This is a genomic window from Chloroflexus sp. MS-CIW-1, assembly GCF_030444705.1.
Lineage (GTDB): Bacteria > Chloroflexota > Chloroflexia > Chloroflexales > Chloroflexaceae > Chloroflexus.
In genome coordinates, this window is the sequence record NZ_JAUBWR010000003.1 from 360,172 (window position 1) to 417,842 (window position 57,671).

Below are 57,671 nucleotides of genomic sequence, written 5' to 3' on the forward strand. Positions count from 1 at the left end.
CTGGGCGCAATTGGGCCGGGTGTCGGCATTGGGATCATCGTGTCGGGTGCGGTGCAGGCGATTGGCCGCAATCCTGAAATCGAGAATCGGGTCGTCACCTACATGTTCATCGGTATTGCCTTTACCGAAGCACTGGCAATTTTCGGTCTGGTCATTGCGTTCTTGATCGGTTTTGGCGTCTTACAGTAAAATATTGGCGCGTTACGGGAGGTTTGAAGGGTGGAAGCATTAGGTATTAATCCGACCCTGTTTCTCGCGCAACTGATCAATTTCCTGTTGCTCATCTTCATTCTGCGAGCGCTCTTGTACCGACCGATAATGAACTTGCTGAACGAGCGCACCAAGCGGATTGAAGAGAGTGTCCGCGACGCGGAAAAGGTACGCGAGCAGTTGGCTAACGCCAGACGTGATTACGAGGCAGAAATTGCTAAGGCGCGTCAGGAAGCGGCTCGCATCGTTGCCCAGGCGCAGGAGCGGGCCAAGCAGCAGGAAGCAGAGATCATTGCGCAGGCACGTCGCGAGGCCGAGCGTTTGAAGGAAGAAGCTCGTCTCCAGGCCGAACAGGAGCGCGCTCGTATGTTGAGCGAGGCAAAGAGCCAGATCGCCGAGCTGGTGACCTTGACGGCCAGCCGTGTATTGGGGGCAGAACTCCAGGCTCGCGGCCACGATGCATTGATCGCCGAGTCGCTGGCAGCGCTTGATCGCCGTAACTAATGTCGCAGTTCCGGTAAAGACCTGGTCTGCGTGAGGAAACGAAGGGTATGGCAACGACCATTGACGCACGAGAACTGGCTGCTCCACTGGTAGAGGCACTCTTGACAACGGCTGCCGAGCAGATTCGGGCCGTTGCCCCACGTATTGCCGGTCTATCGGTCCACGATGCAGCAGCAGTATTGCCGGCTGATTTGCTACCACAGGTACGCAACTTCTTGCTCGCTATGGTAAAAGAGGGGCTGACCAGTGAACTCAACGCAGTGGCTGCTGCATTGCCAGGTTACCTCGATACTGTCGGTAGTCAGGCAATTGATGCCAGCGTCACCAGTGCGATTGAGTTGAGCGATGAGCAGAAAGAGCGCATTAGCCGCGAGTTGCAGCAACGCTACGGCAAAGTGCATGTGACGTATCAAGTTGATCCGACATTGATCGGTGGTTTGATTATTCGGGTTGGTGATCAGGTGCTGGATAACAGTCTCCGCACACGCCTGAGCGCCATCCAACGTATATTGCAGGCAAGTTAACCGTTAGAACTCAGCTCGCTGGCCCGGTATCGCCGGCGACCAGCGCGACGGAGTAGAGCATGACGACGATTACTGAAGAATTGATCGCCCGGCTGAAGCAGGGGATCACAAGCGGCGTCGACCTTCAGCCGCGTCAGGTCAATGTCGGTACGGTGATTGCCGTCGGAGACGGCGTCGCGCGGCTGTCCGGCCTTGATCAGGTCGTCGCTTCTGAGATCGTTGAATTCCCGCCGAAAGCCGGTCGCAATGAGTCGATTTATGGTATTGCCCTGAACCTCGAACAAGATAGTGTCGCCGCTATTATTCTTGGTGATGATGAAACGATCGAGGAAGGGGATATGGTCACCTCGACCGGGCGCGTTATTTCGGTACCGGTCGGGCAGGGATTGTTGGGGCGAGTGGTAAACCCACTCGGTCAACCCATCGATGGGAAAGGGCCGATCATTTACGATAAGACACGCCCAATTGAGCGTATCGCTCCTGGCGTGATTACCCGTAAGTCGGTTGATACGCCAGTACAGACCGGTATTATCGCGATTGATGCGTTGATCCCTATCGGGCGCGGGCAACGCGAGCTGATCATCGGTGACCGCCAAACCGGTAAGACCGCAGTTGCCGTTGATACCATCATCAACCAGAAAGGCCAGGGGATGGTGTGTATCTACGTTGCGATTGGGCAGCGTCGGGCACAGGTGGCGCAGGTCGTCGGGACCCTGGAGCGGTTCGGTGCGATGGAGTATACCATCGTGGTGTCAGCAACCGCTTCTGAGAGTGCTGCATTGCAATATATCGCCCCTTACGCCGGTTGTGCGATGGGTGAAGAGATTATGGAGAACGGTGTGATGCTCAATGGGCAACTGGTGAAGGATGCCCTGATCGTCTACGACGACTTGAGCAAACACGCCGTTGCTTACCGCCAGGTGTCACTCTTGCTCCGCCGTCCGCCCGGTCGTGAGGCGTATCCCGGCGACGTCTTCTACCTTCACTCACGGTTGCTCGAACGGGCAGCTCGTCTGAGCGAGGAGTACGGCGGTGGTTCACTGACCGCATTGCCGGTGATCGAAACCCAGGCCAACGACGTGTCGGCCTACATTCCAACGAACGTGATTTCGATTACCGATGGTCAGATTTACCTTGAGTCCGACCTGTTTAATGCCGGTCAACGCCCGGCGCTGAACGTTGGTATTTCAGTGTCGCGTGTAGGTGGTGCAGCTCAGACGCGGGCAATGCGCGCAGTGGCCGGTAAGTTGAAGGGTGAGCTGGCTCAGTTCCGTGACTTGGCTGCCTTTGCGCAATTTGCCAGTGATCTTGACGCAACGACCAAAGCGCAGATCGAGCGAGGTCAACGTTTGCAAGAGCTGCTGAAACAGCCACAGTATCAGCCATTGCCAGTAGAGGATCAGGTTGCTATTCTGTATGCGGCTATCAATAACTACCTTGATGATGTGCCGGTGCCGCAGATCACGAAGTGGCGTGATGATTTCCTGACCTTCCTGCGTACCGCCCATCCAGAGGTGCGGAAGCTGATCTACGACAATCGCCTTGATCGCAAGTTCCCGTCACCTGAAGTCAAGGAGGCGCTGGAATCGGCAATCAAGGAGTTTAAGGCAACCAGTAACTATAGCTAGCAGAAGACTGGCGAGCAGACGTTTCGCTGCTCGCCAGAAGCTGCAACTGCAAAGGGTTCGATATGCCGAGTAGTCGCGAGATTAAGCGCCGCATCCGATCCGTCAAGAATGTTGCTCAGATTACGCGAGCGATGGAGATGGTATCAGCATCAAAGATGCGGCGTGCACAACGGAATGTATTAGCTACCCGGCCATACGCCGACCGCATGCGAGAGGTGATGGCCAATCTGACAGCCCGAGTGGTAGGGGCAGCCCGCCGTGGAACGCTGCTCGAAAAACGCGAGACGGTGAAGAGCGTTGCGTTACTGGTGGTAACCCCTGATCGCGGTCTGTGTGGTAGCCTGGTTGCTAATGTCCTGCGTCGCGCCGGTCGTTTTATTACCGAGCAGCGCGCAATGGGGCGTACGGTCGATGTCTATACCTTCGGTCGCAAAGGACGCGATTTCTTCCTGCGCGCCGGTTTTGCCCCGGCTGGTGAAGCAACCCGGCTTGGCGATGCACCAAAGCTCGAAGCCATTCTTGGCGTGGCAATCAGTGCCATTAACGGGTTTCAGTCGGGGAAGTACGACGAACTCTACATTATTTACAGTGAGTTCATTAATACCCTGGTACAGCGTCCGGCAATTAAGCAGTTACTGCCGGTCGAAAGCCCCGATATATCCACAACAACTAACGTTGATTATACCTACGAGCCAGGGGAAGAAGAAGTTCTTAATGCCATTCTGCCGCGGTACGTTGAAACCCAGATCTATCAGGCAGTCCTTGAGAGTATTGCCAGTGAACACAGTGCACGAATGGTTGCAATGCGCAATGCAACCAACAATGCCAAAGATCTGGTACGTGATCTGACGCTGTCATTTAACAAAGCGCGGCAGGCTGCTATTACGAAAGAGGTCAGCGAGATTGCTTCGGGCGCCGCTGCTCTCACCAGTTGATGTTAAGAGGAGGAGCCGATGCCGGCCAAGGGGGTTATTCAAGAGATTATCGGTGTGGTCATTCGGGCCAAGTTCCCGGAAGACGAAGTACCGGCGATCTATAACGCAATCGAAATTCCACTAGGAAACGGTGACCGCCTTGTTTGCGAGGTGCAGCAGCAACTCGGTAATGGCGTGGTCAAAGCGGTCGCAATGGGTTCTACCGATGGTCTGCGCCGAGGCCTGGAGGTGATCGATACCGGTCGCCCGATTGCGGTACCGGTCGGCCCGGCCACACTCGGTCGCGTGTTTAATGTGTTGGGCGATCCGATTGACGGGCTGGGACCAATCGATCCAAGTGTTGAGCGACGCCCTATCCATCGCGATCCGCCGAGCTTTGAAGAGCAGAATACTCAGGCACAACTTTTTGAAACCGGTATTAAGGTTATTGATCTGATCGCACCGTTTACTCGCGGTGGTAAGACCGCTATCTTCGGCGGTGCTGGTGTGGGTAAGACGGTCGTTATCCAGGAATTGATTGCCAACATTGCTAAAGAGCAGTCGGGCTTCTCGGTGTTTGCCGGTGTAGGTGAGCGTTCGCGTGAAGGGAACGACCTGATTCACGAAATGCAGGAAGCCCGCATCGACGAAAACACGCGCGTGTTTGATAAGACCGTGATGGTTTTCGGTCAGATGAATGAGCCGCCAGGCGCCCGTTTGCGGGTTGGCCTCACCGCATTGACCATGGCCGAATATTTCCGTGATGAGGGCCGCGATATTCTGCTCTTTATCGACAATATCTTCCGCTTCGTCCAGGCCGGTTCGGAGGTCTCTTCACTGCTCGGTCGTATGCCCTCTCAGGTGGGATACCAACCGACGCTGGGAACCGAGATGGGTGAATTGCAGGAACGTATTACGTCAACTAAGCGCGGTTCAATTACCTCGATGCAGGCGGTTTACGTACCGGCAGACGACTACACCGACCCGGCTCCGGCCACGGTGTTTAGCCACCTCGACGCGACGATCTCGCTCGAACGCAGTATCGCTGAGCGGGCAATCTTCCCAGCAGTCGATCCACTGGCCTCGACATCGCGTATTCTCGATCCGAATATCGTCGGCGAAGAGCATTACCGCGTCGCTCAAGAGGTAAAGCGGGTGTTGCAACGCTATAAAGACCTCAAGGACATTATTGCCATTCTCGGTATGGAAGAGTTGAGCGATGAGGATAAATTGACCGTACAACGCGCACGCAAGATCGAGCTGTTCTTCTCGCAGCCATTTACGGTGGCGCAACAGTTTACCGGTCGGCCAGGCAAGTATGTGCCGGTGAAGAAGACGGTCGAGAGCTTTGCCCGTCTGCTCAATGGGGAGGGCGATCATATTCCAGAGTCGTTCTTCTACATGCAGGGCGATTTCGACGATGTGCTGGCCGCTTACGAGGCCAGCCAGAAGTAAGCCGGACCCAACGGCGGTCGATGACCGCCGTTGGGTATGATGTATGGTAGGCAGAAGGAGCAATCTATGCCCATCCATCTGGAGATTGTCACCGCTGAGCGTGTCATCTTATCGGATGATGTTGATATGATTAGCGCACCGACCAAAGATGGGCGCGTTGGTATTTTGCCGCGCCACGCTCCGCTGATGACGATTCTCGAACCGGGCGAGCTGGACATCATTAAAAATGGTGAACGGACGCCGTTTGCAGTATCGGGAGGATTTATGGAGGTGCTTCCGCACCGAGTAACCATTCTAGCCGATACTGTTGAACGGGCCGATGAGATCGATGAAGCACGAGCCGAGCAGGCCCGGGCCGAGGCCGAAGCGCGTCGGCGTGAAGCACAGAGCGAACGCGATATGGCATTGGCCGAAGCCAAACTCCGCAAGGAGATGGTACGCTTACGAGTGGCCCAGCTCCATAAAATAAAGCGACGCCAATCATAACAGGTCATTGTGCAGGGGGCTTCTACTACTGAGCTTACCCCTTCCACGTTTGTGTGAAGGGGTTTTTATTGTCTGTTTTTCATCGCGAGGGCTAGGGCTGAAAATCCGCTTCAACCGCATTCTTTGCTACCCAGAAATATGAAGGGTACCAGACACGTTCTGCCGCATCTCGCTGGACTACTAAATCAGGGGCCTAGCAGTCTTAGAGCCTGACCAGAAACCTGGATTTCTTATTGGTCACGTACCGTACCCATGCAACCATTGCGTTGGGAGGCCAACGTTCTGTTCATCCATCCGCAGCACGTTCCCTCTACCGAGCGGGCAGCGTCAGGCGTTGCGCGGAACAGTGCGGGTGAGCGGATGCACCTCGCTGCACCTTCCCCTTCCTCTCACTGTGGAGGAGAGGAAGGGGGCTGGGGGAAGGTGAGGGCCACCAGGCGTATGCCGCAGCACGGCCTTGTTCACCGGTTCCGTCCATTACCGCACCGCTTGGAACAGGTATAGTCGCGCCTCCAGAGGGTACTGCACAACGCAGGCCAGAGGCTCGTACTCCCAGGGAATAAGGAAAGGCAGTCAGAAACTTTGCCAATCCCTGGAACTCACGCAGAGGTGCGTAAATTTGCTATAATACGGCACGATCATGTGCAGTATGCACGCTTTGACGCACATTGCCGGTAATAACCATTTCAGTAGGAACGATTATGGCCCGCAAAATCGGGATTGATCTTGGCACTGCTAATGTCTTAGTGTACGTAAAAGGGAAGGGGATCGTTCTCTCGGAACCATCGGTCGTCGCATTGAGTACGCGCGATGGGCGGGTGCGTGCCGTGGGCGCAGAAGCGATGGCGATGTTGGGTCGCGAACCAGAGAGCATCGAAGTCGTGCGCCCAATGCGCAACGGTGTGATCGCTGATTATGTGGTGACCGAAGAGATGCTACGCCATTTTATTGGCCGTGCTGCCGGAAGGTTTCGCTTCTCGCGCCCTGAAGTGATGATCTGTATTCCCGCTGGCGTTACCAGCGTTGAAATGCGCGCAGTGCGTTATGCGGCGCTGGAAGCCGGTGCCGGCAAAGCGTATCTGATCCGTGAACCACTAGCCGCAGCAATTGGCGCTAATATTCCGATTGCTCAGCCCTCGGGAAACCTTATCATTGATATTGGTGGTGGTACCACGGAAGTAGCAGTCATCTCGCTGAACGATATTGTCGTCAGTACATCGGTGCGGGTGGGTGGTAATCGGTTCGATGAAGCTATTGCATCATATATCAAGCGTAAGTACAACTTGCTGATTGGTGAACGAACTGCCGAAGCGGTGAAGATCGAAATCGGTTCAGCCTTACCGCTCGATAAACCACTGGTAACCCAGGTTCGTGGTCGTGATCAGGTAACCGGTCTCCCACGCACGATACAGGTCGATAGCAACGAAATTACCGAGGCGATTCAGGAACCATTAGAGGCTATCGTGAACGCAGTGCGAGCGGTGCTGGTGGAAACACCGCCCGAATTAAGCTCGGATATCATCGATAAAGGGATGGTGATGACCGGTGGTGGTTCGATGCTGCGTCGCATCAATGATTTACTCACTGAGGTCACCGGCGTACCATGTTACGTCGCAGATCAGCCAGCTTCATGCGTTGCTATTGGTACTGGTCTAGCGCTAGAGAACCTCGATGTACTCTACGATAGCCTGAGTGGGCTAGATTTGACGTGATCTGATAAAGGACGGCGGAAGGGCAGATGGAATCTGCCCTTCGCGGTTTTACAAGTTGAATGCCTCATAGACTACCATAACTGCCTGATTGCCCTTATGCAAGAGATTGTGTCGCATCTGGGCTAATTCAATCAGGTGTCCCTGCTCGTGCGAAACTACCCAATTCCCCTGATGTAAAAGTGGTACAGGACCGAAGATTTCGTGGAAGCCGATTCGCTGCCACGCCGCCTGAGTTAAACCGCGCAACAGATTTAACGTCTGCTGACGGCTTGAAATGTACTGTTCAAGGAGATCATCGATAGGCACAGTACGGTACTTCATCGCGTGCTGAAGGGTTGGTGGGTGGGCAGTAGACAGTTTGGGCTGATTCGTCTCGAGAATCATCCATGCCCGTTCGCGAAACACGATATCCATATCGATCAGATGCCCGATCAGGTCCTTAAAGGCGGGAAGGCCGTTTACCGGAGTTGACAGTTGCTCTTCCGTCAGACCACGCACCAAATCTTGAACGGTACGCATCCCCTGTTCCAGACGGCGCACAATTGTAGACGGCCCTAGTGTCCCCATTCCATCAACGATGCGGAAACTGAGAAAACCCTCACGGACGGTACCGCATTCGGGGCAGAATGGCGGCGGATCACCTTCCATAAGATGACCGCATGTGCTGCACACGAAGAGATCGCCTAATTCGGTGTAGGTAAGATCACGCCCGGCGGCAAGTGCCCGCACCGCTCGTTCAAGTAGCTCCCGTTGAAATGGGCTGGTACCGGTGACCGGACCGGTCGCTACAGCCTCCGGCTCTAGACCGGCCAGCGCTCGATCGATGTTAGCTATCGTCTTGGATACTTCTCCCAAACGATAAAGAGCGTGCTCGGCTCGAACCTGCTTCACTGCTGCCGAAGCTTCTAGCAGCCGTGCAATGTTAAAGAAACGTTCGCGACGTGCCTGACGGGCCCATGCTGCATACGCTGTCTGACCGATGCTCATGCTCACCAGCAGGCGGCGATCCTCGCTACTGCTATCTGTCATACATTCTGCTCCCAACATCAAAGCGCATCTCTATACTGAACGTCCTCATTCTTGGCGGGGTAGGCGAGCGCATCATCTGCATCTACCCTACCCCTGCCCAGTTGCTGCTCTATTCTGAAATGCGGTGCTGAACTAGCTCTACCAGCACACCCTGACCGCCGGCTTTCGGATGAACAAATGCCACCAGCGTGTTGTGGATGCCAGGACGCGGTTCACGGTCAATCAGAGGTAAACCACGCGCCTGGAGCGTAGCCAATGCAGCTTGTATATCATCAACTCGATATGCGATATGGTGCATCCCTGGGCCTTTTTCACGCAAGAAACGGGCAAAGCTCGCCTGATCACTCGTCGGAGCGATCAACTCGATGAGAACATCACCAAATCGCGCAACCCCAATTGCCGCATGTCGCTCAGGCAATTCGATCCGTTCCCATTCCGTCACATCGTAAGCAGTACGATAAAAATCGATGGCCACTTCTAGATCGGCTACGACAAAGCCAATATGATCAATTGCCGTAAACATGACTTGACTCCTTAGTAATCCACCGTTATGCCGATGGATATAGCATATCATAGCATAAGGACATAACGAGATAATTGACAGCTACTCCAGGTTGACTACAATACACAACAATGACACGCGAACTCGATGACCCGACAACCGGTCTGTTACATCTGCTCAATGCGGCTTTTCGTCTCTTGCAAGAGGAGCAGCCGCTGACCCAGCGTGTTCATCGTTTGTTTGGATTATTGCGAATCGCCACTCGTTACCGCGATGGCCGGTTGACGTGCTGGTTACAAGCGGCTCGACCAGGAGCACCCCGCCAGCAAATTTTCTCGCCGGAGTCATGGGCCTATCCCTGGGACGATAGTCTGACCCGTTCGGTGGCCCTTGGCGGAAAAACAGTTGTTAAAACGATTGCCCTTGGCAGTACCGGTCAATCTCTCGAAGGACTGCCGGTGATCGCTGCCGGTTATCTGGGAGCACCGATTTTCTGGGGTGGCAAGCTGTGGGGCGTCCTCGAACTACGCAGCAATGATCAACGCCACTTTGGAGGGCGGATCGGCGAGCTTATCGAGTCACTCAAACCACTACTGGCAGCGGCCATTGCCCAGGAAGGCATGCGCTCACCACAATTGCCGACACCACGCTTTGCCGGTGAGACACCGCCTGGCCTGACCCTCAACCCCTCGCTGCGCCAGAAAATTATCGCACTGAACGAACAGCTTGATCGCACGATAAACTTGCATGAATTGGCGGGGATCGTCTTGCGCCGGGCGCTAGAGGGGAGTGGCGCCGAAGCCGGAGCGATTGCCCTGGTCGATCACGACCGGCGCGAGCTAGTACTCCATTTATGCGAGGGCTATGTAGCAGAGCGTTCCGGCACTGCGCTGCCAAAGCTACCGCGCCAGCGGTGGAGCTGGGAAACAGGGTTGGCCGGACAGGCGGTGCAGATGCGGCGTCCATTGCTCGTGCGCGACGCCGGGCGTGAACCGGGCCTACCGCCCACCATGCTCTTTCGTGCTGAGCTGGCAGCACCGATCATTGCCGATGATCGGGTGTTGGCAGTTCTTATTCTCCACAGCCACCGGGCCAATACCTTCAACGAAGAAGTTCTGGCTTTTATTGACGCTCTTCGCGAACGCACCGCACGACCGCTGGCGCGTGCCCTGTCTTATCAGACGGCTTACGAAACGTCATACCACCTCGGCCAGGTGTTCAGTAGCTTACCCATCGGTCTGGCACTGCTCGATCTCAACGGACGCGTGATTCGCGCCAACCCAGCCTGGTATCAGGTATGGAATATGATCGAGCATCTACAACGTCCCTCGTTTTACGTCGGTATTGATCTGGTAGAGCACCTGCTGACACGGCTCAATGATCCGTTCCGGCTCAGCGAATTTTGCGATCTCGGCCAGCATAACCCCGATCAGGTCTTGGAAACAACTCTTCAGCTTCGGCAACCGTATCAGGAATTGCACGTACTATCGGTTCCTACTCGTGATAGTCAACAACAACTGACCGGACGCTTGTGGGTAGTTAGCGACCGCACTCGGGAACGAGAATCCGATCGGATCAAAAATGAGTTTATTGGGATCGTATCGCATGAACTACGTACCCCACTCACCTCAATTCTAGGCTACACCGAAATTCTCTTGAATCGACAAGACCTCGACAGCGAAAGTCAACGCGAATTCTTAATGACAGTCTCTACTGAGGCCGAGCGTCTGTACAAGCTGGTGAAAGATTTGCTCGACGTTTCACGACTGGAAGCCGGTGTGGTGAAACTCAATCGCTATGCCGTTGGCCTCTGGCAAGTGATTGAAGAGCTGACCATGCAACTTCATACGCAACTGGTGAATCACAAACTTTTGATCGATGTTCGTACCCCATTGCCGCCAGTCTTTGCCGATTACGATAAGGTGAAACAGATTATTTTCAATTTGTTGAGTAACGCAATCAAGTATAGCCCAGAAGGAAGCGAAATTCAGCTTTCGGTACGGCAGGCTACTGCTGATGACTTACCAACGAATCATCCTCCTGGGCAATGGATGTTGATCGTGGTACGTGATGAAGGGATCGGCATTGCGCCTGAAGATCAGGTAAAGCTTTTTGAGCGATTTCAGCGCGTTGATAACAGCAATACCCGCCAGAAAAGTGGTGTCGGTCTGGGCCTGTACATTACCCGTCTGCTGGTCGAACTACACGGAGGAAGAATCTGGGTGCAGAGTGTTGTGGGGAGAGGTAGCAGCTTTTCATTTACCCTGCCAATCTACTCTGCCAATCTAGACAATACCGTATAACGCACCGAGCTACAAAGATGGCGGAAGAAGCTGCACGAAACCCGGGATGCGAGCAGGTCACTCGCATCCCGTGGACTGCCGAAGTGGCGATTCAGGAGTTCGTATCACTTACACTCCGTTCAGGCATGCCATCGTTCCGACGCTGCGTTATTGCCACAGGCAGTCCATGCGCAGGAAAAGTCTGCGCCTGTACCGCGATTATCAGGCAATCGTCCGCGCCATACGCCGACGCACGGCGTAGAAAACGGCCAGGAAGTTATAGACCATGTGGAACAGGTAAGTGAACGGCAAAAGCACAAACAGCGTCAGCCCAAGGAGGGCATGCAGATAGACAATACCGGGCACGAGGTGTAAACGGGCAAACAGCTCTGTCCAGATAATGCAGAAAATAATGGTGCGCACAACGATCCGATCCCAGGCGTAACGACCAGGAGTACGAATACCCTGCGCCGCCCGATCAATATCACTAACTACCGCGCCACTCCACTTCCGCACCAGAGCTACCATTAAGTGCAGATTACCGACCACAGCAAAACCCACTGCGATCCATGTAATCCCGATGAAGAGAGAGCCAAACTCACCGAAGAGAAAGTGAGCCTGTAAGTGCTCACCATTACCGAAGATGATCGCGAGCAGATTTGCCGGTGAATAGTTAAAGCTTTCAGCAAGATGTAGTGAAACATCAGGCACCGGGCGACCAACAACGATATTAGCAAAAACGATCAATGCCGAAATAGTATAGCCGATCACTTCAGTGATGATCGCGACGTGGTAGAGGAGATAGCCTCTACCCCACACCGGATTGGCACGTTTGTAGAAATGGTTAAACGGCCCAAACAGCACAGCGTAGAGAGCGGGAATAACCCCCATACGCGGTGGTGGTGATTCAAATGTTGGCGATACCCCGCGGAAGTGGCGTTTCGTCACCAAAGCCCACGCAAACCGTCCTAAACGCAGTCCGACACCGACGACAAAAATCGCTATTGCCAACGGTGCAACGACATTCAGCAGCTCTATCATAGCTCTCTCCTTCCTCAGCCGGTCATTACTCACATGTCCAGGGAAGTACCACTTCAGTCGCAATTCTCACAATTCATCACCATCTCGCGCAGTGCCCGAATATCGTCGTAGACTTGCGGATGGTCTTTGCTAAAGCGCTTGACTATGTCGTCCTGTTCCAACCAATCGAGCAGCTCTGGAAAATCTGGCTGCTGCATGAGCCGCATCATCTGCCCCTCGACACTGTGCGCGATGAAGAATTCTTGATCACAGTTACGCAGTACAGCCGGAACCCGCATCCGATCCAGCTCACCGAGTTTAGCCAGTGCCGGTTCCATAGCTGCGTACACCACTTCAAAGAGCACCAATGCCATACGATCGCCTGATGGTGACAACTGGTAGGTCTGGCAGGTGTCTTCCAGCGACAACGTACATACCACACAGGGGGAGGTAACAAAATCGGCGCCGGTAGCACGAATCTGATTGGCCTTCAACACCGAGATTTTACGCCGGGTAGAGGTATTTTCGGGCAAACGCATACCACCGGCCCCGCCGTTGCAACAGTAGTTATATTCGCGGTTGGGCGTCATCTCGATGAAGTTATCGGTTACCAGGTTCAACAATTCACGGAACAGGTCACCGAGACCAGAAAGACGAGTCGCATAACAAGGATCATGGAGCGTTACTTTCAGATGGGTTTTCTCAACCGGCAAACGGCCCTGCTTAATCAGATCAAGCATGAGTGCATCAACACTCACAATCGGATAGCGGAATGGACGACCAAGTGTCTCAGACGCCTCGGCATAGAGAGTACGAGTATCACAACCACATTCGACAAGGAGAATCTTCTGAACACCCAGGCGATCCGCTTCTTGCTCCCAGTCTTCTAACATCTGCCTAGAAAGTTTATGATGAACAGCGATATGATCGATTTCAGTGCCGGTATCAATCACGTAGGGGGAAATCGTATAACTCACACCAGCAGCGTTAAGGATTTTGATAAGTTTAATACCGTAATCGGGAATTTTCGTATTACCCGCTGCCGGACACACAAAGAGAAACTCGGCGTTTTGAACATTTACCGGCGCTTCCAGTCCCTCATTACGCAGAAAAAGACCGACCCGACCCAGGACCTGAGCAGCAGTTAAGCCAAAACTGTGGCGATGGCGATCGGTATTTTCGATGATTGAACGGATCGTTGGATTAGCATAACTCAACCCGGAATCAGCATAGGCAGCCCGGGCGAGACGCACTATTCGACGAATACTGATCCCGGAGGGACAGGCCAGGGTGCAGCGACCACACGCAGTACAGGCCCAAAAGTACTGCATATGCTCTTTCAGATCGGCAAGCGTAGGGGTAGGCACCAATCCAAGAGCACCGCCAATCTGCCCTTCCAGCGTCATATACCGGCGGTAAATCTGGCGAATGAAGCCGGTCTTATACGTTGGATGGAGCTTTTCATCGCCGGTAACCAGATACCACGCACAGGCCTCACCGCACATCTTACAATCCATGCATGCTTCGAGATTAACCACATCTTCGGCGGTGAGGTTATGACGCAACGAATCGACAAACGCCTGCATCTCTGCTTCCATTGCCAGTAACTCCTTTCTGATTGATTTTGATCAAATCTGCGCACGCTATACCCTCCCTCCTCTCCACCCTCACCCGATGCACCTCCGTATGAAACGTGCGTGGTATGGAGAGATACCGGCAAGCTATACATTCGAGCACGATGGTTCTTGTTGGTTATGAAATGTATTACGGGAAGGTATTGTACTTGAAATATAACAGACATCTAGGCTAATATAGTTAAGAAATCACAACAAAAAATTATTATATATTTTTATTATGTGATTCGGATATATTTTGTGTATATTTTCACATCGGAACTTGTTGTTATCGGGAAATAAGCGTGATCCTGCTCTTGATACGGCAGCCCGATCCGCAGCTATCTTTGTGCGGTATCTTGTCTTGTGCTGCTTCGTCACAACCAGACCTCGCGCCCCATTAGCGCTGGTACAAGTGACCCGGCTAATCGGGCTGCTGTCAGGGGAAGATGACTCCCGCCCACTATGCCTGTCACCATACTGGGAGTAGTGAGTTCTCAACCTACTTCAGCGAGGGAGCCAATAGAATGACGAAGAACGACACGGTGATACCGCACTCCCACATGATCTGCCCTGGATGGTATCCACACACCCAGGGATGCGAACCTGAGAAACATAGCTCTAAGGCATCTGACGAGAGCAGGGTATGCTTATACCTGTTCCGTTGGCCCGAAAATACGGTTTTCAAGTGCCAAATTGCTGCATCTACATGCATTTCTTCATCATGAATCGTGGGAACGAAGCACGATCCATTCGACGATCACAACGTAGGGAATCATGAGTCTTCCGATGGATGACTTTCTACTGCACGCTACGTATACTACTCGTAAGAATACCGATACCCTTATATACCCAAAAGATGATGGCAAAAAGGAGGTGATTTACACATTAGAATCAACCTGGCTCGACAGTAGGCAGATTATTCGTTAGCCTCAGGATGGCAGAACACACTCATACAACGCCCATCGGCGAAGGAGGGACCTATGGCAATGATCCCCCATCTGTACCCCCCGACCACGTTCCGTCGCCATCCGCTGCGGCGTCTGCCGCACTACGTGGGCCTCGCCGCCCTCCATGGGAGCCTGTTAGCACTGGCATTTCAGGCAACGAAGCCATCGTTTGCGTTCCCCGGCGTAGCTATCGGCTTCACGGTCGCTAGCTTATTGGCACTCATCACAGCGATTATCATAGGGCTTCGAGAATATCAGTTTGCGCTCACTATTACTCCGCATCTCATTATTGTCGATGAAGGATTTCCGTTTGGCTCGCGCAAGATTATTGAGCGTGTGTATATTAGTCAGTATCACCTTCATCGTCACCCCTTGGAAGCCCTCGCCGATAGTGGAACGTTAACCATCACTGTAGGCAATGAGACATACACCTTTACCGGGTTGACCTCATTACACAGATTGGCCATACTCCTGGAGGGATCGTGATGAACTGTCGCGCCAGTAGCCACCAGTTCGGGGATCGGTTCGAAGTTATCCGTCAGTTGGCCCGTACCGCTCACAGTATCGTCGATTTGGCCTTCGACCACGATACAGAACAACTCGTTGTCATTAAGTGGCTGGCGCCTACGTCGCGTGGCGTCTCGTTGCGCAAAGCAGCTCGGGCATTTTTGCATGAGATCATGATGACGAAGGTGATCGCTGCGCTATCACCAGACAGCGACAAAAAGCGATACTTTCCGCAGTTTATCACTATGGGCAAGATAGCCGGAAAACCACCGAGATACTTCTTCGTGGAGAGTTACCTTGACGGTGAGACACTTGACTCAATTCTGGCTGCCGGTCGACCAGCCGATGCGCTGCAAATTGCGCGCAACCTGTGTCACGTGCTCCGCATCTTGCACGCTAATGGGATCGTTCATGGTGATCTGCATCCGCGAAACATTATCGTTAAAAACGACGGTAATGTTTCTCTAATCGACTTCGGCCTCAGCCGTCGTCGCGGTCAGGTTGTTCCGGAGCTGGCCGATATTGGCCGACCTGGATATACCCCACCCGAACAACTCGAAGGTGGAGCCATTGATGAGCGGAGCGATTTCTTCGCCCTCGCTCAGGTACTCGACGACCTGTTGGCGGTGGAAACGCTGCCGTCAAATCTTCAGCGTCTCATCAACCTGATGCGCGAACCATTGGTGGCACGCCGACAGGTAAATCTTGCTTCGCTTCAGGCTGAACTTGCGGAGCTGCAACGTAGCATTGAACTTCAGCAATTGCAACCACGTTTCCTGAAAGTCTTGCTCGTGGTAAGCATCGTGATTATTCTGGTCTTTTATCTGGCCTTTCTCTACCGATAGTTCACATGTCTGCCGCAACGACAAGGAGCAGTCGCACAATCTGTTCGCACATTGTGGCTGGGAAGGACAACGGAAGAGATACCATCATGCTCTGGCAGTACGCCTCAGTCGGCTATAGATAGAGTTCCCGCATCCGGGCAATCGTCCTGCGTATCTGCTCGATCAACTCTGCCGGCTCAAGCACCTGACAATGCTCGCGGTAACGTAGCAGTATCTGTTCGGCCTGCCAGAGATCACTCGTCTGAGCACATATTTCGGCGCTACCATCAGGGTGGTACGTCACCGTACTTTGCGGAAACCAGAGCGAGATGTCACGATTGCGGGCCACCTGCGGCGACAAACGGTACCGTAACGTCCAAGTCCGGCGCGGTGGTAGCTCAGGGGGTAATACCCGCCGCTCAACGTGGAGCGATTCGGGAATGATCCGGTCAACACGGTAAGGGATGTACTGCCCAATGATCGACTGATGAGGTGCGCTGTAGCAGTAGGCTTCAAGGTAAGTATGACCATCACGCACAAACAGACGCACCGGCGCCACCCGGTGTAATTCGAGTTCGTCGCTGTAGTTTGATCGGTAGCGAAACTGGATGGCATGGCGTCGGAGATTCCGGCGTAAGCGGGTCAATAATTTTTGATCAATGGTCGTGCTACTCTGAGGAAGCTCAATCTGCCACACCTGCCGTTGCTGAAGCGTCAAGCGTTGTTCAGGCGGCAAGAGGGCAATGATACGCTCGAATAATGAACGCACGTGAAACGCCTCCGGCCAACTCCCCTCACTGAAAAATGATACGAGGAAAGCCAGCGCCTCTAACTCCTCATCGGGCAGATTCAAGAGTGTCAGGCGTCCTAACTCGGTCAGGGCATACCTTCCATCAGATTGACGTTCGATAGTACAGAGGAACTCATTCCGCAGGGCATGGAAATCGTGGCGAAGTGCAATCAGAGCGTTAGATGGGTAAATCGACTCGCTGAACGCTCGCCGTGCATCAGCGATCAGCTCAGTTGGTGTTGCTGGGCCACGGATAAAGCGGCTGACAAGCCATAGCCGACGTTGAACTGTCAACGCCGAACTCCGTTTACGGCCACGACCACGACGAGTGCGCTGAGTCGCCACGATGACACCTCGTAGACATAGGGATACGATTCCTTGTTCGTATTATACCTGATATAGCAAGCATCGGTACTATAAGAAAAAGATAATCGCCTCAACTAGTGTTGAGGCGATTAGGGTTGTGTTGCGAGGAACGCAAACCTGTATACGAACAGAGCGGCCTTACTCCATCATCGGTGGCAAATCCTGACCATAACTACGCTGGAGAGGCAATTCAGGAATGAACAAGGCAAGGATGAAGCCAATCAGCGCAACCCAGATTGCGTACCAGTAGATGGTGGTGACGCTGGTGGTAAAGGCATCCTTCAACGCCACACTGATCTGTCGCCCTAATGCCCGCCCTTCTGCACGTGCCGTCTGCTCGGCTTCGTCGAGACGGGCCAAAACCTGACTCAACGCCTGCTCGCGAGCTGCTGCTGGTAGTGAGCCAATCATGTCAAGCATCGCTTTTTGCTGCGCAGGTAATTGTGGATCGTTCCGCAAAGCCGCGATTGCTGCCGGATCGGTATCACGCAACGCTCGTGAGATCACCTCGCGGCGGGCAGCAAATTGATCGGCAATTGCCTGCTCAATCTTGACCGCCGGATCAACTGGCTCGCCACCTGCGCTCTCGGCGCTCATACCATTACGTAACGCACTGCTGTCAAAGCGAGCTGCCAGTTCAGGTGGTAATTGAGCCTGAATCGGCGCTAGATTCGCACTCAGAGTCGTCGTGAGAACACCGGCCAAGATCGCCCCAAAGACAGCCGAACCGACTACCTGCCCAATTTGCTGGAAGAACTGGCGACTAGCGGTTGCTGCACCCAAATCGGTACGCGGAACCGCATTCTGCATGGCCAGATTGAGGATCGGCATCGATGGCCCCAACCCCAGCCCCAGTACAATCATCCGTAAGCGCACCATCCAGATCGACGTGTCAGGGGTAAGGGTCGTCAACCACCAGAGGGCACCAACGATAATGGCCATCCCACCAACGATGACCCACTTGTAATGACCGGTGCGCTGCACAATTTGTGATGAGACCATTGCTCCCACCACAAGACTCAGGGTGAGCGGGATCAGTGTGGTACCGGCAGACGTAGCACTGACACCTAACACATTCACCAGGTAGAGCGAGAGGAAGAAGATTGCCGCAAAGAGAGTGGCACCAACTGTTACCCCAATCAGGGCAGTCAGAGTAAACGTGCGAATCCGAAACAGATGGAGTGGCAAAATCGGTGATTCGGCCCATCGCTCGATCAGCAGAAAGAGGATGAGACCAACCACACTGATTGCAAACAGACCCAAGATGAGCGGCGATGTCCATGGATAGTCATTCTTGTCGAGCGTGAGAGCCAGCAAGAAAGGAATGACCGTTAGCAGCAGCGTTGCTGCACCGGCATAGTCAATTGCTGGCTTGAGACCACTGTGCAGACGTGGCAATTTAGCGACGATAAAGCCAAGGGCAACTATCCCCAACGGTAAGTTGACGAAAAAGACCCAGTGCCAGCTCAGATTGTCGGTGAGCAGACCACCGATAAATGGCCCGATGACGCTCGACAAGCCAAACACGGCCCCAAACAAGCCGAGGTATCGTGCACGCTCTGCCGGTGCGAAGAGATCGGCAGGAATGGCAAATGCCGTCGAAGTGAGCGAAGCGGCGCCAAACCCTTGCAAACCACGAAAGAACACCAACTGCGTCATATCGCCGGCGAGACCACACAACAACGAACCGAGCAGAAAGACCGTGATCCCAAACAGTAAGACATATTTACGCCCGTAGATGTCTGACAGTTTGCCGTAGATCGGCACCATAGCCGTGGAAGCCAGCAGATAACTGGTCGAGACCCAGCCGATCAACTCGATACCTTTCAGATCGGCAACGATGCGGGGTAGCGCCGTAGAGACAATGGTTTGATCAAGCGCTGAGAGAAACAGACCAAGTAATACGCCAACCAGGATGAGAACTTTGCTCCGTTGATCAAGCGTAGCTGCATAATCAATGCGGGTCGTGGTGACAGTTGTGGGAGTCGTAGTTTTGGCCATAAAGAAACCCCTTAAGATGTGGTTATCAGATTCCATTCCCGACAGGCGGCACTGAGCGCCTGTCCCAGTTGTTCAATCAATGCTGGTGGTAACTGTCGCAAATGACGACTTGCCTCTGCCAACCTGATCTGACGTGCCTCGGCGACAAGTGTCTCGCCAGCAGGTGTCAGGGTAATCTGTTTTTGACGGCGATCATGCGCTGCTTCACGTCGTTCAACCAGTCCATCTTGCACTAGTTGATCAATTATCTGACTAGTGGTACCCAGCGCCAAATTGAGGTATTCACTCAACGCAGTGACAGTTGTCACGCCTTGACGTTGAATGTACATTAACGACACCAGACGGGGCATTGAGAGATTGGAACGCTGAAGAAACTGTAAGAGCGTTTCCATACTCTGACCCATCAGTTCGCTATGCACCAGATTGAACAGCACAGCGACATCTTCGGCAGTGTAGGGGGGATCGAGTTCGTGATACACTTTTAACCTCCAAATAGTTTGAAAAACCAAACTGTTTGGAGTTTACAACCTTTTTGCCGATCTGTCAAGCATGAACCATCGGAAGGCATAAGTTTTCAGCGGTTTCTGTCGCGAGGCTGCCAGCCCGCGTCGTGTGGGCATTGGGAAGAAGCATCTCACGGAGGGCGCGTTGGAAACACGCTCTCTACCGTGGGTTAACGGGCATGATGAGGAAAAAGAAAAGTCAAGCGGGGTAGTGGAAGGAACAGATTCCGCTCCATCATAGAGAGTGGATAGAGGAGGGTAAGGCGAGCTAGAACCTGCCCTTTTCGCGCTTAAGAGCCGATCTAAATCTCTGAGAGAGTGTCTGAAATGTATCTGGTCGAGGGTTTTGATGGATACGTAATGGTATGAGCAAACAGAACAGACGAACATCATATCCTACCGACTGTACAGACGCCGAATGGCAACGGATTACCCCCGCTTTGCCGGAACGGACGTCACCCCGAGGGTAACACCGCGTCCATGCGTACCGGGAGATTCTGAACGCTATCTTCTCTATCTTGCGCAGTGGGTGCGCCTGGCGGATGCTTCCTGATGACGTGCCTCCCTGGCAGACCGTGTATCATTCCGTTCGGTGCTGGCAACGGGATGGAACTTGGGTGCGCATCCATGATGCTCTTCGCACGGACATACGAGGTGCCGCAGGGCGAGCGGCAGAACCGAGTGCTGCGATTCTCGACCGCCAGTCGGTCACAACGACGGAAAACGGGAAACTCGAGGGGATGATGCTGGCAAAACCGTCCACGGGCGCACACGCCATCTGCTGGTGAATACCGTGGGTTTGGTGGTGACGGTGGTGGTTCATGCCGCCGATGGACAAAACCGGGATGAGGCACGGTTGGTGGTGGGTAACGTCCACGGGAAGCAGTCGCGCGTGCGGGTGATGTGGGACGATTGGGGCGATGCCGGCCAAGTGGTGGAATGGGCGCAGCACGTTGGTGGCTCTGGACACTGGACAGCAGCAAGCGTCCCACTGGGGTATCGCACTTCCACGTGTTGCCGAGACGCTGGGTGGTGGAACGGACCGTTGCCTGGCTGGGAACGTATCGTCGCTTGCATAAGGACGACGACGCACGCACCGATACGAGCGAAGCACTCATAGATGTCGCCATGATTCCCGTGATGGTCAGACGGTTGACCCACATCTATGCCAACGACTCTTCATAGAATGTTCAGACACTTTCTCAGGTCGCGGGCTACAGGCCCGCGCTCCCCAGGGCCGCGGCGGATGTCAGGTCGCGGGCTACAGGCCCGCGCTACCCAGGTCTGCGGCGGATGTCAGGTCGCGGGCTACAGGCCCGCGCTACCTGGGGCCGCGGTGGATGTCCGGTCGCGGGCTAAAAGCCCGCGCTACAAGGGCCGCGCTATCCAGGGCCGCGGCGGATGTCAGGTCGCGGGCTAAAAGCCCGCGCTACAAGGGCCGCGCTATCCAGGGCCGCGGCGGATGTCAGGAGACGCGGGCTAAAGGCCCGCACTACCTGGGGCCGCGGTGGATGTCAGGAGACGCGGGCTAAAGGCCCGCGCTACCCAGTTCCGCGGCGGATGTCCGGTCGCGGGCTAAAAGCCCGCGCCACCCAGGTCTGCGGCGGATGTCCGGTCGCGGGCTAAAAGCCCGCGCTACAAGGGCCGCGCTATCCAGGGCCGCGGTGGATGTCAGGAGACGCGGGCTAAAGGCCCGCGCTACCTGCGGCCGCGGTGGATGTCAGGAGACGCGGGCTAAAAGCCCGCGCTACAAGGGCCGCGCTACCTGCGGCCGCGGTGGATGTCAGGAGACGCGGGCTAAAAGCCCGCGCTACAAGGGCCGCGCTACCTGGGGCCGCGGTGGATGTCAGGAGACGCGGGCTACAGGCCCGCGCCACCCAGGTCTGCGGCGGATGTCAGGAGACGCGGGCTACAGGCCCGCGCTACAAGGCCCGCGCTACAAGGCCCGCGCCACCCAGGGCCGCGCTACACGTGATCAGAAACTCGTGGTTTTGATCAGGCTTTCAGCGGGGGCATCGGCTGCAATGACGAGAAACGATAAGCCTCATCAAAAATTTGGGCTTTTGATAAAACTCGATCAACGGCATCTCTAGAATGATGAGGGGAACGGTGGTGGGCAACTGATGCACCCTCACCATCCCCCCTGGCAACCTTCCGCTCCCACAAGCGGTTTTAAACACCTGCTTGAGGTTAACCGGTAATGCCCTCTAACCGATCTTCTAGATCGGCGTGCAACTCGCGTAGCCGCTCTAATGTCTCTTCATCGGTCTGCCACATGCCACGCGCATTCGCTTCGAGTAAGCGACCCACCATATTCCGCGCCGCAGCCGGATTGAGTGCTTCGATGCGAGTACGCATTGCATCATCAAGGACAAACGTCCGCGCTGCTTCATCGTACACCCATTGATCAACAGCGTCGGTCGTTGCGCTCCAGCCTAGCATATAAGTAAACCGGCTGGCAATTTCGGCAGCGCCATTATGTCCGTGGCGCAACATCCCCTCATACCACTTCGGATTGAGGAACTTCGTGCGGTATTCAACCCGTAGGGTCTGTTCCAGGGTTTGCAATTTCGTTTCAGCCGTGAAGCTCTCGACAAAATTGAGCGGCACCCGCTGACCGGTCGCCCGTTCGGCAGCCGCTTTCAGTGCACCCGAATACCCATAGTAGTGCTGCATATCGGTCAAACCGTATTCGACGCTATCAATCTCCTGAGCGACACGGCTCACCGTGCCAAGGAGTGCCCGCAAGACCTCTGGCCGGGCCTCACCATTTTGGCGCCCGCCAAAGGCGTAAGCATTACGCTTGATGAACAGTTCCTCCAACTCTTCGCGTTTCTCCCAGGCACTTCCTTCGATAGCTTCATCGACATCGGTACCGTAAGTTCCAGCAGCCTGCGTAAAGATACGCGCCGTTGCCTGATCGAAGCTCTTCCCGGAAGCCATCATCTCCTGGACGTGCTTGCGGATGTAATTCATTTCTGGCGGTTCATCGGCAGCAGCCGCTTCCCTTACCAGCCGATCGAGCATGTCCATCGTACCTGCAAAGATGTCGCGGAAGATGCCGGACGCCGTCATTAGGACATCGATCCGTGGCCGACCCAACTCGGCTAGCGGTATCAGCGCATAACGGCCCACTTTACCCTGACCATCCTTGACCGGTCGGGCGCCGATCAACCCCAGCACAATCCCGATAGATTCGCCCTTCGTTTTAATGGCATCGAGACCCCACAACACTTGCGCGATAGTCTCTGGATACTGGCCGGTCTCGGCCCGATGGGTAGCAATCAGCGTTTCGGCAATCCGAAGGCCACGCTCGTAGGCGCTATCGGTTGGTACGCGGAACGGATCCATACTGTGGATGTTGCGACCGGTGGGCAAGACGGTGACGCCATCGCGGATAATATCGCCACCTGGGGCAGCGGGGATGTAACGCCCGGCCAGACCGCGCATTAGAAAATCCAGTTCCTGGGTGTTGTCGCGAAGTGCAGCCAGGAGCGCCCGACCATGGTGCACCAATGCGGCCAACTCACTACTGGAAGATAAACCAACCTGACGCGCAGCCTGCTCAGGCGGTAGATGACCAAATACCGTTTGCTGGACCAGTTCGGTACAACGGCTTTCAATCTCTTCGCGTAAGGCTAACGCATCGGGATCACCCTGGCGAGCCTTTGTGAGTACTTCACTGTATCGCAGGCCAGATTTCCGCACCGACAACAACAGATCGGCCAGACCAGGCAACTCACCACGTGGCACCTTCAGCGTTTCGACGATCAATGTCAACTGCTCTTCAGGCGGCGGTGCACTCCCCAGGATATGCAAACGATCCGTGATCATCGTCGCGGCCAAATCGCGCAGATAGGCATAAGCCCGCGATGCAAAGCGACTGAACGACTCACCGGGCTGGCGTGCTAGCTCCTGGTCGAGGTTAAGCAGGGCGATCTTCTGCATAATCGCGACTGCTTCTGGACTTTGATCATCATCTGCGAGCGCAGGTGGACGCTCGCGATATTCGGTCAACAAGTCTTGCAGAGCCTGCAACTCACGGTACAGACCGGCCCGGCCATACGGAGGGATGGCGTGACCGATGATTGTGCTGTAGCCACGGCGCTTGGCAATATTGGCTTCAGCGGGATTGTTGATCGGGTAGACGTAGAAGTTTGGTATCTCACCGAGCAAAATATCAGGCCAGCAACGGTCGGTAACCCCTAACTGAACACCGGGCATCCATTCAGCAGTACCGTGCATACCAAGATGAATAATGGCATCGGCGCCGAAACTCTCGCTGAGGTAGCGATAGAAGAGCGCGTACTGGTGGTGAGGTGTGTTCTCCTTATCAAACAACAACCGCATTGGATCACCGGGCATCCCGATTACCGGCTGCACTCCGATAAAGATATTGCCAATCTGCGTTCCTGCCAACCGTACCTTATCGCGCCCCAAGGGTGCAATATCACCGGGAAACTCACCCCAACGGGCATTGATCCGCTCTTGATCACTCGGCCGCAACCAGCGGTAAAAGTCTTGGCGGTCGGCACTCGTGCCAATGACCACCGGTGGATGACCGGGTGGCAACGGCTGATCATTGACTAACCCTTCAAGACAGCGGGCAAAAGTTGCCGGATCGCGAGGATAACGCCCCACCTGATAACCTTCGGCAGTCAGACGGTCGAGAATGGCAATCAGACTTGCCGGTACATCGAGGAGTGCTGCTGTAGCTACCTTACCCTGACCAGGCGGATAGTTGTAAACAATAATCGCCACCTTCTTGTCGCGATTCGGCTTCTTGCGTAGCTGCACAAAACCGCGAGCTATGCGGGCCAACCGTTCGAGGCGGTCAGGCACTGTGGAGATCGTACTACCACGCATGCCACCGAGAACAACCGGCGCTACTGCACCATCCATCTCAGGCAAACTGAAGAGGAACGTGCTTTGGAGTGGACCAACACCACGCTCACGCCAATCATCCTCGTCTTGCACGAATAACGGCTGCGCCACAATATACGGCGTATCAAGCTTACTTAGCAACTCACGGGCAACATCGACCGTCAACCCGGCCTTGGTTGAACCGGCAGGGCCGCCTACAAGGGGGAAGCCCATCGTGTTGATCACCAGATCAACATTCATCCGGGTGAGCCACTCACGTACTACAATATGGCTCTCGATCCCCATCACGAAGATTGGCAAGACGCGCAAGCCGGCAGCTTCCAATGCGTGCACGATCTTGTAATGGTAATCAGCACCGGACAAGATATGAGCGCGGAATGACAAGAGCGCCACCGTACCCAATGGTGGCGACACTCCTTTGCGCGCACGGTTGCGATCCTTCTCCCAACGTTCATATTCGGCAGGACTGGCAAAGAGTCGTGGCGCATCAGGATGGGCAAAACCCATATTTGGCATTTCAACGACTGGATCAACGTGCAGATGGCTCATTTCGCAGTATTCACGCAAAATGAGCTTAAACATATTGGCTGCATTGGCAATACTGCGATGATTCCAGTAGTTATTGACATTTGTCCAGTTCCGAAAATCGTTTAATCGCTTGCCGGGCAGAAAATTGATTAGCTTTGAAGTAATCTTCTGCAATTTTACGTAGCCATACAGAGCGTCTTCTTCGCGACCACCGACGAGCAGCCGGGCAACGTTCTGAACCGGTTTGGGCATCCCCTTACCGGCCTTCAGGTTGTACGAACCAACCTTGTTCAGCCGCATCACCTCCGGCAGCCCCTCGAACGAAAAGACAACTGGCGGATCGTGACGTTCGACCATCGGTATCAGCACCTCCGCCGTTTCATTCAGGGTGATCAGTGAGAGAATCAGACAACGGCAGCGGGCAATCGCCGCTTCCACCTCTGCTGAACGGGCGGTTACATCACGATCCTCAAAGATATGCAATCGAAAATCGGGAACCTCTTTGCGAACCTCAGCTTCAGCGCGACGAAAAAAATCCTGACTGTAGCGCTGTAAGCCGAGTATCATCACAAACTCAAGTGGTTGGCCCATAGCGTCATTGCTCCTTGCCTCTAGACCTAGATGTCCTGGATATATTATGCAATTATATGACACAAAATACAATCTGAACATGAAACGAACAAAGCCTGTGCATATAAGCACAGGCTACCGACATCAAGGTAGGCAAACGTCAATCACCATACTCCATCACTGTACCGAGAAAACGCAGTGCTTCCTGCTCGGTAGCAAATAAACCAATACCACTCACAAAACGAACCAGCGGTGCAAAGATAAGCAAATGGTGTTCGGAAACAATAAATGCGATTCGCCCTAAATGCTTATGATGCACAATTGCCTCAGTACGCTGCCGGGCGCCACGGTCAGCACCAGAGATTCGTCGGCCATCCACGAGCAAATCGGTTGGTTTCGGACACTGATCGAGCAAGCGCCACATTTCATGGTAATACCGTTCCGCTTCAGACAAATGTAAATGATCCTCCATCACCACCCAGATCAGATCATGGGCCCGGCGACGAATGCGGTAGGGCATAGCATGCTCCCTTAGACATTACTTGCAACCTTTTGCACATTATACATACTTTTGCTGTATATGTCTAGCGAAAAGAATGCACAAATGAGTTTCACGCCGCCAGATAAACTCTTTGACCAAAGGGTCAGGATCAGGGACTAGAGACTTGTGCGCTGAGGCAAACGGGTAAAACTGGTCACCGGTAAAACATCTGGTCGCATGGCGGTAGGGCACCAGATGGTGAAGAGGGAAGGCCAGCAAATAACCATCAGCACGGGGAGACAATCGCTTTTTAAGGACGACATCGCCGCGGACGAGGCGACGCATCGCCTCTACGCATCAACTTCGACGAATGGCCCGAAGCATGACAACTCCTTGCCATTCACTCTTCCCGGTCAAAGAAAACTTCTGACAAGCCCTTTCCCCTCTCTTGCCATACACTACCCTTCACTCGTATAATAAACGCTATCGCTCAACGTTGAGTGTCTTGCGAGGAAGCTATGCAATTCCCCCAACCAGTTGTAAATGAGTTTGCCATCACTGCGGCTACCGTGAATGGCTCTGGCAGTCAAACGGCCAACATGGTACTCATGCGAGCCATCTTTCAGATGGGTGTGCCCGTCTCTGGGAAGAACCTCTTCCCCTCCAACATTCAGGGTGAACCGACCTGGTACACACTACGGGTCAGTCAGGCTGGCTATATCGCTCGTCCTGCGGTTACCCCGATTCTGGTTGCGTTTAATCCACGCACTGCCGATGACGATCTGGCACAACTGCCAACCGATGGTATCTGTCTCTATCCTGCCGACGGCCTATGGCAGCCGCAACGCTCGGACATCATCCCACTTGCAATTCCGGTGCGGCACATTCTGGATCAGGTAGGCGTCAACCAACGGCTGCGCCCTTACGCGACCAACATGGTTTATGTGGGTGTGCTGGCGGCATTGCTCGGCATTGAGGAGACTGCGTTACTGACCGCTTTGCAGCAACAGTTTCGTGGTCGGCCATCAGCAATTGAGCTGAATCTGGCGGTGATCCGGGCGGCGCAGGCATGGGCTGCTGCCGAACCTTCACCCGCACACGGAAAATACCGTGTGCATCGTATGCACGCAACACGCGGGATGATGCTGATCGACGGTAATACCGCGGCCGCCATTGGTGCGTTGACCGGCGGTGTTGGTGTGGTTGCCTGGTATCCGATTACACCATCGAGTAGCCTGATCGAGGCCTTAGAGAGCTACTTGCCACGCCTACGTCCGGCGACCGACGGCGCCACCTGTGCGATTGTTCAGGCTGAAGATGAAATCGCAGCCCTTGGGATTGTGATCGGTGCTGGCTGGGCCGGTGCCCGTGCGATGACGGCCACGTCTGGGCCGGGTATTTCGCTGATGACCGAATTTGCCGGCTTGGGCTTCTTTGCCGAAATCCCTGCGGTTATCTGGGATGTCCAGCGGGTTGGGCCGTCAACCGGCTTACCAACACGCACTGCGCAAGGTGATTTGCTTTCCGTCTATTATCTTGGTCACGGTGATACCCGACACGTCATCTTGTTGCCGGGGACAATGGAAGAGTGCTTTAGTGATGCACAGATGGCCTTCGATCTGGCCGAACAGTTACAGACGCCGGTCTTCGTATTGAGTGATCTCGATTTGGGGATGAACATCTGGATGAGTCATCCTTTTCCATATCCCGAACAACCACTTCAACGTGGCAAAGTGTTAAGCGCCGAGGATTTGACACGGTTAAAGACCTATGCCCGCTTTGCCGATGTTGACGGTGACGGGATCGGTTATCGGACACTGCCGGGTAATCCACACCCGCTGGCAGCTACGCTCAGCCGTGGAACGGGTCACAATGAGCGCAATGTTTATAGTGAACACCCCGATGACTGGCAACGCAATATGGCTCGTCTCTGGCGGAAACATGAAACAGCACGGCGGCTGGTGCCTCGTCCAGTGATTGAGATCAACCCGCAGGCAACGATTGGCCTGATCGGATTTGGCTCTACGGCACCGGCCATCAGCGAGGCACGCGACTTACTGGCTGCTGCCGGTGTTCAGACCAGCAGTATGCGCATACGTGCCCTGCCATTTGGTGCAGAGGTCACCGAGTTTATCGCCCGTCACCAGTATTGTGTTGTGGTCGAACAGAACCACGATGGACAACTCCGGCAATTGCTACAACTGCACTGCCCGGCCCATGCCACCCGTCTCGGTTCGGTAGCCTGGTGTGATGGTTTACCGTTAACAGCCCCCTTTGTGCGCGATCAGGTCCTCAACTGCCTGGAACAAATGCGCGAGTCGTCATTGTTGGTCGGTACCGGCACTTAAGAAAAGGGATACACGTTGAGACTACGCGGTAAAAGATATCTTGCTGAATATCCTGCCCGGCAGGAGGAACTATGACACACAATGCCATTGGCTTAACCAAAGCCGATTATCGCGGTGCACCTTCGACCCTCTGTGCTGGCTGTGGTCACGACTCAATCGCTAGCCAGATCATTGCCGCCGCCTTTGAGCTGTCGCTCCCGCCACACACGGTTATCCGTATGAGCGGTATCGGCTGTTCGAGCAAATCAGCCGCCTACTTTTTGGGCCGGTCTCACGGCTTCAATTCACTACACGGACGGATGCCTGCGGTGACTACCGGTGCGCATCTCGCCAATCATACGCTGCGCCCATTAGCCGTTAGCGGCGATGGTGATACTGCCAGTATCGGTTTAGGGCAATTCATTCACCTGTTGCGCCGCAATGTCCCTGTCGTCTACATTGTTGAAAATAACGGTGTGTATGGCCTGACCAAAGGCCAGTTTTCGGCCACGGCTGATGAAGGTCAAGAACTGAAACATGCCGGGGTGAATCATTTTCCACCAATCGATGTGTGTGCAGAAGCTATTCTAGCCGGATGTGGTTTTGTTGCCCGTTCGTTTGCCGGTGACGCAAAGCAGGTGCGCGAACTCATTAAAGCTGCATTCCATTTTCACGGTGCGGCTGTGATCGATATTATCAGTCCCTGTGTAACGTTTAACAACCACGACCGTTCAACGAAAAGTTATACCTACGGTAAAACGCACGAGTCACCACTTCACGATATTAGCTTTGTTCCTCATTACGAAGAAATTGCCGTCGATTATGAACCTGGTGAAGTGCGTGACGTGCAGCTCCATGATGGGCCGGTCATTCGATTACGTAAACTGAACCGTGATTACGATCCGACCGATCGCAGTGCGGCGCTCTTGCTGCTCGAACAGGCGCGATCCACGAATGAGTTTGTGACCGGTCTCATCTATCTCAATGAGCATCGGCCAACGCTGGCTGAAACGCTGGGTATCGGGAATACGCCTATTGCTGCGCTCTCCGAAAATCGTTTACGTCCATCTCGTGAGGCTTTTGCAGCAGTGATGGCAGAATTGCTCGGCGAACGGTAGGGGTCGGTTGCGTCGTGTGAGCGGGTATCTGTATATTCTCTTCGCGACGTGATCGGCGTGGACTGCTGAAGCGTAGCTTCGGTAGCGCTAAGTGCCGATCCGGAATACCCTGTTCCGAGTGATGAAGGTTAGCGCAGGTCGTCTCTAGTCAGATCGACGTACCATCCGAAAGCGTTATCTCCTTGAGGTACGACGACGGTCGGCGCCACAGGCTCCGTGACCATCGTCGTGGATACCGGTAGGGGCGAGGCTACGCCTCGCCCCCGCTTGTGAATCGTCTTGCATCCATCACCGAGGTTCATCCGTCGTGAGGTGATGTTGGATAGGCCCTAATTCTATGACTTTTTTTCAAACACACGCTGAGAGAGCAGGCCGAATGACGGCATTCCCCTACGATGAGTACGGCATCAGCTAACAGTCCCTGGCATCATCGAGCGGGGAGCGGACTGATCGCCGCTGCCGGTTAAACAACGATAAGTTCACGAGGAAATGTTGTTAACGACCGACTCCCATGTTCGGTGATTACGACATCATCCTCGATCCGCACGCCACATTGACCCGGCAAGTAGATACCGGGTTCAACGGTGAAGGTGGTTCCAGGGCGGAGTGGTGTGTCACTCCCGGCCACAATATTGGGCAGCTCGTGCGTTTCAAGGCCAAGACCATGACCGGTACGATGGACGAACGCCGCACCATACCCGGCAGCTTCGATGACTGAACGGGCTGCGGCATCGATAGCCGCACCACTAACACCAGGACGGCAAGCATTGCGTCCGGCTGTGTTGGCAGCTAATACAATTTCATAAATATGCCGGGCAACCGGATCAGGCTCACCAACCGCGATGGTGCGCGTAATGTCTGAATGGTATCCGCGATAGACGGCACCACAGTCAATAATGACCAGATCACCGGTTTGTAGTAAGCGATCACTGTTTTCGTGATGAGGATTGGCAGCATGAGGACCACTGGCGATCATATTAGCGAAGCTCTCGCTATCGGCGCCGGCAACCAGGATTGCCTCGCTGAGCATCCGCGAGAGGGCACGTTCGCTTACTCCAGGACGGATATGCGGTAAGAACGCTTGTAAGGCCTGTTCTACAATAGCGACGGCCCGTTCCATGAACGACAGTTCTTCGGCATCTTTCACCATCCGTAGTTCGCTCAACAGCGGATCAAGATCACCGGTTCGTATACCAGGAGCGACCATTTCAAGCGCATGTAATTCCATCACCCGCATCACGGTATGCTCAATCGCAATGGGCCTGGCCGGTACACCAGCGCCAAAAGCCGCTTCCATACCGGTGGCCAGCGCCTTTAAAGGCCCTTCGGCATCGTTCCAGGCAAAAAAACGGGTCTCAAACGTCACGCTGGCTCGTACTCGTTCAAGTTCGAGCTGGGGCAACACCATTACCGGTGGCGTGTCACCGGCTGATAGCAGCAGCAGGGTCAACCGTTTACCGGGATGAAATCGCAGGCCGGTCAGATAGGTCAGGTTAATCGATGGCATCAGCACGGCACCAGCCCAGCCGTCGGTTTGCAGACGTTCGCGCAAATACTGAAGACGTGCAGACATCTGGAAATCCTCATCTCTGGTATTGAGAGCCTATCCGAATAATTGTCTAACAGGACAGCGGATGAAACCTGATCGATGTACGGGTGCAGCGGCGCTGCGCCCCAACCGATCTTCTTCTGCGACAGGGTATTCCAGATAGGCCTTAGCGTTGTTCTGGTAATTGACCTCGTGCTGCCAGCTCCTGCGGCAGCAAAATTGCATACAGCATCTCATTCACCGGAACGGACACGCCTGCCTCACGCGCCAACCGCACCAGTGCTCCGGTCTGGCTAGACAGTTCTGAAGGTTGCCTGGCCATCATATCACGCTGTAGCGAAGCAGTTCCATCGTATGGCATGCTATCAATGAATGCCATCATCGCCGCGACCGCCTGTGTTGGCATCGCAACACCACGCGCCCTTGCAACATCTACAACCTCTTGCAGGCAGCGCTCGACTAGCGGTCGGGTTTCAGGCAATGAGCGCCAGACCCCGATAGGAGCGCGTGTTGCTGCCCCAAATCCGCTCCAGGCACAGATGAGCATAAATTTTTGCCAAAGCGCCACGTGAATATCGTCAGGAATGTGCGCCTGAATACCGGCCCCTGCAAACGCTGCCCTGATCCGTTCTAGCCGCGGGGTGCGACGATTATCCAGCTCACCAAAGTCGATGGATGGCGGATTGACACCGGCGTGGACAATCACTCCCGGAGCAGCACGATAGGCAATAATCCGACATAATCCGGCCAGGACGTGGTCGGCGCCGAGCACTTCTGCCAGTTCGGTAGGGGCATCGACCCCATTGAGCAGTGGCAGAACAACCGTTTGTGGCCCAATCATGGGGCGCATGGCCATAGCTGCTTCACGCACCTGCCACCCCTTTACCGCTACGATCACGAGATCGACCGGCCCTACTGTTGCCGGATCATCGGTTGCTTTGACTTCAGGCAATGTAAAATCACCGGCGATACTTTGCACGCGCAAACCATGCCGCTGCATTGCAGCCAGATGCTCACCGCGGGCAATGAAGAATACATCGTGACCAGCTTGAGCCAGACGAGCGCCAAAATAACCGCCAACGCCGCCAACACCGACAATTCCAATTCGCAAGGAGTCTGTCATTTTCATACGTCGTATGCTCAATTACGGTATCTCAATAACCAGCGAGAGCTTGCCCAAACGTAGTTCATCACCATGCTGGAGCGGTTGAGGTTGACGTGGTGGTAGTTTAATACCATTACGGAAACTGCCGTTTGTACTATCAAGGTCTTCGTAATAGACCAGACCCTGTTGGATTATGAAACGACCATGGCGCCGACCAACACCGTGTTCAAGACCACCATAAGCGGTTAGATCAATATCAGGGTAGAAGTTACTGACCGGATCGGCACGACCAATGAAAGCTTGTGTTGCTGCGGGCAATGTCAACACTGCCCCGCTCCGCAGTCGAAGACGGATTCCGGCCAGTGAATTGCGAATTGGTGGAGCAACCGGTGGAGATGGCGTGACTGGCGCCGTAGGTGGTATTGATGGTTTTGGTGGTGGCACTGGGGTCGGCTTCCCTCCCTGGATCGTTGCCGGTTGCGGTGGTGGGTAAACGGGCTGAGGTGGGGCGCCAGGAAAGGGCAGATCGGGCGCCACTGGCGGAGCAGTCCGGGAATAGTTGAGTAGCGGTGCGCCACAATTGTCGCAGAATGCTTCGCCTGGAATGACACCAGCGCCGCATTGTGGGCAACTCGACGGCCCGGCGCTGACAGGCGCACCGGTCACCTGCCCCGCTGGGGTAACAGGCTGAACTGACGGTGAGGCCGGTTTTGATGGTACCGGAATGAGTTGGGCGCCACATTGATCGCAAAAGCGAGCACTATCCGGGTTGGCAACACCACATTGGGGACAGAATGGCACGGCGTTCCTCCACCTCTTACAACAGTCGCAAGCTGCATCATACTATGACTATGACTCGCATCTGATGAACAAGGTTGCAGCGCGCCTGTTTGGTTTACATACAGTTGATATGTCCAAATATAACACAAGATGGAAAAATGGAGTAAGAGCATGTGATAAGGCTTAACAATGGTTCGCGATAGAGTGTTTCGCGTAACGCATGCGGCTCCACGACGCGACCGAAACGGGTTGCACGGGTTCAGAGTCGGTGCTACAGAGCACGCCTGGCGGCCCTCACCTTCCCCCCGGCCCCCTTCCTCTCCCACGCTGCGGGAGAGGAAGGGGGAGATTATGCCTCCTCACCCTCCCCTCCGGCCCCCTGCCGTTCTCCCACAGGGAGCGGCAGAGGGAGGGTAGCATAGCAGTGGTGATCCTGCGCCTGCGTCTGTCAACGATACTGAGTCCGCTAACCAGCTCCCCCCTCCCGCTCGTCAGATCACCCCTCGAGAACTTCGACTCCGTGGGGTTCAATACTGAGTCCGCTAACCAGCTCCCCCTCTCCCGCTTGTCAGATCACCCCTCGAGAACTTCGACTCCGTGGGGTTTAATACTGAGTCCGCCAACCAGCTCCCCCTCTCCCGCGCTGCGGGAGAGGGGCTGGGGGTGGGGCCCCCCGCCTCCCCTCCGGCCCCCTGCCGTTCTCCCACAGGGAGCGGCAGAGGGGGGGTAGCATAGCAGTGGTGATCCTGCGCCTGCGTCTGTCAACGATACTGAGTCCGCTAACCAGCTCCCCCTCTCCCGCTTGTCAGATCACCCCTCGAGAACTTCGACTCCGTGGGGTTTAATACTGAGTCCGCCAACCAGCTCCCCCTCTCCCGCAGCGCGGGAGAGGGGCTGGGGGTGAGGCGCCCCACGCCTCCCCTCCGGCCCCCTGCCGTTCTCCCACAGGGAGCGGCAGAGGGAGGGTAGCATAGCAGTGGTGATCCTGCGCCTGCGTCTGTCAACGATACTGAGTCCGCTAACCAGCTCCCCCTCTCCCGCTCGTCAGATCACCCCTCGAGAACTTCGACTCCGTGGGGTTCAATACTGAGTCCGCCAACCAGCTCCCCCTCTCCCGCTCGTCAGATCACCCCTCGAGAACTTCGACTCCGTGGGGTTTAATACTGAGTCCGCTAACTAGCTCCCCCTCTCCCGCAGCGCGGGAGAGGGGCTGGGGGTGAGGCGCCCCACGCCTCCCCTCCGGCCCCCTGCCGTTCTCCCACAGGGAGCGGCAGAGGGAGGGTAGCATAGCAGTGGTGATCCTGCGCCTGCGTCTGTCAACGATACTGAGTCCGCTAACCAGCTCCCCCATCTCCCGCTTGTCAGATCACCCCTCGAGGACTTCGACTCCGTGGGGTTTAATACTGAGTCCGCTAACTAGCTCCCCCTCTCCCGCAGCGCGGGAGAGGGGCTGGGGGAGGCGCCCCACGCCTCCCCCGGCCCCCCTGCCGTTCCCCCACAGGGAGCGGCAGAGGGAGGGTAGCATAGCAGTGGTGATCCTGCGCCTGCGTCTGTCAACGATACTGAGTCCGCTAACCAGCTCCCCCTCTCCCGCTTGTCAGATCACCCCTCGAGAACTTCGACTCCGTGGGGTTCAATACTGAGTCCGCCAACCAGCTCCCCCTCTCCCGCAGCGCGGGAGAGGGGCTGGGGGTGAGGGCGCCCCGCGCCTCCCCTCCCCCCCTGCCGTTCCCCCACAGGGAGAGGAGGTAGGCGAGGGGGAACGAACGAATGCTGGACACCCCTCACGCAATGGTCGCACGGGTTTGGTGCGTGCCTAATGAATGAGAAAGCCGGGTGTTTGTTCAGGCTCTTAGGGCGCGGCGGCGCGGCAGCGCCGCATCACTACAGTGGTTCAAATCGTGATAGGAACGGGTGACATCTTCACTGAGAACACACCATTAACGTGACAGATCTTATTTACGCAGCATCTCTTCCGTCTGCTCCTCGGCGCCAAGACCAAAAATCAAGCGCACCCCACGGTCATAGGTAAAGTAGCTATACGCCCAATTGAGCAGAACCAGTGCTCGATTGCGAAACCCGACCAGGGCCATCAAGTGCACAAACAACCAGCCAACCCAGGCCAGCCAACCGCTCAGGCGAATGCCAAACGCATCAAGCACAGCAGCACTGCGCCCAATCGTCGCCATTTGCCCTTTGTCGATGTAACGAAACGGTTGCATTGGCTGACCATTCATGTGAGCGAGAATATTGCGCGCTGCCTGTTCACCCATCTGAATAGCTACCGGCGCCACCATGGGATACGCGACACCGGGACGATAGCCTTCCAGGTATGCCATGTCACCGATCACAAAGACATGCTCGTCTGTCGGAAGCGTAAGCAACGGCGTCACAGGCACTCGTGCGCCTCGGGCCAACGATACACTAAGCGCATCGGCCAACGGCGCCCCGCGTACTCCTGCCGCCCAGACGACCGTTTTGGCAACGAGCTGCTCGCCATTGCGAAAACGCAATCCGGTTGCATCAGCATCGGCTACCGGTGTATTCAGCCGCACTTCAACCCCCATGCGCTGCAAACGCATGAGCGCTGCACGCTGCAAAGAATCGGGGAACGAGGCTAGAATGCGGTCGGTGGCTTCGATCAGCACAACACGCGCCTGACGGACATCGAGCATTGGATAGTCATGACGAATGACGTGTCGAATCAGCTCGACAAACGCACCTGCCAGCTCGACGCCAGTAGGACCACCCCCAACCACGGCGAAGGTCAATAATGCTGCCCGCTTGTCCGGATCGGTCTCGGCGGCGGCTCGTTCACAACACAGTAACACGTGATTGCGCAACCGTTGGGCTTCGTTAAGGTCTTTCATCCCCATGGTGTAATGGGCGATTCGTTCATTACCGAAGAAATTCGTTGTGCTACCGGCTGCCAGGACCACGTAATCGTAGGTGATGTCGCCGAGATCGGTCTGCACGAGCCGGCGCTGAACATCAATTCCGCGCACTTCAGCCAGCAGAAAATCGGCATTTCGGTACCGACGCAAGATAGCCCGTACCGGGTACGCAATCGATTCAGGTTCAAGACCGGCAGTCGCAACCTGATAGAGAAGCGGCCAAAAGCCATGGTAATTTGTGCGATTAATCAGCAACACATCAACCGGAGCCTTTGCCAGAGTACGTGCAGCAGCAAGACCACCAAAACCCGCGCCAACAATCACAATTCGGGGGCGCCGTGCGGGTTGAGTATCTAATGATAGCGATGTCATCCTTTACGTCCTTTCTGTGAAACCATTCACAAAATATCACAGATTAAAGGGCGAGTCAATCCATCGTTGGTACGAGGTAGAGTTTTGCCAGCGTTTTCATCGCCTCACCTACGCAGCGCAGGAACTGAAAACGCTGAACATCTCCAGCTACGAAGGAGCACCCATTATCGCTCAATGACCACCCAGCCACGGCGATCACGATGCGACAGTGGAATCGGGGAGAGTGGATAGACTTCATCAATCCAGATCAGAGTCACATAGCGCTTGTGAAGTTGCATCTGCCAGAAGTGAGGATCGTCAATGGCAAGATCGGCAGCGTAATTGTAGCGAATCTCATCGAGCACATCAGGCGTCAATGCGCGACTGATCACATGTTTCACCAGCGCTAGTCCAACGAGCGGCCCACCAGCACGTTTGAGCAGAAGTATGTCGCCAAGGTTGACACGAGCAAACGGCGGTCGGCGATCACATGCAAATCGGCTTTCGATCCGTTTTTGCCCGCTGAGGATACGGCTCAAGTACGGTTCGCGCAGAATGACGAGGTGTAGCGTCTTCTCAAGCCGGTGGTGATACCACTTCAGCAGTCGCTCGTGCCATTGCGGTTGTGTTTGCGTTGCCGATAGTATGGACTGCCAGGTTGCGAATAATATCTGCATATTTTTCCCACCTTGTTGAGAAGCAGCGTCGCTATGCCCTACCATGCTGCGCTCGTTTCGCTTTAGTAGTACAATAATATAACGCGCCGCAGCAGACGGACGTTGCGGCCTATGATCGGCGGAGGCATAGGTGGAGGTAGAGATTGCGCTCATACGCGCCTGGGCGCAGCAAGCCGGTAACATGCTTTTGCGTTCGTACTTCAATCAAGTATCGCCAGAACGGAAACTCGATAAGAGTTTGGTAACGGCTGCTGATCGGGCAATTGAAGACTGGTTGCGCGATACGATCCATTTTCACTTTCCCGATCACGGCGTGATAGGCGAAGAACGCGATCCAATGGGTCTCGACCGCGAGTACATCTGGGTGATCGACCCGATAGATGGTACCAGCTCGTTTGTGTCGGGATTACCGCTGTGGGCCGTTTCAATCGGGCTGATCCGGCGTGGTGAGCCGCAGGCTGGTGTCATTTACCTGCCGGTGTTGGGCGATTGTTATTGGGCAGTTGCCGGTGGCAAGGCATTTTGGAATGATCTTCCTATTCAGGTGGCACCTCCTCAGCCACCTGGTCCTAACGACTGGATTGCCATTCCTTCTACCTTTCACCGTTCCTACACCATTCACTACCCCGGTAAGGTGCGCGTGTTGGGGTCGGTGGCAGCCGATTGCTGCTATGTGGCTCGCGGTCAGGCTAGAGCTGCCATTATTGGGCGGGCAAAGGTGTGGGATGTTGCCGCCGGTTGGACAATTGTTCAGGCCGCCGGAGGCACTATCTGTCCACTCGAGGGTACCTTACCCGATTGGATGACACTCCTGCAAACGATTCGCTTGCCGAATCCGGTGGTGATTGGTCATCCCCAACAGGTTGCACAAGTGTGTGCAATGGTGCGTCGTATCAATCCATAACTGTCTTGATCGGTAGCATCGTCAAAACAATGTGCAACTGCGAAGCCTTTTCTACCTCCATCCTGTGTGCCGCAGCGTGGTTTATCGTTCCCCATGTCTATCTTGATCTGAACATGACAGCATTTTTTGTTGTACCTGTACCATAAGTGCCTGCCTGGGCCGGTTGCCAATACTCTTGTTGAGCGAGGGAAAAGTATGCCAGGAGACGCTTGTCGTTCACTTCTCATGCTATCGAACGCTTGCATCGTTCACCTCGTGGAATACGGTAATGGTATAATGTTCGCTATCGAGCGAAGATCGTAGTGAATACACAAAGGAGTGCATATCATGACTGCGCCTGCTGTGCGCCATATTCGTCTTGTTACCGAAATTCCTGGCCCGCGTTCACGTGCACTACTGGCGCGCCGCGATGCAGCAGTAGTCGCCGGTTTGGGGCGAGCAACACCGATTGCGATTGCTTCTGGGCAGGGTGCACTGGTAACGGATGTTGATGGGAATACGTTGATCGATTTTGTAAGTGGAATCGGCACACTAGCCGTTGGGCACTGTCCGCCAGAAGTTGTTCAAGCCATTCAAACGCAGGCCGAGCAACTGATTCACCTTTCGGCACTGGTCGGCACCTACGAACCGTATGTCGCTCTATGTGAACGGCTAAACGCACTGGCGCCGATCAGTGAGCCGTGTAAGACGCTGCTGTCCAATTCAGGTGCCGAAGGGGTCGAAAATGCGATCAAGTTTGCCCGCGCCGCTACCGGTCGTCCGGCTATCATTGTGTTTGATGGTGCGTATCACGGTCGAACGCTCCTGACCTTATCGCTCACCTCACGGACGTATTTCAAGAAGAAGTTTGGTCCGTTTGCGCCGGAGATTTATCGGGCGCCGTTCCCGTATGCGTACCGTATGGGGGTGAGTGAAGAGGAAGCGGTTGAACAGTGTTGGGCTGCGTTTGAGCGGATGCAAATCGCGGGTGTTGACCCAGAAACTATTGCAGCGGTGTTGATTGAACCGGTGCAGGGCGAAGGTGGCTTTATTCCGGTACCGGTTGAGTTTATGCGTCGTCTGCGCGAGTTCTGTACGCGCAATGGATCACTGCTCATCGTTGATGAAGTGCAGAGTGGATTTGGTCGCACCGGTACCTTGTTTGCCATCGAGCAATTTGGGGTCGAACCGGATATTATTGTTGCTGCCAAGAGCATTGCCGCCGGTATGCCATTGGCAGCGACCATTGGCCGTGCCCGCATTATGGATTGTGCGCACTACGGTGGGGTTGGTGGTACGTATGGCGGTAATCCACTGGCGTGTGTAGCTGCCCTGGCGACTATCGATCTGATTGAACGTGAAGGGTTGTTGGAACGGGCAAAGGTGATTGGAAGACAAATCCGTGCCCGTTTTGAACCACTCTTGGCCGATGACACGCTCGATCCGCTAGTTGGTGATGTTCGCGGTCTTGGGGCAATGATCGGGATTGAACTGGTCAAAGATCGCCAGAAACGCACACCGGCGGCGGCTGAAGAGGTGCTGGCAATCCTTGGTCGCGCCCTCGAACGCGGGGTATTGGCGATGCGAGCCGGTTTGTACGTGAATTGTATCCGCTTACTGGTACCCCTGGTGATCACTGATGATCAGCTTGAGGAAGGCCTGGAGGTGCTCATCGGTGCGTTCCGACAGTAGCAGCTCTTAGCTATCGCTGGATGGGCAGGTCAACATGGGCTGGTTGATCAGATCAGCCCATGCTTTCAGGAGAAGTGTATGACCATTGTTGTTGTGCAAACCAGGCCCGAACATATTCCGCAACTGGTGATCCATCAGCAAATCTGTTTTCCTACGCTTGATCCGGAAGATCACTTTAGTGCGGACAACTTTGCCACACATTTACGCATTTTTCCCGAAGGGCAACACGTGGCACTTGACAATGAGCGGGTTGTCGGTCAGAGTAGTACCTTCCGCATTCGCGGTGAAAAGGTCTTTCAACAGCACACATTTGAAGAGATTGTCGATCATGGCAATTTTGGGCACCATGATCCAGACGGTGAATGGCTGTACGGCGCGGATATGAGTGTGCATCCTGCGTATCGCGGGCGAGGAATCAGCCGGATGCTATATGACGCCCGCAAGGCCTTAATCCGACGCCTAGGGCTGCGTGGGATGGTGGCGGGTGGTATGTTGCCCGGCTATGTTGACCACCGCGACCGCATGTCCGTCGAAGAGTACGTTGCTGCTGTGGTCGCCGGGCAATTGGCCGATCCGACGCTCACTCCACAATTGCGTAACGGTTTTACGGTACGCGGTATTCTCTACAATCATATTCGCGATGAACTGGTACCGCATGCGGCATTGATTGTGTGGGAACCGTCATAAGTGCAGACCCTGGCTGGGATTGAGAGCTATCGGGAACCCTGAATAGGGGCGCAGCAATGCTGCGCCTCGACTGTCTACCACGCTCGTCTGCGGTATCGTATTCCGTGCACCAATCCCCCAAGTCCGCCTAGCCCTAGCGCCAATCCCACCAACCACAAATGACTACCGGCGGCTGGTAGGCTACTGCCACGCACCGAGGTCATTACAACCTGAATATCGCTTCGCGGTGCACTGCCGGTAATGACCGGAATGAGGGTGTAGGTCGTAAAGAGGATGCGCCCACCCGACTGAATGCGTCCCTGGAGGGTATACACTCGACCGGCATCGATAATAGCCGGGTTGTAAGCGAGATTGAAGCGGAATGGTGGTTGTGCGCCACCGGTGCTAAAGGTCTGCTCGGCAATCACCCGACCGCCGGTACCCTGAGCGGTAACTTCGGCAATCTGGAGCGTGACCAGAGCATCAGCAGGAAGGGTTATCTGTTCACGGTAAGTGATAATCCCACTCAGGGTCGCGGTAGGCTGGGCAATGGTTATTGTCGGTACCATTGTTAAAAGCAATCCAATGACAAGGTATATTATCCGGGGTCTTGGCAACAACATATTATGCTCCACACTGCAAAACAGACGAGAGAAGATGGTATACTCAAGATTATAAACGATATGCGTGCGCAAAAGTTGCCGATATGGAACGGCTGCGTATCACTATTCTTGTTCTGGAGAAGCTATGCCGCTCTATCTTGTGACCGTTGCCTCACGAGGCATTGACGGGCCGCAGCACCTCTATCTGTTAGCCGGAGCCGAACTTACTCCGGCAGCAGTGACGTCGTTGGTTGAACATTTGCTTCACGATCCGGTCGTGCAACAGGTTCACTGGCAGGAAGTGAACCCTGATCAGCCATTAACCGATCCATTCTTACCCAAAACTGATCTGCTGGTCGTCGAAGTAGCGTATCGGCCCGGTGTCACCGATAGCGAAGGTGAGAGTGTGGTCGAGGGCGCACGTCGGCTTGGTGTGCGTAGTCTTGAACATGCCCGATCGCTACGTCGGTATTTCTTACCGGCTACTGCTGACCCGGTGCAGGCAGCGGCTGAGTTGGCAATTGATATTGTGCAAACGACAATCGCTTACCATCCCGGTGAGCAGACAACGACACGAGCTGCATTCTACACCATGCTGGTTGCCGAGCCAACGCCAACCAAGCCGGTCGTAACAACGATCCCCCTCCGATCCGCCGATGATGCTGAGTTGATCGCTATTAGTCAACGTGGCGTGTTGGCACTCGATCTCGCCGAAATGCGTGCAATTCAGGCTTATTTCGTTGCTCAGGGGCGCGACCCAACCGATGGTGAGCTGGAGACGATTGCGCAAACCTGGAGTGAGCACTGTTCTCACAAGACGTTCAAGGCGCGAGTACGGTATACGCAAACGCCCGAAGAACCACCTGCGCAGCCTGATCTGTATCCGATGTTGACGCAGCTTGCCGGCGGCGAGTGCACCATTGATAGCCTTATCCGCACATATTTGATGCGGGCAACCGAGCAAGTACTGACCAGGCGTGATGATCGGTGGGTGTTGAGTGCTTTTGTTGATAATGCCGGTATCCTCGCCTTTGGTTCCGAGCACGAGGTGTCGTATAAAGTTGAAACCCACAATCACCCCAGCGCACTCGAACCATTCGGTGGCGCCAATACCGGTGTTGGCGGCGTGATTCGTGACGTGCTCGGTGTGTCGGCGCAACCGATTGCAAACATCGATGTCCTTTGCTTTGGGATGCCCGATGCACCGCCGCCTCCGCCAGGCGTGCTCCATCCACGCCGGATCGCCAGTGGAGTAGTCGCCGGTATCCGTGATTACGGTAATAAGCTAGGCATTCCAACTGTTGGCGGGGCAGTGTTGTTTGACCCCGGCTATACGGCCAACCCACTCGTTTACTGTGGTACTGTTGGCCTGGCGCCGCGCGGTCTCCACCCGCGCAATGTGCGTCCGGGCGACATTATTGTCGTAATGGGCGGTCGTACCGGGCGCGACGGGATTCATGGGGCGACTTTTTCCAGTATCGAACTTACCCATACTACGGCGAGCGAGGTAGGGAGTGCAGTACAAATCGGCGATCCGATCACCGAAAAGAAGATGCTCGATGTGCTCTTACAGGCACGTGATGCCGGTCTCTATTCTGCAATTACCGATTGTGGGGCAGGTGGTCTTTCATCGGCTATCGGTGAGATGGGGGCAGCATTGGGGGCGGAAGTACACCTTGAGCATGTACCGTGCAAGTATGCCGGTCTGCAACCCTGGGAGATATGGCTCTCCGAAGCTCAGGAACGAATGGTACTTGCAGTGCCGCCCGATCGTCTGATCGCCCTGCTCACCCTCTGCACGGCTGAAGAGGTAGAAGCGACGCCAATTGGACGGTTTACCAGCGATGGACGATTGCGAGTCTTTTATCGCGATCTAAAGGTCGTCGATCTCGACATGCAATTTCTCCACGATGGCCGTCCGCAGCGGGTGCTGACGGCGGTATGGCAGCCTTCGCCAGCTCTGTCTCGGTCACCGCACCTGACAACGGTAGCCCCTGATCAGGCTCTCTTGCGCTTGCTGGCGCATCCATCGATTGCCTCCAAAGAGCGCATTATTCGTACTTACGACCATGAAGTTGGTGGGAGAACAGTTATCAAACCACTGGTAGGGGTTCATCTGGCCGGACCCTCAGATGCTGCGGTCATCCAGCCGCTGCCCGGCGAGCCAACCGGGCTGGTATTGGGCTTTGGCATCTGCCCGCGGTACGGTTTGCATGACCCATACTGGATGGCGCTGGCCGCAATCGATGAGGCGCTGCGGAATGTTGTGGCCGTCGGCGGTGACCCTGATCAGACGGCCATTCTCGATAACTTCTGTTGGGGTGATCCGAAGCAACCCGATCGGATGGCCGGCTTAGTACGGGCTGCTGCCGGATGCTACGACGGTGCAGTCGCGTTTGGAACTCCTTTCATTAGCGGCAAAGACTCGCTGAATAACGAATATCGTGATGCCGATGGTCGGCGTGTCGCCATTCCGCCCACCCTGCTTATCTCGGCACTGGCACAGGTGCCCGATGTGCGACAGTGTGTTACCATGGACTTGAAGCAAGCCGGTGATGTGGTTTATCTGCTGGGGAACACCCGATCCGAATTTGCCGGAAGCCATCTGGCTGCAATCGGTATGATTGAAGATGGCGGCGCATTGCCCAAGGTCGATCTGGCAACAGCACCGGCAACCTTCCGCGCTCTTCATCGGGCAATAAGGGCCGGTCTGGTACGTTCCTGCCATGATCTTAGCGAGGGTGGCCTGGCGGTCGCGGCGGCAGAAATGGCGATTGCCGGTGAATTGGGCTTACACCTTGTGCTCGACGAGATACACAGCGATTTTATAACGGCGCTGTTCAGCGAGACACCCAGCCGCTTCTTGATCGCGGTTGATCCGGCGCATACCGCAGTATTCGAGGACACCTTGAGCGGATTACCACTATTTCGGTTGGGAGTAGTAACGGTGAATCCAACGCTGCATATCACCTGGCAGCAACAAACTTTGATCGATGTACCGGTCGCTACCCTACGCCGTGTCTGGCAACAGGGTCTTGAGGTCATCAACGTGAAGGATACCGATCTATGACTAACCACCCCCCGCTCAGTCGATCTGATTTTGCCGCGACAATCGAGCAACGATTGCGAGACGAACCGACCATCGAGGTGCTCAGTCGTGAAGGTGAGGTGGTACAGGTGCGGATCGGTCAACGTCACCTGCGCGTCGATTTGACGGCATTCTATCATGCGTACCGTCAGGCGCCAGAGCACTTTGAACTGGTGTATGCAACGCTCTTGCGCACCTTGCATGATCAAATACCGGTCCGCGAGGCGCGCACCTTCAGCGAAGTCGCGCATCGCGTTATGCCAATGCTCAAACCAATCGTCTTGCTCAACGCTGTCTTTGAAAAGAAATTACCAATGCTTGCCTATCGTCCGTTTCTGGCCGATCTGATCATTACCTACGTCATTGATGAACCGCAAAGTGTAGCCTACATCAACGAACGCCACATCGAACGCTGGCAAGTCGGTGAACATCAGCTCCACGAGTATGCCCTTGCCAATCTGGCGGCACGAACGAAAGAGCGGGCAAAGTTCTTGATCAGCGGCGAGGGTGCGCAGCGCTTGATTATCGCTCATTCACAAGATGGCTATGACGCAACACGACTGTTATTACCTGATCTGCTGGTGAGCTGGAAACCACATTTTCCGGGCAATATGGTCATCGGTATTCCCAATCGCGATTTTCTGATCGCCTTCAGTGATGCCGATGAGAGCATTCTCACCAGCATTGCCCATCAAATTCAGCTCGATTCAGTCCAGCGTGAATATGGCTTAACCGATCAACTCTTCACTATCGAAGATGGTCAGGTGCGAGAATACCAATGGGTGTAGCGGTGCCCATCATGAAACGATGATGAGTCTACTGCAAAAACTCATCATGGAGCACATAGGGCGCGTAGAGCGTGCAAGATTTATGAGTAAAAGGGTATTTTTTCAACCCTTTAAGGCATATAAGAAAAATTTTTACGCTCTATTTTGAACAGAAGATAAATCTATCTGTAGTCTCTGTGATCTCTGTGGTCTCTGTGGTGAGATGATTGCCTTTTGGCAGTGAAGTCAATGATGGGATGAGGAGGAAATGCTCTGCTTGCGGTTATCATCTCACTGGTGCTCTACGTACTTGCATGTTGGCTGTGGTGGTGGCAACGCACGCCACTCTATGTGCTGGCATTAGTTGCCGGTCAGTCAGGCACAATACTCGAACCATTCTGGCGGTTCCTTTACACACTGCAAGCAATACCGACTCCCGGTTCGCTGTGGGCAGTGCTGACTACGCCATTTGATCCGATTCGTTCATTGCCGGCGGCCTGGCCCGATGCGCTGCCGGCACTGATCATCGTTGCTCTGTACTGGTACCGTTGGTGGACACCGGGGTCATGGAGCGGACTCTTTACCTTTCTGGTCTTCACCAGTTTTCAGTTGTTAATCGGTCTACTCAGTTTACGATCATCGACACCACCATCGTTCCTCACACCCTTGCCCTTCGGTCTATCGGCTGACCTGCTCGCGGCACTGATGAATGCAACCATTAGCTACGGTTTATGTTACGTGTTCATCACCGTTCATCACTATTCCTGGCCCAGCATGACCATTGCAATCTTACCGATGCCGCTGCTCCTTCAGGTATTCATCTATGGTATCATTGGTGCACCACTACTCATTGCCCGGCTGCTGCCTGATGGCGAATGGCCACTACGAATTGGTCTGATCCTGACGCTGATCCTGTTAGGCTGGTGCGTCGCTATTATCAGTACCGGTTTGGCGCGCTTGAGGCGTTAGCAATGACCAGAACAATCCTTTCTCCTGAGTTGCTCTTGAATGCCTATCGTCAAGGCATCTTCCCGATGGCGGATGAGCGGGGCGAAATCGGTTGGTACGAACCGCTGCGGCGTGCGATTATCCCGCTTGACGAACGGTTTCACGTTCCCCGACGGCTGGCCCGTACCGTTCGTGCAGGTGTCTTTACCGTCACCTTTGATACTGCATTTGAAGAAGTCATTCGGGGCTGTGCTGAACCAGCTCCTGGTCGCGAAACAACCTGGATTTCACCTGAAATTATCCGTGCTTACACGGAATTACACCGTCTAGGATACGCCCACAGTGTCGAGTGCTGGCGCGATGGGCAACTGGCTGGGGGCTTATACGGCGTCGCCATCGGTGGTCTCTTTGCTGGCGAAAGCATGTTCCACCGCGTGCGTGATGCCAGCAAGGTTGCGCTGGTACATTTGGTCGAGCGTCTGCGACACGGTGGGTTCGTCTTGCTCGACTCGCAATTTATTGTTGGGCCACACATGTTACAATTCGGCACGATAGAAATCCCTCGTTCCGAATATCACCGACTCTTGCGGCAGGCATTAGCAGTACGTGCGGTATGGTAACCCGAGCATATATTGCAGGAAGAGGTTTTAGCCTGTGACGCATCGTCACGGTATGAAGGGCGTTCGGTCGCGTCTGATCCGTCGATGAATGTCATAACTAGTCACAGAGAGTTGCCCAAGAGCAGATGGAGCGCATTTCGCTGCGCCCAGTTGTAGCGCATTCGTCACGACGAAAGCAGGGTCGGCATGTTATGAGTATTGTACGTCACCAAACCGATAGGTACGGGTGAGCAACCCGCCTGCCGGGATACGCAGTGGTGATCTGCTTCCCGGTAAGCATTCTTGACCGTCGAGGCGGGCACTCTCTGCCGCAATCGGCTCTGTTTATTTGCTCTTCCGTTTGCGTTCTCGCCGGGCTTCGCGACGACCAGTAGTTGCAACCGGCCGTGGTGTTGCCGGAGCAGCGGCGGCTGGAGTCTGGCGGGGAGCCGGGGTGCGTATACGAGCATTGCGTACCAGTTCGGGCAAGACATTACGCATATAGTAGACGACATAACCGCCTAAAATAAGCTCGATTATCAACTGAATGTAGAACCAGAAACGTTGGTTGAAGGGAGGCACATTGAGCATACGAACGACACCTAGTGCCACACCAAACCCACCCACAATCAACAACGCAATCCCCAACTGACGAAAGAACGTTGCACGAACAACATTCCGCTCCGTGTGCAGCCAGATGAAGTAGGCGCCGCTCGCGACCAGCAGAATCTGCACAATGAAGAATGTCCATGCGTATGAACCAAATTGAGGGCTAACGGTTAGAAAGTATTCAAAAAACCCCATAGTAACAAGCCTCTCCTCACGGTCGCAGAGCGTCGATCACGATAGATTGTGGCGGCGATTATAGCAGTGCCACGGATGATCGTCAACACAGGAAAGAGGAACTGATTCCTCCGTACCCTTTCCCTTCCTCGCCAAGAGTGAAGAGGAAGGGAGAAGGGAAAGATGCGGGCCATCCTCACGCAAAACTCCAAACAGCGCCTCACTCCTCGCTAATAGTAATGCCGAGAATTGTCTCACCAGGTCTGGCCAGATCGTCCGGATTACTCGGATCGCGCAGCGGAATGCCATCAACGATTTCCTGACCGCGAATAACTCGTCCAAAGATGGTGTATTGCTCATTCAGCCAGGGAGCTGGCGCCGTGGTGATGAAAAACTGGGAACCGGCACTATTGGGATCAGAAGAACGGGCCATGGCAACGATGCCGGGTCGATCAAACAATATCTTATCGGTAAACTCGGCTGGGATGGTATAGCCAGGGCCACCCGTTCCATCACCGCGCGGATCGCCACCCTGAGCCATAAAATTGGGCAGTACCCGGTGCCAGGTCAGGCCGTTGTAGAAGTTCTGACGGGCAAGAAAGACGAAGTTGTTCACCGTTTGCGGCGCAATGTCGGGCAGCAGCTCAATAACAATTTCCCCGCGTGGGGTGTAGATGGTCGCGGTATACTTCTTTGCCGGATCGATAGTCATCGGTGGTGGGCCATCGTACCGGTATGTGGTCGCTGTTGGCATAACCGACAGATTGCTACCGGCTGGCGTTGGCATCGTCGGTGGTTCAGTTGGTATGATAGGTACAGTAGTCGGAACTGGTGTTACTATGACGACTGGCGGGCCGGATCGGCTGATTAAAAGACCGACAACAAACCCTATAATGACGAGGAAGATAGCAATAGCCACAATACCGGCCAGTGGATTCGACGATGGTAGACGTTGGTTAATCACAGGACACCTCAAATAGTCAAGACCATTTCACGGCTATTATACTGGTGAAGGTGAGACGTTGACAAATGGGGAGATAGGTGTGGCAGCAGGTACAGGTTCCAAACCTGCTCCAGATGGTATACCGATATAACAGACAGCGAGCTGTACCCACACGATCCAGGAGGCAGTCCAGAAATTCACTCCCAGGCACGAGAAAACGGCAAGTGCTTGTCAGAGACACGACATAGCCACACCCTGATGAACACAGTCGGACTATCACTCAGACTCAACTAACCCGCCCGGCCAATGTCGGCGCATACCGCACCAGCTCGTGACGCAGCCGGAAGAGAGCCAGATCGCCAGCTTTTGCTTCCAGCATTAGATCGAACGGTGGCAGACCACGACTGGCTTCGAGTAGCTCAATCGCATCGTGGACAACAATGAAATCGGCGTGTTGACCGGGGCGCGGTGGGAGGACGCGGCTATCGCCATTGCGACCCGGCAGCAGGTGCGCTTCGCTGCGTTGACTGCTCAGGTGAACTTCCGGACGGAGGTAATCGGGCCAGGTTGCCAGGATTAAGCCCAATGCTAACGGTAAGCTCCATCGTTCGGGATTGTGCAACCGAAAATGCAGATAGTCAAAAACGATGGGGACGCCGGTAGCAGCAGCTAGACCGAGCAACGAACTGAGCGACGAGCCGTTACCGGTATGTTCCAGCGTAGTACGGCGACGGGCATGAGCCGATAGCCCTGCCCAGCGTTGCCGGAAGCGCTGGAGTGCTTCAGCGTCATGAACACCGATGTGCATCACCAGGGTGTGCTGAACAGTATTCCTTTGATCAAGGGCAGCGAGAAACTGACAAGCCGCCTCGATAGTGCTGATCGTCTCGGCGGCGATACGGTCGTCGGGGTGGGCAAGCGTGAGATACGGATCGAGATGCAGTCCCAGCCGTACCTGTTGCGCACTAATACGCTGAGCGAGTAGTTCCAGGTGGAGCCGACAGTCAGCCAAATCAGCGATGGTGAATTGGCGGGGAAGTGTAAGACGGTAGAAGTGAATCGCCTTGCGTTCAAGGTAGCCGAGCACATCACCCAGATGAACCAGCAACTTGCTCAGATGCGGTGACACGCTACCGGCCAGACCAGGCTGGTTGACAGTCCGAACTGCGAATCCCAGACGGATGTGGGGAGTCGCTGCCTGATAGTGTTCATCGGGACATCTGATAAGGGTACTTGCACGTCGCGCCAACCGATGACGGTGGAACATAGACTGAATGGTGGTGTCGGTTGATGTGGCCCAGCGAATGGTTGCCATAGCAGTCGCGGCTCTCGTTCGGCTCATCTGGTATCCCATTTACTCCCTGTTGCCGGGGTGGATGGTGAAGAAGGTATGAAGCTGCGATAGGACAGATTATGACTTCCACTGCAAAAAGGTGATCTTTCCACCACAGAGACCACGGAGATCACAGAGACTAAAGATGATTTTATCTTTCATTGAACATAGGGTTGTGAAACTTTTTCTTCCATGCGCCCAATGGCCAAAAATTATCCTTTTTTTCATAAACCTTCTACGCTCTGTGTACTCTGGGTGCTCCGTGGTGAGTTTTTGTAGTGCATTCATTATCAGACAAATGTTCTATTTTGTCAAGGCAAACCAACGAAGAAAACCGGTAAAGATTAAGAAACAACGTAAAACGGGATCAGGAGTGAGGGGAAGACCAACTCCCGAACTACTTCTCTCGCCTGATCTCTGTTCTATCTTCTCGCTCTATTGCGTACCGAATCACCTTCAAGCTCGGCAATGCGTGTCGCCACTGAACGCAAAACAATGGTATCGTCCTCTGTCAGACCAATGTCGGCTATTACCTGCGCCATAGCCTGAACCAGGAGCGATGGCGATGAAGCGGATTGTGCAGGGCGCGACATAGATTGCGCGGGTGGCGGTTCAACCACCCAGGTTGGATCCCAGAGAGGTGCTGGGCGAATACGTTGCGGTGAAGGCCAACCGTAGACCTGGGCCAGGAACTGTATCATCGCCTGCGCAGCGCCGTCTAAGGTGTGTTCTGTCGCAACATACTGCCGTGCCCGCTTGCCGAGCGCAGTTGCCAGCCCTGGATCGGTCAATAATCGCCGACAGTAAGCAACGATCAGATCCGTCTCGCTCGCGTCAACATCGACGTGGGCAACAACATCGGATGGCAATTCACAAAAGGCATCCACCGCGCTCACCAGGGTAGGCTTCCCGGCGCCGAGCAGACGCAACAGACTAGCACTCGTTTCACCGGCGGTTGGATACCGTAAGTTGAGACAGACATCAGTAGCCGCCACATAATCCTCGAACTGCGCTCGCGAGACATAGCCGGTAACGGTCACCACCTCTCGCAAGCCGAGACGCTGTATCACGCCCTTTAGATCGTAGTTGGGCGACACCGACCCAACCAGGACACAGTGGACATCCAAACCTTCACGACGCAACTCGGCCACGGCGCGCAATGTCGGTTCGATCCGCTTCCAGGCATTGATATGACCAAAACTGGCCAGTAACGGTCGATCAAGCGGCAGACCCAGATGGAGGCGGGCCTCATTACGATCAATGAGCGATGGCAATGGCACTCCCATCGGTACATAGCCACACGGTAGATCAGGACGCAATGCAGTGACACGTTTCAGCAGGTAGTGACTATGACCGATCACGGCTCTGGCTACGGCCAAAACCTCTTCGTTACAGGGAAACGCAAACGCTGCTTCACTGAAGCGCGAGCGAATCATCAGTTGGGCAATATGTTCACCTTCAGCGCCGTAGCGAGTACGCATCATCGCGACATACTTCTGTACATCGCGTTGCACATTCGCCGCATACCAGAGCATAAAATGGTGCAGCACGAAATCGTGTAGCACAATGACGCCCGGTAAGCGCTGGGCCACCCGCCAGATACCGGCGTGCGCCGGACTATTCCCGATGTGGTAGACGATTGCATCAAACACTCCGCGTCGAGCCAGCCGCTCGAGCTGACGCATGGGTTTGATCGGAAGATGCTTGATTAGTTGCGGATTTGCTGGCCGCAACCCATCCTCGATGAAGAGGGTTATCTCGGCATACTGCGCGAGATACGGCAACAACTCTTCGCTATAGTCAGAAATCCCCGAAGGCGCTGGATTAACCGGCGAACAGTACGCAATTCGTAACGTCATGCTCGTTCCACCAATGCCGCCACCAGCTCACGACAGAATGCCGGAATATCTGCTACCACCCTTCCCCAGACTAAATGCCCATCACGGAACGCAGCCTCATCAACCCACAGAGCACCGGCGTTGATGAGATCGTCTTTGATACCGGTTGATCCGGTTGCCGGTCGACCACGAACAATTCCGGCAGAAATCGCAATTGAACCACCGTGACAGATAATGCCTATCACTTTTCCAGCAGCATCCATCGCCCGTACTAGATCGGTCACAACCTGGTATCGTCGCAATTTATCGGGCGCCCAACCACCGGGCAACACGAGTCCGAAGAGATCATCTGCACGTAATTCGGCAATCGTTGTCGTCGGCACTATCTCCAGACCATTTTTACCTCGTACTGGCCGGAGATCGAGGCCGGCGGCCAGCACTTCTGCCCCCTCTTCCTGCAATCGCATCATCGGTACATAGAACTCTAGGTCCTCGACTCCTTCTGCCAGCAGAATAGCTACTCGCTTCCCTGCCAATCGCATTGCTTTTCTCCTTGTTCAGACTTCACCGTACCGTCGTGGTCACAGACTACTTGAGAGCACTGGGCCATGGACGAATACAATTCCCACCGGCCATCTTGGCGGCATACAAAGCCTCGCCAACGCACTGCAAAAGATCAGCCGCCTGACGAGCGTCACGCGGAAAGGTTGCCGTTCCTATTGAAATGGTCACCTGTATATCGAGCGTACCAGGACGAATGACCGAGTGTGCGATGGCTGAGCGCCATTGTTCAGCACGATGCACGATTGTTTCAGGCGTGACCCGCGGCAAGACGAGCAAAAATTCATCCCCGCCGTAGCGACAAAAGATGTCACCGCCACGCACATTCCGTCTGATCAAGCCTGCTACATGCTGGATCGTTACATCACCGAGCGCACGCCCAAACTGCCAGTTAACCTGCTCAAGCTGATCGATATCGATCAGTGCGACACTGAGCACTATCTGCTCACGATCCGCACGACGTAACTCGCGCTCAAGCGTTTCTTGCAGATAGCGGCGTGTGTACAGACCGGTCAGTGGATCGCGAATCTGCTCGTTTTGCAAACGCACGGTAAGAGCCTGTACCTGCGCACGTGCTTCGGCCAACTGCTGACGGCGACGGTATTCAATCTGCCAGCGTATCTGAGCCGCAGTAAGTGCCCGCATCAGACACAGCGGCAGGAGCTCAGCCGTCGTTAATGCCTCGTGTACGCCTGCCTGCAACACAGCGACTGCACCAGCAGGATCATGTACTAGACCGACAATCGGCGCTTGCTCGGCGGCAGCAGCCAGATCAGGCGGTATGTGCTCGCGAAGATCGAGCAAATGAAGATGCGCTTCCGTGATCGAGGTGGCCGGTGTGACCTGCCAGGCCACGCCTAACATTTCGCTGAGTTGTACCCTGAGCACATCATCAGTTGTTATAACGAACAACGGTGTGGTACCAGCAGTCATACCGTCCCTCGCCAGATGCCAGTTACGGTAACGATAGCATAACTCCGAGTGTTCAACAAGCAGGCAGAGGGAGCAGAGGCACAACCCACCGATGCGAAACGAAGCTTGATACATTACGATGGATGAATCTCGCCGATGGATGCAAGACGACTCACGAGGAGGGGCGAGGCGACGCCTCGCCTCGACAGATGTCCACGACGATGGTCACGCAGCAGTACTCCGCCGACCAACCCGTCGCCAGGCCCAGAAACCCAGCAGCACAACGGGCAACCAGACCGGTGTCCAGACCAGCAGCACAATCACGACGTTCGCCAAATTCTGCCCGAGTTCAATGAGTCGACGCAGAGCAATACGAGCGACCTCAAGTGGCTGCCATCCATCCTCTGCAATAACCGGTGTCGGTGGTGGGACTGGTACCAATTCGACCGTGATCGTTGACATTGCCGCACTCTGTTCCAAATACTGCATCCGCCCCTTTGTCCACTCAATCTGACCTTGAATATCGGTCAACGCTTGATTTACCTTGAGCGCTTCCTCAACCGTTTGGGCGCGAGCGAGCAGATCGAGCAAACGAGTATTTGTCGCTTCGAGGTTACGCAAACGCGACTCGAGATCGACATACTCTTCAGTCACATCATCGCCACTTACACTACGTTTCAACACTTTGTGGGCAAGACCTTCAATATCGCTTAACAACGCCTCAAAACGCTCAACCGGCACACGCAATACAACTGTGGAGCGTTGTTCAGCCCCCGTCCCGTATGTCTGAACGCTCACAACAAAACCACCAAGCGCCTCAACCCGTTGCCGTAACGCACGTTCGACGGCAGCAACATCTGGTACTTCCAGCGCAAGCGATGCCGTCTTAATGATCAGGCGATCAACCGCAGTTGCATCACCGGTCGCTTGTTCCACAGGCATACCACCGGTGGAGTAACCAGCAGAACGCTGTTCGATTGCCGGTGCGCCACTAACGCCCCCACTTGCCATTGGCATAGCGGCAGGCACTGTCGGCAACGGGAAGGTAGATGCCGTTTCCGGCATCATTTGCGTCTGACTGAACAGAAGAATACTTACAACCACGACCAATGCGATCAGTCCACTGCCAATTGTAATCATCCGACGTGATAGGCTAACCATAAAACCCTCCTGAATATGTGTCGTTTGCTCTGAAGCATTGACGTGGATGAGCTGGAAGAAGTTCCAGGAGGGCTGCGCGAAGAAAAAAGATATTCTCAAGGAGAGGGAGCTTGTTTGGCGATCCGCTGCACATTTCCGAGGCAGCATGTTCCTTGCGGGTTACGTAGTTCGCAAGCACACTGGTCGGCAGCTATCCCAGCTTTGATGTCGGCAATGACGGCTGCACGTTCCGCAGCAGAAGCCAACTGAATATCACCGACCCGATATTGAAAACAGTAACACACCAGTACATCAGGGGAATCGGGTTCTTTTTGATACACCCGTTCACGGACTTGATCAACGGTCAGCATTTGACCACTCGCCGGACTAAAGTAGACGACCGGACAATGAGGCGAGTGGCAGAACCAGAATGGTTGCAACTGAAGCTGGCGTAAACTGATCGCGGCCTGAGCCTTCACAGTTTGGAGCGTTACTGCCTTCCCTCGCATGCTACACATCGGACAGACAGCGAATTGGGGTGAATGAGCATGTGGTTTACACGTTGGTGAATCGGCGACCGATACCGAACATTCGGTTGCCATAGGTTGGCCTCCTCTGAAGTGAAAGCAGCGAAAGAGCAGAAACCTCCTCAACCCTGTTTCTCTCCGCTGAGCATACACCTTCCAGCGACTGGAAGGTCAAGAGGAAAAGATGAGAAAAGCAGGTGGTTACTGCCGACCGTAGTTGTAGGAGAGAGTGAGTGGGGCGGGTTGCGAACCTGATCCTACAACGGTAGGGGCGGGTTTACAACCTGCCCCTCCAGTGGGAGCGGCAGGGTACAAACCTGCCGCTACGGTGGGGGTTACGAACCTAATCCTACAACGGTAGGGGCGGGTTTACAACCTGCCCCTACAGTGGGAGCGGCAGGGTACAAACCTGCCGCTACGGTGGGAGCGGCGGGTTGCGCACCTGATCCTACAACGGTAGGGGCGGGTTTACAACCTGCCCCTCCAGTGGGAGCGGCAGGGTACAAACCTACCGCTACGGTGGGAAAGGCAGGTTACGAACCTGATCCTACAACGGTAGGGGCGGGTTTACAACCTGCCCCTACAACGGTAGCGGCAGGGTACGAACCTGATCCTACAATGGTAGGGGCGGGTTACAAACCTGCCCCTACAGTGGGAGCGGCAGGGTACAAACCTGCCGCTACGGTGGGAGCGGCGGGTTGCGCACCTGATCCTACAATGGTAGGGGCGGGTTTACAACCTGCCCCTACAGCGGGAGCGGCAGGGTACAAACCTGCCGCTACGGTGGGAGCGGCGGGTTGCGCACCTGATCCTACAACGGTAGGGGCAGGGTTACAACCTGCCCCTCCAGTGGGAGCGGCAGGGTACAAACCTGCCGCTACGGTGGGAGAGGCGGGTTGCGAACCTGATCCTACAACGGTAGGGGCGGGTTTACAACCTGCCCCTACAACGGTAGCGGCAGGGTACAAACCTGCCGCTACGGTGGGAAAGGCGGGTTACGAACCTGATCCTACAACGGTAGGGGCGGGTTACAAACCTGCTGCTACGGTGGGAGAGGCGGGTTGCGCACCTGATCCTACAACGGTAGGGGCGGGTTTACAACCTGCCCCTCCAGTGGGAGCGGCAGGGTACAAACCTGCCGCTACGGTGGGAAAGGCGGGTTACGAACCTGATCCTACAACGGTAGGGGCGGGTTTACAACCTGCCCCTCCAGTGGGAGCGGCAGGGTACAAACCTGCCGCTACGGTGGGAAAGGCGGGTTACGAACCTGATCCTACAACGGTAGGGGCGGGTTACAAACCTGCTGCTACGGTGGGAGAGGCGGGTTGCGCACCTGATCCTACAACGGTAGGGGCGGGTTTACAACCTGCCCCTCCAGTGGGAGCGGCAGGGTACAAACCTGCCGCTACGGTGGGAAAGGCGGGTTACGAACCTGATCCTACAACGGTAGGGGCGGGTTTACAACCTGCCCCTCCAGTGGGAGCGGCAGGGTACAAACCTGCCGCTACGGTGGGAAAGGCGGGTTGCGCACCTGATCCTACAACGGTAGGGGCGGGTTACAACCTGCCCCTCCAGTGGGAGCGGCAGGGTACAAACCTGCCGCTACGGTGGGAAAGGCGGGTTACGAACCTGATCCTACAACGGTAGGGGCGGGGTTACAACCTGCCCCTCCAGTGGGAGCGGCAGGGTACAAACCTGCCGCTACGGTGGGAAAGGCGGGTTGCGCACCTGATCCTACAACGGTAGGGGCGGGTTACAACCTGCCCCTCCAGTGGGAGCGGCAGGGTACAAACCTGCCGCTACGGTGGGAAAGGCGGGTTACGAACCTGATCCTACAACGGTAGGGGCGGGTTACAAACCTGCCCCTACAGTGGGAGCGGCAGGGTACAAACCTGCCGCTACGGTGGGAAAGGCGGGTTGCGAACCTGATCCTACAACGGTAGGGGCGGGTTACAAACCTGCCCCTACAGTGGGAGCGGCAGGGTACAAACCTGCCGCTACGGTGAGAGCGGCGGGTTGCGCACCTGATCCTACAACGGTAGGGGCGGGTTTACAACCTGCCCCTCCAGTGGGAGCGGCAGGGTACAAACCTGCCGCTACGGTGGAAAAGGCGGGTTACGAACCTGATCCTACAACGGTAGGGGCGGGTTTACAACCTGCCCCTCCAGTGGGAGCGGCAGGGTACAAACCTGCCGCTACGGTGGAAAAGGCGGGTTACGAACCTGATCCTACAACGGTAGGGGCGGGTTTACACCTGCCCCTACAGTGGGAGCGGCAGGGTACAAACCTGCCGCTACGGTGAGAGCGGCGGGTTGCGAACCTGATCCTACAACGGTAGGGGCGGGTTTACAACCTGCCCCTCCAGTGGGAGCGGCAGGGTACAAACCTGCCGCTACAGTGGGGGTTACGAACCTGATCCTACAACGGTAGGGGCGGGTTTACAACCTGCCCCTCCAGTGGGAGCGGCAGGGTACAAACCTGCCGCTACGGTGAGAGCGGCGGGTTACAACCCGCCCCTACAGTGTTCTTCTTCAGAATGCCTACACGATGCGGACTGCCAGCCCGTGCTTACTGCCGGGAAACTGTGTGGAAGAGGGACGTTCTGAAGGTCTGGAGAACATTCATCACCTGAGTCTCGCCGTTCATTCACGGGCAAAGCGACGTCATCATACCGATCACACCAACTAGAGAACTATGGCTCATGCTCAACTCCGCCTACCGTACTGCCCGTACCGACGATATGGTACAAACCCACAAGCCTGATAAAGATGGTAAGCAGGGGTATTATGCTCTTCAACCTCAATCCGAATGTCGGTATAACCAGCGGCTAATAGCCGGTGCAACGTCGTTAGCAGCAATAACCGACCATACCCACGCCCCTGTTGCTCGCGACGAACACCAAAGGTAGCAATCATCACACGCTGCTCGTCCCTTAGCAGCCGCAACACTGCAACCGGGATACCGGCAATCTCGCCGATCACGAAGCGATGAACAGGATTTGTAATGCAATCAGCAACAAATGCCTCTACTTTTTCAACCGGATCGCCGAACGCATCAGCAATGATTGCGGTAACAACTGCTGCATCATCCGTTTCAGCGAGACGCACGTGCCAGTTCGGTGGTAAAGCCGGTAGCGGCGGCACCTGAGCCGGATCGAGATGCAACAGCACCTCAACATTCAACCGCTGCAAATCAAGTGCAGCCGCAAAAGGTGCGACACACGCACCGGCTTCATCGGCCAGTACCAACCAGCTCCCACCACGAGCCTGCGCCCAACGTGCAACCTGATCGACCAACTGGCGACC

General features: G+C 55.1%; 44 protein-coding genes and 1 pseudogene (2 of these 45 only partly in view). 21 read left to right on the top strand and 24 right to left on the bottom strand.

The window, feature by feature from the left end:
* The 8 genes from atpE to QTO31_RS18615 all read left to right on the top strand — a co-directional run.
* Positions 1-189, top strand: partial view of an ATP synthase F0 subunit C gene (atpE, locus tag QTO31_RS18580; protein WP_301430631.1) — the 3' portion only. It extends 42 nt beyond the left edge of the window; the window shows 189 of its 231 coding nt (coding positions 43-231); its start codon lies off the left edge, out of view; the stop codon is at positions 187-189.
* A gap of 30 nt (positions 190-219) precedes the next feature.
* The gene (locus QTO31_RS18585; RefSeq protein ID WP_301430633.1) at positions 220-714 is read left to right on the top strand and encodes a F0F1 ATP synthase subunit B; all 495 of its coding nucleotides are present in this window, start codon (positions 220-222) and stop codon (positions 712-714) included.
* A gap of 47 nt (positions 715-761) precedes the next feature.
* On the top strand, positions 762-1,238 hold the full coding sequence (atpH, locus tag QTO31_RS18590; protein WP_301430635.1) for an ATP synthase F1 subunit delta: 477 nt from the start codon (positions 762-764) through the stop codon (positions 1,236-1,238).
* A gap of 59 nt (positions 1,239-1,297) precedes the next feature.
* Positions 1,298-2,866 (top strand): F0F1 ATP synthase subunit alpha, encoded by a 1,569-nt coding sequence (atpA, locus tag QTO31_RS18595; RefSeq protein ID WP_301430637.1) that lies wholly within the window; start codon positions 1,298-1,300, stop codon positions 2,864-2,866.
* A 62-nt stretch (positions 2,867-2,928) separates the two neighbouring features.
* Complete coding sequence (locus QTO31_RS18600) at positions 2,929-3,801, top strand: F0F1 ATP synthase subunit gamma (protein WP_031459202.1); 873 nt, start codon at positions 2,929-2,931, stop codon at positions 3,799-3,801.
* Between the two features lie 18 nt (positions 3,802-3,819).
* Complete coding sequence (gene atpD / locus QTO31_RS18605) at positions 3,820-5,235, top strand: F0F1 ATP synthase subunit beta (RefSeq protein WP_028459294.1); 1,416 nt, start codon at positions 3,820-3,822, stop codon at positions 5,233-5,235.
* A gap of 66 nt (positions 5,236-5,301) precedes the next feature.
* Positions 5,302-5,721, top strand: a complete 420-nt coding sequence (locus tag QTO31_RS18610) for a F0F1 ATP synthase subunit epsilon (protein WP_012258892.1) — start codon at positions 5,302-5,304, stop codon at positions 5,719-5,721.
* A gap of 701 nt (positions 5,722-6,422) precedes the next feature.
* Entirely contained in the window at positions 6,423-7,433 is a 1,011-nt protein-coding gene (locus QTO31_RS18615) for a rod shape-determining protein (RefSeq protein WP_028459292.1), read from the top strand.
* A 48-nt stretch (positions 7,434-7,481) separates the two neighbouring features.
* Here QTO31_RS18615 and QTO31_RS18620 read toward each other — a convergent pair whose 3' ends face one another.
* Both QTO31_RS18620 and QTO31_RS18625 read right to left on the bottom strand, forming a co-directional pair.
* The gene (locus tag QTO31_RS18620) at positions 7,482-8,462 is read right to left on the bottom strand and encodes a DinB family protein (protein ID WP_301430639.1); all 981 of its coding nucleotides are present in this window, start codon (positions 8,460-8,462) and stop codon (positions 7,482-7,484) included.
* A 109-nt stretch (positions 8,463-8,571) separates the two neighbouring features.
* A complete protein-coding gene (locus QTO31_RS18625; RefSeq protein ID WP_301430640.1) occupies positions 8,572-8,985 on the bottom strand; it encodes a VOC family protein in 414 nt (137 codons plus the stop codon).
* A gap of 110 nt (positions 8,986-9,095) precedes the next feature.
* On the opposite strand from QTO31_RS18625, the gene QTO31_RS18630 reads away from it, so the two are divergent.
* On the top strand, positions 9,096-11,267 hold the full coding sequence (locus tag QTO31_RS18630) for an ATP-binding protein (RefSeq protein ID WP_301430641.1): 2,172 nt from the start codon (positions 9,096-9,098) through the stop codon (positions 11,265-11,267).
* 201 nt (positions 11,268-11,468) lie between these two features.
* Here the strand turns inward: QTO31_RS18630 and QTO31_RS18635 are convergent, their stop codons facing one another.
* Positions 11,469-12,287, bottom strand: a complete 819-nt coding sequence (locus QTO31_RS18635; RefSeq protein WP_301430642.1) for a hypothetical protein — start codon at positions 12,285-12,287, stop codon at positions 11,469-11,471.
* Between the two features lie 53 nt (positions 12,288-12,340).
* On the bottom strand, positions 12,341-13,864 hold the full coding sequence (locus tag QTO31_RS18640) for a (Fe-S)-binding protein (RefSeq protein ID WP_301430644.1): 1,524 nt from the start codon (positions 13,862-13,864) through the stop codon (positions 12,341-12,343).
* A 998-nt stretch (positions 13,865-14,862) separates the two neighbouring features.
* Here QTO31_RS18640 and QTO31_RS18645 point away from each other — a divergent pair.
* Both QTO31_RS18645 and QTO31_RS18650 read left to right on the top strand, forming a co-directional pair.
* Positions 14,863-15,315, top strand: coding sequence for a PH domain-containing protein (locus QTO31_RS18645; protein ID WP_301430645.1), 453 nt, complete (start codon positions 14,863-14,865; stop codon positions 15,313-15,315).
* Positions 15,315-16,181 carry a serine/threonine protein kinase gene (locus QTO31_RS18650; RefSeq protein ID WP_301430647.1) on the top strand — a complete coding sequence of 289 codons (867 nt, stop codon included), beginning with the start codon at positions 15,315-15,317 and terminating at the stop codon, positions 16,179-16,181. The genes QTO31_RS18645 and QTO31_RS18650 overlap by 1 nt, the downstream gene beginning before the upstream one ends.
* Positions 16,182-16,293: 112 nt before the next feature.
* Here the strand turns inward: QTO31_RS18650 and QTO31_RS18655 are convergent, their stop codons facing one another.
* The 3 genes from QTO31_RS18655 to QTO31_RS18665 all read right to left on the bottom strand — a co-directional run bounded on the left by QTO31_RS18655 (position 16,294) and on the right by QTO31_RS18665 (position 19,796).
* Positions 16,294-17,295, bottom strand: coding sequence for a helix-turn-helix transcriptional regulator (locus QTO31_RS18655; RefSeq protein WP_031461311.1), 1,002 nt, complete (start codon positions 17,293-17,295; stop codon positions 16,294-16,296).
* Positions 17,296-17,454: 159 nt separating this feature from the next.
* Entirely contained in the window at positions 17,455-19,317 is a 1,863-nt protein-coding gene (locus QTO31_RS18660) for an MDR family MFS transporter (RefSeq protein ID WP_301430648.1), read from the bottom strand.
* Positions 19,318-19,328: 11 nt separating this feature from the next.
* Positions 19,329-19,796, bottom strand: a complete 468-nt coding sequence (locus QTO31_RS18665; protein WP_301430649.1) for a MarR family winged helix-turn-helix transcriptional regulator — start codon at positions 19,794-19,796, stop codon at positions 19,329-19,331.
* A gap of 389 nt (positions 19,797-20,185) precedes the next feature.
* On the opposite strand from QTO31_RS18665, the pseudogene QTO31_RS18670 reads away from it, so the two are divergent.
* Positions 20,186-21,005: pseudogene (locus QTO31_RS18670) on the top strand (IS5 family transposase).
* Positions 21,006-22,010: 1,005 nt separating this feature from the next.
* On the opposite strand, the gene bchH reads toward QTO31_RS18670, so the two are convergent.
* Entirely contained in the window at positions 22,011-25,823 is a 3,813-nt protein-coding gene (bchH, locus tag QTO31_RS18675; protein ID WP_301430650.1) for a magnesium chelatase subunit H, read from the bottom strand.
* A gap of 139 nt (positions 25,824-25,962) precedes the next feature.
* Entirely contained in the window at positions 25,963-26,322 is a 360-nt protein-coding gene (locus QTO31_RS18680) for an STAS/SEC14 domain-containing protein (RefSeq protein WP_301430651.1), read from the bottom strand.
* 479 nt (positions 26,323-26,801) lie between these two features.
* Between QTO31_RS18680 and QTO31_RS18685 the strand changes: the two genes are divergently transcribed.
* Both QTO31_RS18685 and QTO31_RS18690 read left to right on the top strand, forming a co-directional pair.
* Positions 26,802-28,631 (top strand): 2-oxoacid:acceptor oxidoreductase subunit alpha, encoded by a 1,830-nt coding sequence (locus QTO31_RS18685; RefSeq protein WP_301430652.1) that lies wholly within the window; start codon positions 26,802-26,804, stop codon positions 28,629-28,631.
* Positions 28,632-28,702: 71 nt separating this feature from the next.
* Positions 28,703-29,728 carry a 2-oxoacid:ferredoxin oxidoreductase subunit beta gene (locus QTO31_RS18690; RefSeq protein ID WP_031460655.1) on the top strand — a complete coding sequence of 342 codons (1,026 nt, stop codon included), beginning with the start codon at positions 28,703-28,705 and terminating at the stop codon, positions 29,726-29,728.
* Between the two features lie 463 nt (positions 29,729-30,191).
* On the opposite strand, the gene QTO31_RS18695 is transcribed toward QTO31_RS18690, so the two are convergent.
* From QTO31_RS18695 to QTO31_RS18715, 5 genes are all read right to left on the bottom strand, one after another.
* Positions 30,192-31,301 (bottom strand): M24 family metallopeptidase, encoded by a 1,110-nt coding sequence (locus QTO31_RS18695; RefSeq protein WP_301430653.1) that lies wholly within the window; start codon positions 31,299-31,301, stop codon positions 30,192-30,194.
* Positions 31,302-31,443: 142 nt separating this feature from the next.
* Positions 31,444-32,406, bottom strand: coding sequence for a 2-dehydropantoate 2-reductase (locus tag QTO31_RS18700; RefSeq protein WP_301430654.1), 963 nt, complete (start codon positions 32,404-32,406; stop codon positions 31,444-31,446).
* A gap of 15 nt (positions 32,407-32,421) precedes the next feature.
* The gene (locus QTO31_RS18705; RefSeq protein ID WP_301430655.1) at positions 32,422-33,183 is read right to left on the bottom strand and encodes a zinc-ribbon domain-containing protein; all 762 of its coding nucleotides are present in this window, start codon (positions 33,181-33,183) and stop codon (positions 32,422-32,424) included.
* Between the two features lie 1,934 nt (positions 33,184-35,117).
* Positions 35,118-36,428 carry an NAD(P)/FAD-dependent oxidoreductase gene (locus QTO31_RS18710; protein WP_301430657.1) on the bottom strand — a complete coding sequence of 437 codons (1,311 nt, stop codon included), beginning with the start codon at positions 36,426-36,428 and terminating at the stop codon, positions 35,118-35,120.
* Between the two features lie 164 nt (positions 36,429-36,592).
* On the bottom strand, positions 36,593-37,084 hold the full coding sequence (locus tag QTO31_RS18715; protein ID WP_301430658.1) for an ASCH domain-containing protein: 492 nt from the start codon (positions 37,082-37,084) through the stop codon (positions 36,593-36,595).
* Between the two features lie 130 nt (positions 37,085-37,214).
* On the opposite strand from QTO31_RS18715, the gene QTO31_RS18720 reads away from it, so the two are divergent.
* The 3 genes from QTO31_RS18720 (at position 37,215) to QTO31_RS18730 (ending at position 40,346) form a co-directional block, all read left to right on the top strand.
* Positions 37,215-37,988, top strand: a complete 774-nt coding sequence (locus tag QTO31_RS18720; RefSeq protein ID WP_301430659.1) for an inositol monophosphatase family protein — start codon at positions 37,215-37,217, stop codon at positions 37,986-37,988.
* A gap of 327 nt (positions 37,989-38,315) precedes the next feature.
* Complete coding sequence (locus tag QTO31_RS18725; protein WP_301430660.1) at positions 38,316-39,659, top strand: aspartate aminotransferase family protein; 1,344 nt, start codon at positions 38,316-38,318, stop codon at positions 39,657-39,659.
* A 78-nt stretch (positions 39,660-39,737) separates the two neighbouring features.
* A complete protein-coding gene (locus QTO31_RS18730; protein ID WP_031460515.1) occupies positions 39,738-40,346 on the top strand; it encodes a GNAT family N-acetyltransferase in 609 nt (202 codons plus the stop codon).
* Between the two features lie 74 nt (positions 40,347-40,420).
* Here the strand turns inward: QTO31_RS18730 and QTO31_RS18735 are convergent, their stop codons facing one another.
* Positions 40,421-40,948: a YbaY family lipoprotein gene (locus QTO31_RS18735; RefSeq protein WP_301430662.1), complete on the bottom strand. Its 528-nt coding sequence runs from the start codon at positions 40,946-40,948 to the stop codon at positions 40,421-40,423.
* A 124-nt stretch (positions 40,949-41,072) separates the two neighbouring features.
* On the opposite strand from QTO31_RS18735, the gene purL reads away from it, so the two are divergent.
* The 4 genes from purL (at position 41,073) to aat (ending at position 46,350) form a co-directional block, all read left to right on the top strand.
* Positions 41,073-43,997 carry a phosphoribosylformylglycinamidine synthase subunit PurL gene (gene purL / locus QTO31_RS18740; protein ID WP_301430663.1) on the top strand — a complete coding sequence of 975 codons (2,925 nt, stop codon included), beginning with the start codon at positions 41,073-41,075 and terminating at the stop codon, positions 43,995-43,997.
* Complete coding sequence (locus QTO31_RS18745) at positions 43,994-44,803, top strand: DUF1444 family protein (protein WP_301430664.1); 810 nt, start codon at positions 43,994-43,996, stop codon at positions 44,801-44,803. The genes purL and QTO31_RS18745 overlap by 4 nt, the downstream gene beginning before the upstream one ends.
* Positions 44,804-45,079: 276 nt before the next feature.
* Complete coding sequence (locus QTO31_RS18750) at positions 45,080-45,751, top strand: hypothetical protein (protein ID WP_301430665.1); 672 nt, start codon at positions 45,080-45,082, stop codon at positions 45,749-45,751.
* A gap of 2 nt (positions 45,752-45,753) precedes the next feature.
* Complete coding sequence (gene aat, locus QTO31_RS18755) at positions 45,754-46,350, top strand: leucyl/phenylalanyl-tRNA--protein transferase (protein WP_301430666.1); 597 nt, start codon at positions 45,754-45,756, stop codon at positions 46,348-46,350.
* 324 nt (positions 46,351-46,674) lie between these two features.
* On the opposite strand, the gene QTO31_RS18760 is transcribed toward aat, so the two are convergent.
* The 9 genes from QTO31_RS18760 to QTO31_RS18800 form a co-directional block, all read right to left on the bottom strand.
* Positions 46,675-47,133, bottom strand: coding sequence for a hypothetical protein (locus tag QTO31_RS18760; RefSeq protein ID WP_031460520.1), 459 nt, complete (start codon positions 47,131-47,133; stop codon positions 46,675-46,677).
* A 199-nt stretch (positions 47,134-47,332) separates the two neighbouring features.
* On the bottom strand, positions 47,333-48,076 hold the full coding sequence (locus QTO31_RS18765) for a peptidylprolyl isomerase (RefSeq protein WP_301430668.1): 744 nt from the start codon (positions 48,074-48,076) through the stop codon (positions 47,333-47,335).
* A 265-nt stretch (positions 48,077-48,341) separates the two neighbouring features.
* On the bottom strand, positions 48,342-49,397 hold the full coding sequence (locus tag QTO31_RS18770) for a UV damage endonuclease UvsE (protein WP_301430669.1): 1,056 nt from the start codon (positions 49,395-49,397) through the stop codon (positions 48,342-48,344).
* Positions 49,398-49,810: 413 nt separating this feature from the next.
* On the bottom strand, positions 49,811-51,247 hold the full coding sequence (locus QTO31_RS18775; RefSeq protein WP_031460523.1) for a glycosyltransferase family 4 protein: 1,437 nt from the start codon (positions 51,245-51,247) through the stop codon (positions 49,811-49,813).
* On the bottom strand, positions 51,244-51,768 hold the full coding sequence (locus QTO31_RS18780; RefSeq protein WP_031460524.1) for a type 1 glutamine amidotransferase domain-containing protein: 525 nt from the start codon (positions 51,766-51,768) through the stop codon (positions 51,244-51,246). The genes QTO31_RS18775 and QTO31_RS18780 overlap by 4 nt, the downstream gene beginning before the upstream one ends.
* 46 nt (positions 51,769-51,814) lie before the next feature.
* Positions 51,815-52,720 carry a GGDEF domain-containing protein gene (locus tag QTO31_RS18785; protein ID WP_301430671.1) on the bottom strand — a complete coding sequence of 302 codons (906 nt, stop codon included), beginning with the start codon at positions 52,718-52,720 and terminating at the stop codon, positions 51,815-51,817.
* A gap of 204 nt (positions 52,721-52,924) precedes the next feature.
* Complete coding sequence (locus tag QTO31_RS18790; protein ID WP_301430672.1) at positions 52,925-53,860, bottom strand: DUF4349 domain-containing protein; 936 nt, start codon at positions 53,858-53,860, stop codon at positions 52,925-52,927.
* Between the two features lie 95 nt (positions 53,861-53,955).
* Complete coding sequence (locus QTO31_RS18795) at positions 53,956-54,441, bottom strand: putative iron-sulfur cluster-binding metallochaperone (protein ID WP_031460527.1); 486 nt, start codon at positions 54,439-54,441, stop codon at positions 53,956-53,958.
* A gap of 2,630 nt (positions 54,442-57,071) precedes the next feature.
* A protein-coding gene (locus tag QTO31_RS18800; RefSeq protein ID WP_301430673.1) for a GNAT family N-acetyltransferase crosses the window boundary here: on the bottom strand, positions 57,072-57,671 show its 3' portion. It continues 237 nt past the right edge of the window; only the last 600 of its 837 coding nucleotides appear in the window; the start codon falls outside the window, past its right edge; the stop codon is at positions 57,072-57,074.

Bases quoted from the DNA above. Each gene is read 5' to 3' on its own strand.
- QTO31_RS18785 (WP_301430671.1), bottom strand. From the start codon at position 52,720: ATGACTGCTGGTACCACACCGTTGTTCGTTATAACAACTGATGATGTG.
- QTO31_RS18635 (WP_301430642.1), bottom strand. From the start codon at position 12,287: ATGATAGAGCTGCTGAATGTCGTTGCACCGTTGGCAATAGCGATTTTT.
- atpD (WP_028459294.1), top strand. From the start codon at position 3,820: ATGCCGGCCAAGGGGGTTATTCAAGAGATTATCGGTGTGGTCATTCGG.
- QTO31_RS18795 (WP_031460527.1), bottom strand. From the start codon at position 54,441: ATGGCAACCGAATGTTCGGTATCGGTCGCCGATTCACCAACGTGTAAA.
- QTO31_RS18790 (WP_301430672.1), bottom strand. From the start codon at position 53,860: ATGGTTAGCCTATCACGTCGGATGATTACAATTGGCAGTGGACTGATC.
- QTO31_RS18710 (WP_301430657.1), bottom strand. From the start codon at position 36,428: ATGACATCGCTATCATTAGATACTCAACCCGCACGGCGCCCCCGAATT.
- QTO31_RS18685 (WP_301430652.1), top strand. From the start codon at position 26,802: ATGCAATTCCCCCAACCAGTTGTAAATGAGTTTGCCATCACTGCGGCT.
- QTO31_RS18640 (WP_301430644.1), bottom strand. From the start codon at position 13,864: ATGGAAGCAGAGATGCAGGCGTTTGTCGATTCGTTGCGTCATAACCTC.
- atpH (WP_301430635.1), top strand. From the start codon at position 762: ATGGCAACGACCATTGACGCACGAGAACTGGCTGCTCCACTGGTAGAG.
- QTO31_RS18735 (WP_301430662.1), bottom strand. From the start codon at position 40,948: ATGTTGTTGCCAAGACCCCGGATAATATACCTTGTCATTGGATTGCTT.
- QTO31_RS18650 (WP_301430647.1), top strand. From the start codon at position 15,315: ATGAACTGTCGCGCCAGTAGCCACCAGTTCGGGGATCGGTTCGAAGTT.
- purL (WP_301430663.1), top strand. From the start codon at position 41,073: ATGCCGCTCTATCTTGTGACCGTTGCCTCACGAGGCATTGACGGGCCG.
- atpA (WP_301430637.1), top strand. From the start codon at position 1,298: ATGACGACGATTACTGAAGAATTGATCGCCCGGCTGAAGCAGGGGATC.
- bchH (WP_301430650.1), bottom strand. From the start codon at position 25,823: ATGGGCCAACCACTTGAGTTTGTGATGATACTCGGCTTACAGCGCTAC.
- QTO31_RS18620 (WP_301430639.1), bottom strand. From the start codon at position 8,462: ATGACAGATAGCAGTAGCGAGGATCGCCGCCTGCTGGTGAGCATGAGC.
- QTO31_RS18770 (WP_301430669.1), bottom strand. From the start codon at position 49,397: ATGAGCCGAACGAGAGCCGCGACTGCTATGGCAACCATTCGCTGGGCC.
- QTO31_RS18725 (WP_301430660.1), top strand. From the start codon at position 38,316: ATGACTGCGCCTGCTGTGCGCCATATTCGTCTTGTTACCGAAATTCCT.
- QTO31_RS18695 (WP_301430653.1), bottom strand. From the start codon at position 31,301: ATGTCTGCACGTCTTCAGTATTTGCGCGAACGTCTGCAAACCGACGGC.
- QTO31_RS18600 (WP_031459202.1), top strand. From the start codon at position 2,929: ATGCCGAGTAGTCGCGAGATTAAGCGCCGCATCCGATCCGTCAAGAAT.
- QTO31_RS18690 (WP_031460655.1), top strand. From the start codon at position 28,703: ATGACACACAATGCCATTGGCTTAACCAAAGCCGATTATCGCGGTGCA.
- QTO31_RS18730 (WP_031460515.1), top strand. From the start codon at position 39,738: ATGACCATTGTTGTTGTGCAAACCAGGCCCGAACATATTCCGCAACTG.
- QTO31_RS18630 (WP_301430641.1), top strand. From the start codon at position 9,096: ATGACACGCGAACTCGATGACCCGACAACCGGTCTGTTACATCTGCTC.
- QTO31_RS18660 (WP_301430648.1), bottom strand. From the start codon at position 19,317: ATGGCCAAAACTACGACTCCCACAACTGTCACCACGACCCGCATTGAT.
- aat (WP_301430666.1), top strand. From the start codon at position 45,754: ATGACCAGAACAATCCTTTCTCCTGAGTTGCTCTTGAATGCCTATCGT.
- QTO31_RS18715 (WP_301430658.1), bottom strand. From the start codon at position 37,084: ATGCAGATATTATTCGCAACCTGGCAGTCCATACTATCGGCAACGCAA.
- QTO31_RS18615 (WP_028459292.1), top strand. From the start codon at position 6,423: ATGGCCCGCAAAATCGGGATTGATCTTGGCACTGCTAATGTCTTAGTG.
- QTO31_RS18775 (WP_031460523.1), bottom strand. From the start codon at position 51,247: ATGACGTTACGAATTGCGTACTGTTCGCCGGTTAATCCAGCGCCTTCG.
- QTO31_RS18680 (WP_301430651.1), bottom strand. From the start codon at position 26,322: ATGCCCTACCGCATTCGTCGCCGGGCCCATGATCTGATCTGGGTGGTG.
- QTO31_RS18610 (WP_012258892.1), top strand. From the start codon at position 5,302: ATGCCCATCCATCTGGAGATTGTCACCGCTGAGCGTGTCATCTTATCG.
- QTO31_RS18645 (WP_301430645.1), top strand. From the start codon at position 14,863: ATGGCAATGATCCCCCATCTGTACCCCCCGACCACGTTCCGTCGCCAT.
- QTO31_RS18625 (WP_301430640.1), bottom strand. From the start codon at position 8,985: ATGTTTACGGCAATTGATCATATTGGCTTTGTCGTAGCCGATCTAGAA.
- QTO31_RS18700 (WP_301430654.1), bottom strand. From the start codon at position 32,406: ATGAAAATGACAGACTCCTTGCGAATTGGAATTGTCGGTGTTGGCGGC.
- QTO31_RS18760 (WP_031460520.1), bottom strand. From the start codon at position 47,133: ATGGGGTTTTTTGAATACTTTCTAACCGTTAGCCCTCAATTTGGTTCA.
- QTO31_RS18780 (WP_031460524.1), bottom strand. From the start codon at position 51,768: ATGCGATTGGCAGGGAAGCGAGTAGCTATTCTGCTGGCAGAAGGAGTC.
- QTO31_RS18745 (WP_301430664.1), top strand. From the start codon at position 43,994: ATGACTAACCACCCCCCGCTCAGTCGATCTGATTTTGCCGCGACAATC.